We start from the raw sequence: 57,671 nt of genomic DNA on the forward strand, positions 1-57,671 counted from the left end.
CCGCAAAAGCCGGCGCCGATGGCTTACTTCGAGCCTTCGGCGCCATGCAGTATGGGGCCGATCTCCGAGCCGGAAAACGGCCTTGCCGACCATGCTCTAAAAAAGAACCCGCCGAAGCGGGCAAGTTGGGAGGAACCATCACCGGCACCAAAACGGAGGAGAAACGCCAGTGACAACGATGAATCTACAGTGATTCGTGGAAACGGCGAAGTTGTTTTTAGAACTGTCGGCTATTAATATTCGTTAGTTCAAACTAATATTTCTGTTCCGACTTTGGAAGGGTGCCGGCAACCGCAGATCGCCAAGGTCGGCATTTGCAACAACACCGGGAGAAAGCTCGCCGGACCTTTCCCCTCCATGACGATGCTGGTCGGTTGCCGCCGGTGGCGGGTGCCGTCCGCGGCGTAGCCGGACATTCGTTCGAGCGGAAATCGCGTGCGTGGTGGGTGGCACCGACGCTTCCGCTAGATCCTGCCCGGATAGTCCCGATGTGCCGGGATCTCGTATTCCGGCAGGCTTTCCGCCTGGATGACGGCGCGCGCCACCGCCTGGGCGATGACCAAGGCTGCGATCGCGCCGATCGCGGATACGTCCGCCTCGACGCTGGCCTTGCCGGTCGACAGCGCGAAGATCGTGTCGCCGTCCGACATCGTATGGATCGGATTGATGCTGCGGGCGAAGCCGTCATGCGCCATCTCGGCGATCTTCTTCATCTGCGCCTTGTCGAACGGCACGTTGGTGGCGACGGCGCCGATCGTCGTGTTGGCGCCCGGCGACCTGACGACACGATGACCGTTCATGATCGCCGAGATCGTGTCGCGAAAACCCTTGCCGTCCTCGGCGCGGGCGCCGGCCAGCATCCTGTTGCTCAGCGGGTGGTAGACGTCACCGACCGCGTTCACCGCGACGATCGCGCCGACAACCACCTCTGTTCCAGGCACCGTGAAGCTCGCCGTGCCCAATCCGCCCTTCATGGCGAAGGCCGAACCGAACATCTTGCCGACGGTCGCACCGGCGCCGGCGCCGACATTGCCCTCCGGCGAGGGGTCGGAAGTGGCGGCGAGGCAGGCCTTGTAGCCGGCCTCGGCGTCGGGCCTGATGGTGAAGTCGCCGACGCCCAGATCCATCAGGATCGCTGCCGGCACGATCGGGACGACGCCGGAGCGGAGTTGAAAGCCGAGTTTTCTTTCCTCCAGATAGCGCATCACGCCTGTCGCGGCCTCGAGTCCGTAGGCGCTGCCGCCGGAGAGCAGGATAGCCTGAACCTGTTGGACGGCATTGATCGGGTCGAGGAGGTCGGTCTCGCGCGTGCCGGGCGCGGAGCCTCTGACGTCGACGCCGGCCACTGCGCCTTCCTCGCACAGCAGGACGGTACATCCGGTGGGCCGGCTCGAAAGCGTGTGATGGCCGAGCTTTACGCCGGGGACGTCGACGATCGAGCCGCCCATGAGCGGCGGCACCGTGTCCTCGTCCGAGCTGGAGGATGCCGCCGCGCCGTTGGCGAGGAACGAAGCCGCGCCGAGCCCGACCGCGCCCTTCCCAAATGACCTGCGGTCCATGATCTCCTCCTTCACTGTCACTTTCAAATAAGCGCGACGTTACCGGAGCGACGTAAACAAACTCGCAAGCTGAACGCCGACGGTGGAATGCCGATCGCCATCGGGTGCGGAAGGAGAGCGCCCCGGGAAGACCGATCAGGCCTCGCGCGGCAGGACGGTGCGCACTCTTCTGATGAAGGCGTGAAACTCCGCCATATAATTGCGCAGGAACTCGGCCGTCGATTCGACGGCGACCTTGCCGTCCTCCGAGATCAGCCCCGGCGTGAAGTGAATATAGGCTTCCGGTGCGTTCATCTGCGGCGAATTGCAGAAGCTGAGCACGCTGCGCAGGTTCTGCTGCGCGACCGCGGTGCCGATCGCTCCTATGGATGCGCCGATCACCGCCGATGCCTTGCGGGAAAACGCATTCGTGCCATAGGGGCGGCTTGCCCAGTCGATGGCGTTCTTCAGAGCGCCGGGAATGGCGCGGTTGTATTCCGGAGTGACGAACAGGATGGCATCCTGGCGGGCGATCGCCTTTTTGAAGTCGAGCGCGACCTGCGGATAGTCCGCGTCATAGTCCGGGCTGTAGAGCGGGAGATCGCGGAACGAAATCTCCGTCATGTCTAGCTCTTTCGGCGCAAGCAGCGTCAGCGCGGTTGCAAGCTTGCGGTTGATCGAGGTGCTGGAAAGGCTTCCGATCAAATAGCCAACTTTGTAGTCGGTCATCGCATTTCTCCTTTTCCGATGCTTTTTGCGTGGTCTCGGCTTCGGAAGACGCATCGTATCATCGTCGGTTCGGAAGTTTCCGATCCGCTGCTCGGTGCGGCCGTTCCGCGGCGGATGAAGAAGGGTTTGCGATCCATTGCGATGCTCTCGCGTCGTTGGCGACCGTGGCGCTCGAGGAACAGAAGCAATCCGTTCATTAAAGGCCTAAATCCGTCGGAATTCCAGCCGTCATGAAAAGCGGCCGCGCCACGACGACGTGATCGCGTGGCGTCCGGCTTATGCCTTGCCATTTTGCAGCGCCTCAGACAGGCGCAATCCCAGCGCAACTCCCGTCAGCGTCGGATTGGCGAAGCCGGTGGAACGGAAGGCGGCCGCGCCGGCGACGAAGAGATTGTCGGTGCCGAAAACCCTGAGGTCGGCATCGACGACACCGTCGGCCGGCGAGGCCGCCATGCGAGCCATGCCCATATGGTGATAACCATCGTCCGCGCGCGACAGAAAGGCCGGGTCGCGGTCGAGCAAATGATTGTCGAGGTCGATCTCGGCGAGTCCCTCCCGCTGCAGGAAGTTCGCGACCGCGATGGCGAAGCTTGCCATGGTCTCGAGTTCCGCCCCGTCGATCTGCCAGTTCATTTCGACGATGGGCATGCCCAGCGGATCGGCTTTGTCGGCGAGGCGCAAACCGCTGCGTGAAAGGCCGATCTGCTCGCTGGTCAGGCGCAGGCGAATCCCCTTTTCGCCGGGATTGTAGATGCGGCGATGGCGCAGGTAGCGCGTCGCCACGGGTATCGCCGCCCGCGTAAGGGAGACGATCCTGCGCGAGCCCCGGAAGACCCGGCCGTCGATCTTCCGGTTGAGCAGGTCGCGCGCGACGCCCTTGAGCCAGATCAGCTCTTCATCGTTGGCCGATTCCGAAACGAAATGGGCGGCGATTCCGAGGAAACTGCCCTCGCGCTGCGCGCCTTCGGTGAGTTTCAGCTTGGGGAGATATTTCAGTCCGTCGAGCACGGCCGCATCGAACAATTGATGGAAGCGTTTGCGATCGAGGAGCGCGACCTTGCCGGCATAGGCGTCGACATGGTCGCTAAAGCCACGCCCCAGCCAGGGATTGCCGGCCCAGGGCGCCATCGAGGAATTGGTGAGCGGCATGGAGAGCAGGCGCGCTATCTCGATCGTGCCATGCGCGAGGACAAGTTTTTGAGCGCGGAGCCTGTGCTTACCGTCGCCGTGGGCGACCACCACACCGATCTGCTTGCCGTTCTCGTCGCTCCAGAGGCCGACCACGGGCGCATTGGCGACAACCCGGAGATTGTCGAGACGGGCGATGTCCCTCGCGAAAAGTTTCGCGAAGTTGGGCTCCGGCGTCCAGCGGGTGAAGAAGAATTCCAGGTTTTTTCCGGTCTCCGGCGGCGTGATCGTCAGCCTTTCCCAGACCTCCCGGTCCTCCAGCCGCCTCTGCATGCCGAAAAGGTCGAAGGCGCGTTCGTAAGCGGAGTCGAGATCCGTTCCCTTGATTGGCCACCCGCCGGCGCCGAGCCAGTCGCGGTTCTCGAACACGATCGGGTCGAGGCGGACGAGTTGCCCGCCCCAGAGATTGGTCGTGCCGCCGAGCGCGCGAACCCGAGCTTCATGCAAGCCGGCCAGTTGGCGGCCGATGCATGCCGCGCTTTCGAAATAGTTCTGGCTCATGCCGTCGACGTCCCTCCCGCCTGCTTCGAGCAGCAGCACCTGCTTGCCACGCCGCGCGAGGTCCACCGCCATTGTAAGGCCGACCGCGCCCGCGCCGACGATGACGATTTCGGGGCTTTCCGGAAGTTGGGATACGTCGCTGAAGTCGGTGAGCATCAAAACGGCTCCATCTATTCAATTAATTCCCCGCTCGGCCTCGGAACGCCTCCCGGATCGGGAAAGCTGCCGGACAACGGGATAAAACAGGTTGCGAAGAAGGATCGGGCCTTGTCGGAAGAAACGATCAGTCCGAAAGGCGAGGGAGGCTGCCTGCTCGATTACGAAAACAGCGTTCCGGCCCGCGGTCGGGCCGGAAGGGCCACGACGTTTCGATGAGAACCGGGGAAACAGGAGGGCTCGGCGGGATTTGGCAATTCCATCTCCTCAAAGAATGTAGCCACCACCGCCTGCACATGACGTACCGTCATTTATGTTGCGCTGCAACCAAAAATGCCCGCTCGATCCACAGCCGAGATTTCGCAGACCGCGGAGGAACGGCTGGAAGGGCAGTGAAATTGCTGCAGCGCGAAAAGATGCCTGTCCGATCGCCCGCGAGATGCCTCTCCGGCGATCGGATGTCGTTTTGACTATTTCTTCTCGACGAAAGTCTTCGTCAGTCCCATCGACCGATCGACGATCAGCACGACCGCGAGCGTCACGATGATCAGCAGAACCGACACCGAGGCGACCAGCGGATCGGCCCGTCTTTCGACATGGTTGAAGAGCTCGACCGGCAATGTCGTCAGGCGTGGGCCGGTGAGGAACAGCGTAATCACCACTTCGTCGAAGGAGACGAGGAAGCAAAGCGCCGTGGCCGCGACGATACCGGGCGTCATCATCGGCAGGGTCACCCGCCGGAACACGGTGAGCGGTTTCGCGCCGAGCGAGGATGCCGCCTCCTCGCATGCCATATTGGCGGCTCCGAGGGACACCGCCAGCACGCGCAGCGCATAGGGCAGGGTGACCACGAGATGCGCGATCACCAACCCGTGGAAGGTGGCGAGCAGCCCGATCGAGGCGAACACGATGAGGATCGCCAGGCCGAGCACGATCGTCGGCAGCAGCAGGGGCGCTGTGAACAGGTTGAACAGGAACTCGGAACCGGCGGTCTTCAACCTCACGATCGCATAGGCGGCCGGCACCGCGATAAGCAGCGAGAGCGCGGTGACGATCGCCGCCAGCACGAAGCTGGTCGAGAAGGCCGAGATCATCACCGTGTTCGATGCGAGCGCCGAATACCAGCGCAGCGACCATGAGCTAGGCGGGAAGGCGAGTATCTGGTCGCCGCTGAAGGAAATGGGGAAGACCAGGAGGACCGGCGCAAGCAGGAACAGGAAAAGAAGGGTGACGAGAATTCCCATCGGCAGGGAGGTGCGGTGCATTTCCATCGTATCGATTCCTAGTCGATCGCGCGCAGCACGCGCGAATAGGCGCCGAGCGCGGCTCCGAAGATGATGAGGACCAGCATCGACAGCGTGGCCGCGAGCGGCCAGTTCAGGGTGACGATCGCCTGGTCGTAGATCTCGGTCGCCAGCAGGAAGACCCGGCCGCCGCCCATCAGCTTCGGTGTGATGAAGGACGAGATCGACAGAACGAAGCAGAGCAGGCATCCGAGCGCGATGCCGGGCAGGGTAAGCGGAAGGATCACCCTCGCGAAGGTTCGGAAAGGTGTCGCGCCAAGCGTCCGGGCCGCCTCCTCGACGCGCGGGTCGAGACGTCCGAAACCGGCGAGCAAGGCAAGGATCATGTAGGGCATCAGGATTTCCGAAAGCCCGACGATCACGCCCGTCAGATTGAACATCAGCCGAGGCGGCGTGAAGCCGAGCGCGGCGATCGTCTGCACCACCGGTCCCTGGTCGGAAAGGATGGCGATCCAGCCATAGGTTCGCACCACGGCGGAGGTGAGCAGCGGCGAGATGACCAGCACGGTCAGGAAGGTACGCCAGCGGCCGCTGGAGCGATGCAGGTAGAGCGCGATCGGATAGGACAGCACCAGCGTGATCAGGGTGATCAGGAGGCTGACACCGATCGAATTCACGACGAGGCCGAGATAGAAGCCGTCGCTGACCAGGCTCTGCCAATTGGCCAGGGTGAGGGCTTCGCCTATGCCGCCGCCGGGCAGTGCTTCGTTGAAGGACATGCGGGCGAGGTTGAGCACCGGTATGATGAAGCCGACCGCGTTGACGAGCGCGATCGGCAGGAGCAGCATCACGGCGAGGCTTGCCGTGCTCGGAGCCTTGGAGGAAGGGGAAGCGAAGGTCGCGGCTACGCTCATTGCCCGCTCCCGAACGCCATCGTGTCCTCGACCCGCCAGGAAAGCGTGACCGGCGTGCCCGCGGCCGGCAGCTGCTGATTTCCGGTGGTCGAAGCTTCCGCGATGACCTCGGCATCGCCAATGCCGACATGATACTGGATCACGTCGCCCACGAAGGTGATCCTGCACAGGACGCCGGAGAGACGATTGACGTCATCTTTCGTCTTCGCCTGCCCCGTCCAGTCCACTTCTATTCGGTGCGGGCGCACCATGATCTCGGCCGGACCCGGGGCAAGTCCTGCCGCGCTGCGGATGACGTCGCCGCCGATGTCGATCGCACCGTCTCCGTTCGCAGTTCCCGAAAGCCGGATCGTGCGGCCGACGAAGGATGCGACGAAGGGCGTTGCGGGACGCTCGTAAACGTCCACCGGCGTTCCGATCTGCTCGACACGTCCGTTGCGCATCACGACGATGCGGTCGCACATGCTGAGCGCCTCAACCTGGTCGTGGGTGACGAAGACGGTCGTGATGCCCACCTGCTGCTGGATATCCCGGATCTGGGTGCGCATTTCGTCGCGCAGCTTGGCGTCGAGGTTGGAGAGCGGTTCGTCGAGAAGCAGGATCGACGGTTTGACGACCAGGGCGCGAGCAAGCGCGACGCGCTGCTGCTGGCCGCCCGACAGTTCCCGCGGACGCCTCTCGGCCAGCTTGTCGAGCTGAACCATGGCGAGCGCCTCCTTCACGCGGCGATCGATCTCGCCGCGCGGGATGGACCGCATCTCGAGGCCGAAGGCGACGTTCCTGGCGACCGTCATGTGCGGGAAGAGCGCGTAGCTCTGGAACACCAATCCCATGTCGCGCCCGTGAGGCGGAACGGCGGTCAGGTCCGTTTCCCCGACCGTGATACGGCCGCCGCTCGTGGGCACCAGGCCCGCGATCATGCGCAACGTCGTCGTCTTGCCGCATCCCGAAGGGCCGAGGAGGGCGACGAGTTCGCCCTTCCCGATTGCGAGGTCCAGCGACCTGACGGCTTCGAAGTCGCCATAGGTCTTCGATACGCCTTCCAGCCGCAGATAGGCGTCCGGATCGCCTTGTGACGCTTCCGCCGCGAAGTTCTTCTGGTGCATCATCTCTTGTCTCCTCGAGGCCATTGCGGAACGGTCAACGGCTGAGCGGGATGATGCGCCTGCGCCACTGTTCGGTAATGCCGTCGCGGATCTTCGCGACCTCGAGCCAGTCGATATCGATCATCTTGTCCATCGAGCCTGCCGCGGTGCGTTCCAGCGCCTGTTCGGAGATCTGCGCCTTCGAATTGGTCGGCGCGTAGAACATCTCCTCCGTGAACGCGGCTTGCGCCTCGGGGCTCAGGGCATAGTCGACGAAGGTCTTGGCGGCTTCGCTGGCTGGGCCATCCTTGACGAGGTTGATCGTGTTGATCTGGAAGCCGCTGCCTTCCTGGGGAAGCGCCACACCCTGCTTGCCGTCGGATTCCTGCGAATAGACCTGCGCACGCGCGTTCCAGCCGATGCCGATCGCGGCCTGTCCGCTGGCAATCGGCTGATAGACGTCCGGCTTCGGGTCCCAGGTCTGTACGTTCGGCGCGAGCGTGCCCAGCTTCTCGATGCCGGCATCGACGCTCTCCTTGTAGTCGCCGCCGCCAGCCATCTGGTTGGCGATGATGGTGAGCGTCGTGCCCTGGATGTCAGGGACGGCGGGAATGACGACGCGGCCGGCGTATTTCTCGTCCCACAACGCCTCCCAGGAGGTCGGAGCCTCCTTAACCTCGTCGGTATTGTAGAGGATCACGAGATTGTCGAAGGTGACGCCCACGCCCGCCACGCCTTTCGAACGTGCCGCGGGATAGAGGTCGGCGACATGCGCCGTCACGCTCTCGTCGATGGGGACGAAGAGGCCTTCGTCGGTGGCGGCCTTGGCGACCGAGACGTCAAGGATAGCCACGTCGATCTGCGGGCTGGATTTCTGCGCGCGAAGCGTACCGAGCATCTGTGCCGAATTGGCCATCGGATAGAACTGCACGGTTATGTCGGGATGTTTTTCCATGAAGGGCTCGAGCACGGCCTTCGTGTAGTGGTCCTGGAATATGCCGCTGTAGCCCGTGAGCGTGACGGTTTCGGCCATGGCCGAGCCCGAGCCGGCCAGGGCGATCGCGATTGCGGCTAGCAGAGTTTTCCTCGTTTTTCTCATTGTCGTCCCTTTCTCTGGAGGTTTCAGGAAGTCGCGTCAGGCGACGCGACGTTTTTCGTCGTCGACCAGCTTGGTTGCCCCGGAAATGTCGGGCAGATACTCACCCCCGCGCAGCCGCTCGAGCAGCTTTATTTCCGCTTCCTGCATGCCCAGCGCCTTTTCGGTCGCCCATTCCGCCTGCCGCGGTGAAAGCACGAGCACGCCGCTTTCGTCGGCGATGATCGCGTCGCCGGGGCTGACGACCTGGCCGCCGACCGTCACCGGCACGTTGATCGCCCCTTCGAGGCCGAGGATTTTCGTGGTGATCGGCGACGGGCCGCGGCACCACATCGGCATCTCGACCTTGCGGATCTCGGAGAAATCCGTGGCCGGGCCGTCGATGACGGCGCCGGCTATGCCGGCGATCTTCATCGCATGGGTGACGACGCCGCCCCAGCAGGCGTGGCGTGTATCGCCGCACCTGTCGACGACGACGAAATCACCGGGCCGGACGATTTTGGTGAGATAGTGGAGGATGGTGGAATCGGCGTGCGGCAGCCGGATGGTGACCGCCGTTCCCGCGACGCGCTTTTCAGGAAGCACGGCGCGGATCTCCCGGTCGATGAAACCCGAATGCAGGAAGTGGCCGACCGTCGCGGTTTCCACCTTTTCCATCCTCGCGACGAGTTTCGGATCGATCTGCGCGGGCATGTCGCGAACTTCGAACATGAGGCAGGTCCTCTTCAAATCACGTGATGCTGGGCAACGGGGACGTCGGCACGGACGCGTCCGACATAGCCGAGGTCGAGACGGGCGCTTGTGGTGCCGACCCCGTCGGAGCATTGGGCGACGATGTGCCCCCACGGGTCGATCACCATGGAGTGACCCCAGCACCATTTTTTCCCGTCGGCATGCGACAGCGCCTGGCCGACTGCGAGGAAATATGTCTGCGTCTCGATGGCTCGTGCCCGCGCCAGGACTTCCCAGTGATCCTTGCCGGTCATGAGCGTGAAGGCGGCGGGCAGGACGATGACGTCGGCACCGGCGTCGCGCAGCTTGCGGAACAGTTCGGGGAAGCGGATGTCGTAGCAGATCGCGCAGCCGACCGTCGTGTCGCCCACCTTGTAGGTGACGATCTCCTCGCCGCGGCTGATCGTGTCGGACTCGCGGTAGCTGGTGCCGCCGGGAGCGTCGATGTCGAAGAGATGCATCTTGCGGTAGCGCGCCAGCTCCTTGCCGTCTGGGCCGAACACGACCGTCGTGTTGTAGTGGGCGTTGCCCTCCTTCTCCACGACGCTTCCGGCATGGATAGTCACACCGTGCCTGGCAGCGAGGCCGGACATGAGGCTGTATGCCTCGCCGTCCGGAAAGGTCTCGCCATTGTCATGGATGTTGCTTCGGCCTTCGCCGAGAAATGCGTAGTATTCAGGCAAGACGATGAGATCGGGAGCTTCCGACTTGACCGTCTCCTCGACGAGACGCGCGGCCTCCTTGAGGTTTTGGGACTTGTCTTCCCGGGAGTTCATTTGGACGAGACTGACTTTCAATTTAAATCCTCCTTGGTGGAGGAAGAAATCTGTCGGACTCTCCAGGGGGGTACAAACGACAAAAAATTGCCTCGGCCCATAGGTTTTTCTTATAGGTGCCGGAACGCGGCTCACCGTTCCGGGCGGCGGAAGGCGCCGCTTCCGCTGAATTCCAGCGCGACCTCGCGGGCCATGCGCGCCAGCATCGCCGGGATGAGATTGTCCTGATGGTCGGCATAGACGGCATGCATGTCCAGCGGATGGAACTGTGGCGTGACGTCGAGCTCGACGAGCGCGCCGCTGGCGAGATGGTCGCGCAGGATGTCGGCGGGCAGGGGGGCGATGCCGATGCCGTCCATCGCGAGCCGCATGATGGTGGCAAGCGAGTTCGAGTTGGATATCGGCGGGGGTTCGATGCCCAGCTCGTGGAACTGGTGCAGCAGACGATGATGCGGCAGGCTGTCCTTGGAAAAGGCGAGGATCGGATACTCCGCGAGCTCGGCGAGGCCGAGAGGCCGCCCCGCGAGACCGAATTTGGGGCTTGCAACCCATATGCATCTCGCCGAGCCGAGATCCACATTGGTGAGCCCTTGGCTGACCACGGGTCCCATGAGAAGCGCCAGATCGATCTTCCTTTCCATGACGTCGCGGGCGACGTTCAGGCTCGTATCCACGTTCAGGTCGAAGATCACGCCGGGATAGACCTCCTTCACACGTTCGATGAACAGGGGCAGCCAGGCATGGGTGATGGAGTCAATCGTGCCGATGCTGACCGAGCCCTTGAGGCTCGCCTGGCCCGAAACCGCCTCCCGGAATTCCGCGGAAGCGATCAGCAGGTTTTCGGCCTTGTCGAGGGCCTTCTGGCCGACAAGCGTCAGCCGGACGCAGCGGACGTCGCGATCGAACAATTGCACGCCGAGATCGCGTTCGAGCGTGGCGATGCGGTTTGAGATGGCAGCCTGCGTGGTGTTCAGCTTCTCCGCCGCGGCGCTGAAGCTTCCAAGCCGCGCCACCCAGAGGAATGTCTCGACAAATCGCAGGTTCAATTGGTTTGGCCTCCCTACCGGTTGTCGATCCGATTCAAGCTTAGTTCACGCGGGAGACGGGAGCCAGCGCGTCCATGCGCTGTTTCTAAAACGTGACCGACGACGGTGCTGCGGCGTGAACCGGTAAAGCCGTCGACAAAGGCGATCTTGAAACATTCTCCCCGCGGGTCGGGATGCAATCCGCACAAACTGCCGGCTGCCGCTGCTAGCTTCGGTGTCGAAACATCGGGTTGCAGTGCAGTCGTGGAGAAAAGGCATGTTTGAAGGGCTGAAGGATCGTTCGCTTCTCGTGGAGCGCTGCTATGTCGGCGGCGAATGGATCGCTTCCGCTTCGGGCTCGACGATAGCGGTCACGGATCCCGCGACCGGACGGGAAATCGCCCGCGTGCCCGCGCTCACCGCCTCCGAGACGTCGAGCGCCCTCGCGGCCGCGGAAGCGGCTGGGAGTGAATGGGCGGACGTGCCTGTTTCCCGCCGCGCGGCGCTGCTTGAGCAATGGCATGGGCTGATCCTCGACAATCGCGACGATCTCGCCCTCATCATGACGGCCGAGCAGGGCAAGCCGCTCGCCGAGGCGCTCGGCGAGATCGGCTATGCCGCCTCCTTCGTGAAGTGGTTCGCCGAGGAAGCGCGTCGCGGCTATGGCGAGATCATTCCGTCGCCTGCCGGCGATCGCCGTATTTTCGCGTTGCGCGAACCGGTGGGGCTTTCCGTGGCGATCACGCCGTGGAACTTTCCCGCCGCCATGATCACCAGAAAGGCGGCCGCCGCGCTGGCCGCAGGCTGCGCGATGGTGGTCAAGCCTTCCGAACTCACGCCGCTGTCCGCGCTGGCGCTTGCCCTGCTCGCCGAGCGCGCCGGCATTCCGGCCGGCGTCCTCAGCGTCGTTACCGGCATGCCCGACCAGATCGGTCCGCAATTCACCGGCAGCGACAAGGTTCGCAAGCTCTCCTTCACCGGCTCCACCAGGGTAGGTCGGCTGCTGATGCAGGAATGTGCTCCGACCCTCAAGCGCCTGAGCCTCGAGCTCGGGGGCAATGCCCCGTTCATCGTCTTCGACGATGCCGATCTCGATCTTGCCGTGGCCGGGCTGATGGCGAGCAAGTTCCGCAATGGCGGCCAGACATGCGTCTGCGCCAACCGCGTGCTGGTGCAGCGGGGCGTCTACGCGGAATTCGCCGGACGGCTGGGTGCCGCGGTGAAGAAGCTCAAGGTCGGCAATGGCTTTGCGCCCGACACGACCATAGGGCCGCTCATCAATGCCGCAGCCGTCGGGAAGGTGGAACGCCATGTCGTCGACGCCCTGGAGAAAGGTGCCGTTCAATTCGCTGCCAGCGAATGCGCACCAGGCGGAAACTTCGCCGCCCCGCTGGTGCTGACCGATGCAAATCCGGACATGGTGCTCGCGCGCGAGGAGACATTCGGCCCGGTGGCTCCGCTGTTTTCCTTCGGCGACGAGGCCGAGGCGGTCGAGCTCGCCAATGCCAGCGAAAGCGGCCTCGCGGGTTATTTCTACAGCAACGACATGCGCCGGATCTGGCGCGTTGCGGAGCGGCTGGAAACCGGAATGGTCGGCGCGAATACGGGAACGATCTCGATCGAGGTGGCGCCGTTCGGCGGGATCAAGCAATCCGGCTTCGGGCGTGAGGGCGCCCGTCAGGGCATGGAGGAATATCAGTCAGTCAAGACGCTGCATCTGGGCCTTTGATCAAGGTTCGGGATGCCGGCCGTCGTGATCAGAAGTCGTTCTCCGTATACGCCATCAGCTCCTTTATCGGCGGCGCCGATTTGATGATCGGCGACTTGATCACGATGTAGCTGAAGTATTTTTCGATGCCGATGTTGCGGTCGAGCAGCGTTTCCATCATCTGCTGGTAGTGGTTCACGCTGCGCACCACGAAACGTACCAGATAGTCGTAGCCGCCGCTTATCAGATGGCACTCCTGCAGTTCGGGCACGTTCTTGATGCTGGCTTCGAACTTGATGAAGTTTTCCCTGCGATGGTCGCTGAGAGTGATCTCGGTGAAGACGGTCATCGTCTCCAGAAGCTTGGAGACGTTGATCTGCGCGCCGTAGCCCCGGATGATACCGGCTGCTTCCAGCCGCTTGACCCGTTGCAGGCAGGGGCTGGGAGACAGCCCCACCGCGTCGGCGAGGCTTACATTGCTCATCCTGCCATCCTGCAGAAGATGAACGAGAATGTTTATGTCGATCCGGTCGAGCTTGGGTAGTGCTACCATCGCATTTCCATAAAAATTGGGCTGCATCGATGTGCAGCCCAAGGAAAACCGTCAATCTCCGGCGCGAAGTTCTTCCTGATGCGCTTTAACGAGATCGGCCATGCTGTTGAATCTGAAATCGTATTTTGGCATGTCGCCTGGATGCATCGTCGCCCCGAAGCCGTCGCGATCGTGGCGGCGGTAGATCCACGCGGACGCCAGGCCGAAATTGTTCGCCGGCTTGTGGTCGTGGAACATGCTTTCGGCCGTGTGCAAGATATCCTTCTTTTCGTAACCGCGTCTGCCGAGCATCTCCAGCATATATTCGAAATTGGCCGGCGCGGGCTTGTAGGAACCTATGTCCTCGGCGGTGTAGACGCCGTCGAAATCGACCTGCAGGCGGCGGTTCGATCCCGCGAAGCTCATATTATCGACGTTGGACAGGATCACCAGCTTGTAGTGGCGCTTTAGGTAGTTGAGCGCGCCGGCGGAATCCTCGAATGCCGGCCAATGCTCGACGCTGCGGCCATAGTCGATGCATTCCGCCCAGGAAACCGAAGCGCCCCATTCCTCCGCGAGGCGGCGGTATGTCGAGGCCAGGATGTCCCGATAGTTCCTGCCGGGCGTCTGCTTCTGCTGGAAGGATTCGTGGCGGGCGTGCGCTTCGAGGATCTGGTCGCGGCTGAGCTTGGTCGACAGCCGGTCGGTCAGCGGGCGCAGCGCTTCGACCATGCCGCTTTCCCAGTCGATCAGCGTGCCGTAGCAGTCGAACGTCAATACCTTGAAGTCAGTTAGTCGCATCACGGATATCCTTCAGTTCAAGAACCTCGTTGAGGGTGGATTCAAGCCGTTCGACGATCAGATCGACTTCGTCCAGCGAGCAGGTCAGGGGCGGGGCGAGGCCGATTATGTTGTCGGCGAACGCCCGGAAGATCAGGCCGTTCTTGTAGCCGATCGTGGCCAGACGGTCAGCCAGATTGATTTCCGCGTCATGCTTGCGCTTCGTCTCCTTATCGGCCACGAGTTCGATCCCGGCAAGCAAGCCGCGCGAACGAACATCGCCGACCAGCGGATGAGCGAGAAGATCGCGGAGCCGCGTCTCGAAGTGAAGCCCCGATTTCTGGCCGTTGGCGAGGATGCCGCCGTCGGTATAGAGGCGGATCGCTTCGAGACCCACCGCAGCGCTGACTGGATGGCCCGAATAGGTGAAGCCGTGCCCGATCGCGGCCCCCTCGGGCGCGCGGTCCGCGATGGTGCGGTAAACTCTCTCCGACAATATGGTCGCGCCCATCGGCGCATAGCCCGCCGTCAGGCCCTTGGCGACCGTCATGATGTCCGGCGCGACGCCTTCCGCCTCGCAGGCGAACATCGGCCCGGTGCGGCCGAAGCCCGTAATCACCTCGTCGGCGACGAACAGGATGTCGAGGTCGCGGCAGGCCTCTCGCATGGCGGCGAGCCATCCTTGCGGCGGCACGATCACGCCTCCGGATCCTTGCACCGGCTCGCAGAAGAACGCAGCGACGTTTTGCGCGCCCAGCTCATCCACCTTGGCGCGCAATTGCGCCACGGAGTCGGCGATCACGTCCGCATCGGCGCCGGTGCGGTGGCGATAGGGGTAGGGCGAGGGGATGTGGTGCTGGTCGGGTGCGGGCAGGTTGAAATTCGCATGGAAGGACGAGAGGGCCGTTAGCCCCGAACCGACGGTGGACGAGCCGTGATAGCCGCGCTGCAGCGCGATCATGTGCCGCTTTTCCGGTTTGCCGGCGACATTCCAGAAATAGCGGATGAACTTCACCGCGCTGTCGACCGCGTCCGACCCGCCGAGCGTGAAATAGACATGGTCGAGATCGCCGGGCGTGAGTTCGGCGATCCGGGCGGCAAGGCGAACGGCGGGCTCGCTGGTGAAATGGAAGTAACCGGTGGCGTAGGGAAGTTTCGCCATCTGCTCGGCGGCGACATCGACGATGGTCTTCTGCCCGTAGCCGACATTGACGCACCACAAGCCCGCGAAGCCGTCGAGCAGCCTGTGGCCGGAACTGTCCGTCACATAGCATCCGTCTCCCGAAGCCAGCACGGTCGCGCCGCGGCGCTCATGCGTCTTCCACGACGTTACCGGATGAATCAGGTGATCGTGGTCCATGTTCAGGAGGCTGTTCGAAAGCATTTTTCGTATTCCATTGTCTTCTCTGCCGGCCAACCTAGCCCATTGAAATTCCATGGGGTGCTGCGTCGGCGATCCTTTCGGCAGAAATGTTCGTTATCTCGAGATGCCGCACAAGTTTCTGCTGTCGAAGATCGGATGTTGGACGAGCGTCGTCTTCAGAACGTGATGCAGAGACGCAGCGCGTCGTAGATGGCGGCGTGGAGCGACCTGCTGGTGACGGCATCGCCGATGCGGTAGAGTTCGAAGCCTTCGGCACCTGCCGGTCGCGGCTGCTTTCTTATTGCAAGCAGCGCATCCTGATCGGTGACGCCCTTGTTCACCGACATGTCGCGCAGGCCGTCGAAAACGTCCGTCATCGGGACGGTGCCGTGTTCGACGACCACCTGCGCGGTCCTGAGCACCATTTCCTTGCCGGTGAGCTGATGCCGAAACGTCGCATCGAGTGCATTGTCGGCCTTGCGTACCTTCTCGAGCTTGTATTCCTGGATGACAGGCACTTCCAATTCGGCGAGTTGCTTGCGGTAAGTCGTGCGCGACTGATATTCCATTTCCGGTGCGAGAACGGGATCGAGCGTGACCAGCCGCACCGCATGGCCGCTTCCGACCAGATGCACCGCCGTGGAAGGAGCCGGATGGCGCCCGGTTCCGTCATAGATCACGATGTCGTCGCGTGCCTGCGTCGGCTCCAGCAGGACGTCCCAGACACTGGTGCAATGCTCGGCACCGTCGATCCAGTCCATATCGGGGATGCCGCCGGTGGCGACGACCACGATGTCGGGGTTCTCGGCGAGCACGTCGTCCGGCTCCGCGTAAAAATCGGTGCGGATATCGACGCCCAGATGCTGCAGCTCGCTCTCCCGCCAATCGACGACGCCGTACATGTCGCGCCGCCATCCCGCCTGGGCGGCCGCGATCATCTGGCCGCCAACCTTGCTTGCGGCCTCGAAGAGGACCACCCTGTGGCCGGCCTCGGCGCTGACGCGAGCCGCCTCCAGACCGGCGGGACCGCCACCCACAACGACGACTTTGCGACCGGGGGTTTGCGATTGCTCGATGACCTGCGGAAGCTGCGTCTCGCGGCCGGTCGCGGCGTTGTGCACGCAGGCCACCTTGCGATAGAGGCAGTGCGAGGCGCCCACGCAGGGGCGGATGCGGTCTTCCTCGCCGCGCATGAGCTTGTTGACGATCTGCGGATCGGCGATGTGGGCGCGCGTCATGCCGACCATATCCACCAGCCCCTCGGCGACGGCGAAGCGCGCCGTCGAGAGATCGGCAATCTTGGCCGCATGGAAGACGGGCAGCCTGGTATGCTGCTTGAAGAGACCAACTGGCTTGAGGAACGGCGCGAGCGGCTGTGCCATGCTCGGGATGTTGAACGTAAGGAGCGCCAGCTCGGTATCGAGCCTGCCGAAAATGCAGTTGAAGAAGTCGACGTGTCCTTCGCGCTCGAAGAGCTCGGCCGCCTTCAGGGCATCCTCGAAGGTCAGCCCGTTCTCGTCTGCCTCGTCGATATCGTAGCGTATGCCGACAATGAAATCGTCGCCGACCTGCTTGCGGATCTCCTCGTGGACCATGAGACCGAAGCGGGCGCGGTTCTCGATCGAGCCGCCGAAGCCGTCGGTACGGAAATTGGTCAGGGGGGAGAGGAACTGGCCGATGAGATGCCCGCCGGTCATCGTCTCCAGACCGTCCAGACCACCTTCCTTGCAGCGCCGTGCTGCCTCGCCATACTGCTTGACGACGCGCTTTATGTCGTGCGCGTCCATCTCGCGCGAGAAGCTGCGATGCCCGACCTCACGCAGTCGGGACGGGGCGATGTTGGGCAGCCAGTTGACGACCGACGAGTCGGCGCGCCGGCCGAGATGGCTGATCTGGATCATCAGCGCGGCGCCATGGGCGTGGATGCGTTCGGCAAAGCTCTGGAAATGCGGAATGACGGCGTCGGCGGAAACGTCCATCTGGCTGCCGCCCCAGTTGGAATCCGGCGCGATCATCGACGAGCCGCCGAACATCGTCAGCGCGAGCCCTCCCCTGGCCTTCTCCTCGTGATAGCGCTGGTAGAGCTCCTTCGGCATGGCACCGTCATCCAGCGTTGCCGCGTGGCTGGTGCTCATGATCCGGTTCTTCAGGGTGAGATGGCGGATCCGCAGCGGCTGAAGCAACGGGTCCTTCTTGAGCCTGGCGGAGAGGCTTGCTGTATCGGGTGTGACGACTGTCATGATCTCAAGGTGGCCTATCCCACCGCTTGCAGTTTCTTGTTCGAAAGCGTCTGATCGGTCGCGAGTTCCGCTTCCGCGCGATGGCAGCGGATCTGCGAGCCCTTGGCGAGCTGCAGCGCCGGTGGAGCCGTGCGGTCGCACTTGCCCTCGATGCGGTAGGCGCAGCGCGGAAAGAAGTTGCACCCGGCTTCCGTCTGCAGCGGGCGGAATCCCGGTTCGATTGCATCGATGCCGTCCAGCCATCCCGTGCGCAGCTTGGGCACGGATTTGATCAGCAAGTCCGTGTAGGGATGCATCGGCGCCCGGTCGAGCGCGACACGCGGGGAGAACTCGGCCATTCGCCCGCCGTAGAGAACCAGCACGTCGTCGCAGATTGCCGACACCGTGCCGAGATCATGGCTGATGAACATCATGGAGAGGCGGAGCTCCTTGCGCAGTTCCGCCAGCAGATCGAGCACGGTGCTTGCAACGACCGTGTCGAGGGCCGAGGTGACCTCGTCGCACAGGAGCAGGTCGGGCTTCGCGGCAAGCGCGCGGGCGAGATTGACCCGCTGTTTCTGACCGCCGGAGAGCTCGGCCGGCTTCCGGTCGATCACGCTGGACGGCAGCTTGACCATGTCGAGAAGCTCGCGGACGCGCCCCGCGCGTTCGCCACGGGCCCCGAGACCGTAGAAGTCCAGCGGCCGGCGCAGGATCTGGCCGATGGTCTGGCCCGGATTGAGCGCCGTATCCGCCATCTGGAAGACGATCTGCGTCGCTCGCCGCTGTTCCCGCGTCCTGCCGGCGTCTCGCGAGATCGGAAGGGCTTCCCCGTTCATGTGCACCGTGCCTTTGGCGGCCGGCATGATGCCGGCGATGACGCGCGCCAATGTGCTCTTGCCGGAGCCGGATTCGCCGATGACGCCGAGCGCCTTGCCTTTGCCGATGTCGAAGGAAATGTCGTGCAGGACCGGAATTTGCGGCATGCCGTCGGATTTGATGGCGCCGTAGCCGGCGGTGAGCCCTCGCACGGACAATATCGGACCGGCGGACGCATCGGCGTCGGGAGCTTCGCGCAGCGCCGGCTCGGCTGCTGCCAGAAGCTCCTTCGTATAGTCGTTGTCGGGAGCGGAAATGATGCGGCCAGCATCGTCGAGCTCCTGCAGCCGGCCATTGCGCAGCACCGCGATGCGGTCCGCGATTTGCGCGACCACCGCGAGATCGTGCGAAACGTAGATCGCGGTCGCCTGCCGCAATCGCACGACATTCTTGAAGGCTTTCAGGACATCGATCTGCGTCGTCACGTCGAGCGCGGTCGTCGGCTCGTCGAGTATTACCAGGTCGGGATCGTTGATCAGCGCCATTGCCGCTATCAGCCGCTGGAGCTGTCCGCCCGAAACCTGATGCGGATAGCGCTCGCCGATCGTGTCGGGCGAAGGCAGGGCGAGCTGGGCGAATATTTCGCGCGCCCTGGCTTCCGCCTGCGTACGGCTCATCGTGCCGTGGATCAGCGCGCTTTCGACCACCTGGTTCATGATGCGGTAGGCGGGATTGAAGGCGGCCGCCGCGCTCTGCGGGATATAGGCGATCCTGTCGCCGCGGAGCTTTTCGAGCTTGTGCCGCGGCGTGGCGAGGACGTCGAGGCTGCCGACCCGGACTTCGCCGGCGTCGAAACGGCATCCCGAGCGCGCATAGCCCATCAGCGACAGCGCTATCGTCGTCTTGCCGGAACCGGATTCGCCGATGAGGGCAAGCACCTCGCCCCTGCCGACGGAAAACGAAACGTCGGATACGATGGGCGTGTCGCGGCCGTGGTCGTCGCGGACGCTGACGGTCAGGTCGGAAACCTCGACGAAGGGTGCACTGGTCATAGTTCGGAGCTCCCGGCCTTGCTGAGATCGGAGAAGCTGTCGACGATCAGGTTGACCGCGAGCGCCAGCGATACGATGCAGATCGCGGGCAGGAAGACGGCCGGTGCGCCCAGGCCGAGACCGGCGAGATTTTCGTAGACCAGCGTTCCCCAATCGGCGTTCGGCGGCTGAACCCCGAGGCCGAGAAAGCCGAGGCCGCTGATCAGCAGCATGATATAGATGAAGCGCACGCCGAAATCGGTGAGCACGGGCGGCATCATGTTGGGCAGGACTTCACGCAGCATGAGATAGCCCATGCCTTCGCCCCTGGCACGCGCTACCTCGATGAAATCCATGACCACGACGTTGACGCTCGCCGCTCGGGCGACGCGATAGATGCCCGGCGTATAGAGAAAGGCCGCAACGCCGATCAGCACCGGCACCGTCGAGCCGAGGCCGGCTATGATGACCAGCGCGAAGATCGTGCTGGGGAGCGAGATGATGGAATCCATGATGCGGCTGAGGATGTTGTCGGCCCATCCGCCCGCCACCGCCGCGAACAGCCCGAGCGTCGTCCCCGCGAAGGAGGCGAGCATCGTGGCGGCGATCGAGACGCCGACCGTGTAGCGCGCGCCGTCGATCACCCGGCTGAGCATGTCGCGTCCCATGTAGTCCGTGCCGAAGGGAAAGGTGCCGCTGATCGGACCGAAGACGCCGTTCATGTCGACGATGCGGCCGGGGCGATGCGGGGCGAGCCAAGGCGCGAAGACCGCGACGACGGCCCAGAGCAGGACGATCGAGACGCCGATCCAGCCCAATACGGTCAGCCGCGGCAGATAGCGCCGCGAGACCTGGTTTTCGACGGCGATGCTCATTTCGCTCCTCCTGTGCGCAGGCGGGGATTGGCGAGGATCGCCGCGACGTCGGCCACGGTCACCAACAGCAGATAGCCGGCGCAGAAGATCATCGCGCAGGCCTGCACGAGCGGCAGGTCGCGGGTCGAGACGGCATCGACCATCAGCTTGGCCACGCCCGGATAGTTGAAGATGATCTCCACGAAGATGACGCCGCTGAGCAGCGAGTTGAGTGCAAGTGCGGCGGAGTTCAGAATGGGCCCGAGAGCGTTCGGGAAGGCGTGGCGGAGCACGATACGCAGCCGGCTAGCCCCCTTGAGCGTGGCCATCTCGACATAGGAGGATTGCATCGCCGAGAGCAGCGCGGCGCGTGTCATCCTCGCCATCTGGGCGACGACGACGAAGCTCAGGATGGCGATCGGCATGGCGAGCACGCGCAGCACGCCCCAGAAGTCCTGCGCGGTGTTGAGATTGGCGAGTGCGGGCAGCCAGCCGAGCTGGACGGAAAATATGAGGACCGCCAGCGTGGCGACGAAGAATTCCGGCGTGGACATGCCCAGTACGGCGAGCGTGCTCGTGAGGCGGTCGTAGATCGAGCCGCGCCAGATGGCGGCGCTCACGCCGAGAAACAGGGCCAGCGGGACCGCGATCGCCGCCGTCAGGGCGCCGAGGAACAGCGTGTTCGGCATTCGCGAGCCGATGATCTCGAAGACCGGCAATTTGTTGACCAGCGAATTCCCCGCGTCGCCCGTCAGCATGCCGCCGAGCCATTCCACGTACCGGACGGGAATCGGGCGGTCGAGACCGAGCGTCTGACGCAGGCCGTCGACCGTCTCCTGGGTGGCGTATTGCCCGAGAATGGCCTGCGCCGCATCGCCCGGCAGCACCGATGTCGTGAAGAACACCAGGGTCGCGACGATGAACAGGATGATGATCGTCAGCCCGATGCGTTGGGCAATAAGTCGAATGATAAGTCCGTCCATCGTTCAATCCGAAGTTGAACCGCCCGGCTGCCCGCCGGGCGGCAAGGATGCGAAGGCTCAGGCCTCGAGCCAGACGTGCTCCGCGAAATTATAGCCCATCATGTTGCCGGTCGGGATCGGGACCAGCCCTTTCAGCGAGGCGTGATGCGCGTCGAGATTGCTGTAGAATGTCGGGATGGCGGTGCCGCCGAATTCGTGGATCAGATACTGCATGTCCGCATACATCTGCCTGCGTTTGTCGAAATCGGCTTCGACGCGCGCGGCCAGAAGCAACTGATCGAACTTCTCGTTCTTCCAGCCGGCTTCGTTCCAGGCCGCATCCGACTTGTAGAGAAGCGACAGCATCATGTCCGCGGTGGGGCGCGGCGTGAGCGTTCCGAAGCCGAGCGGCACCTTCATCCAGTAATTGGACCAGTAGCCGTCGATCGGCACGCGCTGCAGTTCGATGTTGAGGCCGAGATCGGCCGCGTCCTGCTGCATGATCGTTCCGATCTCGATCGAGGCGCGCGCCGTTTCGGAGACGACCATCGGTATCGTCGTGCCGAGAACGCCGGCCTTCTCGAAATGGAATTTGGCCTTCTCCGGATCGTATGGCCGCTGCGGAAGGTCAGCGGCGAAGAACGGGTTCGTCGGATCGATCGGGTGATCGTTGGCGATCACCGCATATTCGCGGAAAACCGAATTGCGAACCAGTTGCCGGTTCATCAGGTACTTCATGCCGAGCACGAAATCCGCATTGCCGGTCGGCTGGCTGTCCTGGCGCATGATCATGTCGGTGTACGTGCCGCCCTTCGTCTCGAAAAGCCGCATGTCCGGATTGGCCTCGAGCTGCGGGATGGAGCGCGGATTGATCGTGGTCGTGAGTTGCACGTCGCCGGAGAGAAGGGCGTTCAGGCGCGCGTTCTCCTCCGACAAACCGAAGAACTCGATGGCGTCGAGATAGGGCTGGCCATCTTTCCAGTAGTCCTCGTTGCGCACGGCGAGGGAGCGGACGCCCGGCGTGAACTCCTCGACCTTGTACGGGCCGGTGCCGACGGGTTTGGCGAAATCGGTCTGCCCGTCCTGGATGATCAGGAAATGCGGCGTTCCAAGCAGCACCGGCAGGTCGGCATTGCCGGCCACCAGCGTGATTTCCAGCTCGGTCGGACTGGCTGCCCGCGCGCTTTCGATCTGGCCGGAAATGACGTTGGCCTTCGAGCCTACGTTCGGATCCTTGTGGCGCAGCAGCGAGTAGACGGCATCCTGCGCGCTGAAGCCCTTTCCGTCGTGGAAGCGCACGTCGTCGCGCAGCTTGAAGGTCCAGACCTTGCTCGTGCCGTCGTGATCCCACGAGGAGGCGAGGCCCGGTTGGGCGGCCAGCTTGCTGTCGAGCGTCGTGAGGCCGTTGTAGAACATGAACCCGCGGCTGTAGTCGGTCGAGTTGCCGAACACGGCGGGATCGAGCGTGTCGGCATTGCTGGAAACGCCGCCGGCCACGCGCAGGGTTCCGCCCTTCTTGGGCGTTTCCGCATAAGCCCGCGTCACGCTCGACAGAACGGTGCCTGCTACGCCGGCTCCGATGCCTGCGGCAACGAGGCCGCGCAGCACGTCCCTGCGGGTCGCGCCATTGCGTGCGAACGCCATGATTTCACGCTGATCCGCGGAGTTGAGAAATCCGTGACCGGGAACGAGAATCCTTTTCATTGTCCTCTCCATTGTGAGGAACCGCCCGGCTTGTGGATTGGAACTCAGGGTCCGCCGTGGTGATCGGTTCGATGTCCGCGAGAAGCACGAAGCGTGCCTTCTGGAATGGGATCGTAGCGAGCAGAAGCGCCGTATGGATTGCAAAAATCAGGATCGAAACAGCGTCATCATGCTTTGCTGGGGGTGAAAATTAGCAAAAGCTACCGCATCGCCGTCCCTATCATGCCCGCGCAGGCGTTGCCGCGAGCGATGCCCAACAGAGGGACGGTTTTCATGAAGATTGCAAAGGCTTTGTTCTCGGTCGGAAGATCGAGTTTCGTGCACCAGGATCGCGAGGCGATCCGCAGGGGAGCGAAGCCGAACGGCTATCTCTTCGATGGCGAACCGGTACTGCCCGGCTTCGACGCGATCACGCAGGCGGCCGAGATCGTTTCGGTCATGCTCGTTCTGGACGACGGCCTGATCGCGCATGGAGATTGCGCCGACGTAATTCTCGCCGGCTATGCCGGCCGCGACCGTCCGTTCAAATCGGTCGAGCATATGGAGACGCTGAAAAAGCACATCGCGCCGCTACTCGTCGGCCGCGAGCTTTCGAGCTTTCGCCCGCTCGCCGAGGAGTTCGACCGGTTGACGGTCGACGGCAAGCCGCTGCACATGGCCGTGCGCTACGGTATTACCCAGGCGCTGCTCCACGCCGTGGCGTTGGCGCGCCGCGAGCAGATGGCGGAGGTTGTCGCGCGCGAATACGGCCAGCGGATCGTCAATTCGCGCATCCCCATCCTCTCCTCCTGCATGCGCGACAACTACAACCTTCACGACAGGATGATCCTTAAACGGGCTGATATCCTTCCGCATTCCTCCTTCGGAGACATCGATCTGCATATCGGCCGCGACGGTCGGCTCTTCCTCGATTACGTGACCAAGTTCAGGCGCCGCGTGCAGGAGATCGGCGCGCCGGACTACAAGCCGCAACTTCATTTCGACGTCTATGGCAGTATCGGCCAGCTCTTCGAGGAGGATGTCGAGCGGACGGCGGACTATCTCGGCCGGGTCGCGGATGCGGTCGCGCCCTTCGACCTGATGATCGAATCGCCCTTCGTGCTGGATTCGCTTTCCGCCCAGATCGAGATTTTCGGGCGCTTGCGGTCGGTGCTCGGCCGCAAGGGCATCAATTGCACGATCATCGCCGACGAATGGTGCAACACGCTCGAGGACATCCGAGCCTGGGGCGAGGCCAAGGCCACGGACATGGTGCAGATCAAGACGCCCGACCTCGGCGGCATCAACAACACGATCGAGGCCGCGATCTATTGCAACTCGATCGGCATGGCCGCCTATCTCGGCGGCACCGCCAACGAAACCGACCAGTCGTCGCGCATCACCACCCATATCGGGCTGGCCACGCGACCGACATTCCTGCTTTCGAAGCCCGGCATGGGCGGTGACGAGAGCTTCGCCCTGCAGATCAACGAGATGAGCAGGACGCTGACGATCCTCGGCGCTGCCGGCTGCCCGTTGCTCGACGCGGCGGCGTGAGGAGCATCCAGATGAAAAATGCCCTGAAGTTCTTCATCGACGGCGAGTGGGTCGATCCCGCGGTGCCGGCGACCATCGACGTCGTCGATCCCGCGATCGAGGAAGCCTTCGCGACGATCAGCGCCGGCTCGGCGGCCGATGTCGATCGCGCCGTGGCGGCCGCGCGCCGCGCCTTTCCGTCCTATTCGCGGACCACTCCCGCCGAGCGGCTGGAGCTGATAAAGCGTATCCTCGTCATCTATGAGCGGCGCTTCGAGGAGTTCGCGCAGGTGATGTGCCGCGAGGTCGGGACTCCGATCCGCGATGCCCGCGCAACGCAGGCTTTTCTCGGTCCGGCGCATCTCAAGAAGCTGATCGAAGTGCTTGAATCCTATGAATTCGAGCATCTGGCCGGAACCACCATGGTGGTGCGCGAGCCGATTGGCGTATGCGGCCTGATTACGCCGTGGAACGTCCCGATCAACCAGATCGTGACGAAGGTCGGGCCCGCATTGGCGGCCGGCTGCACGATGGTGCTGAAGCCGAGCGAGGTGGCGCCGCTCAATGCCGTTCTCTTCGCCGAGGTGCTCGAGGAGGCGGGCGTTCCCAGGGGCGTGTTCAACCTGGTCAATGGCGATGGCCCGAATGTGGGAGCGGCCATTTCAGCGCATCCCGACATCGACATGGTGTCGTTCACCGGCTCCACGCGCGCCGGCATCGCGATCGCCAAGGCGGCCGCCGACACCGTCAAGCGGGTCGCGCAGGAGCTCGGCGGCAAGTCAGCCAACATCCTTCTCGACGATGCCGATTTCGAGGCGGCGGTGGCGAAAGGCGTTCGCTCATGCTTCAGCAATTCGGGTCAGGCGTGCAGTTCGCCCACCCGCATGCTGGTGCCGGAGGGAAGGCTTGCGGAAGTCCGCGCGATCGCGAGGGCAACCGCCCTCCAGGTGCGCGTCGGCTCGCCGCAGCGCGACGATGTCGACATGGGACCGGTCGTCAACAAGGCTCAATACGAGAAAATCCAGGAGATGATCGCCTCGGGTATCGAGGAGGGCGCTGAACTTCTCGTCGGCGGCCTGGGTCGGCCGGAGGGGCTGGAGCGGGGCCACTATGTGCAGCCGACCATATTCGCCGGCGTGCGGTCCGATATGCGCATCGCCCGCGAGGAAATCTTCGGACCGGTCCTCTCCGTCATGACCTATCGCGACGAGGACGAGGCGGTGGAGATCGCCAATTCCACGATCTACGGGCTCGCCGGCTACGTCCAGTCGGGCAGCGTCGATCATGCGCGCTCGGTCGCGCGGCGCATTCGTGCCGGACGCGTCCACATCAACTATCCCGACATGGACCGGCTGGCTCCGTTCGGCGGTTACAAGCAGTCCGGCAACGGCCGCGAGAACGGCAAGTACGGGCTGGAGGAATTCACCGAGCTCAAGGCCCTGATCGGCTACGGCGCCGAATAGCAAAAAACATCAATCGGAGAAGTTACACCATGCCCGTCTTCGCGCGTGAAGAATATCTGCAGCGCCTTCAGGAAACCAAGCGCAGGATGAATGCCGAGGGACTGGACGCCCTCGTCGTCATCGACCACTCGAACATCTTCTACCTGACAGGCTATGACGGGCATTCCGCCTACGTGCCGCAGGCGCTGGTGGTGATCGCGCAGGAGGAGGAGCCGCGCCTGATCCTGCGCGAGATGGACGTGCCGGGCGATACGGCCTTCATCCAGCCGAAGCACATCCACGGTTATCCGGAAGACTACATCGCGCATCCGCGCGCGCATCCTTACGACTATTTCGGCGACCTCTTCCGCCAGTGGGGCATTGCCGGCAAGCGTCTCGGCGTCGAGCTCGACTGGCTGACGCCCAATACCCACCAGCGCCTCCAACAAGCCGTCCCGAATGCGCGTTTCGTCGACGTGGGCAATCTGGTGACCTGGCAGCGCCTGAAGAAATCGCCGGCGGAGCTGGCCTATATGTCCCAGGCTGGCGTTATTGCCGATCTCGCGATGCAGGCCGCCTACGACAACATCGCGGTCGGCGTCCGTGAGTGTGACGTGGCTGCGGAAATCATGGCCGCGCAGGTGCGGGGTACGCCGGAATTCGGCGGCGATCGTCCGGTCACGCCGGCGATGCCCACCGGCAGCCCCCGTTCCGCGGCGCCGCATCTGTCGTGGACGGATGCCAGATACGAGAACAACAGCGTCACCAATATCGAGCTCGGCGGCTTCCGCAAGCGCTACGTGGCGGGTTTGTCGCGCACGCTCGTTCTCGGCAAGCCGGAAGACAAGCTGACGAGGCTGCACGAAGCGACGCGCGACGCTTTCGAGGCGGTGTTCGCCAATGTCCGCGCCGGCTGGACATGCGAGGAGGTCGAGGCGCTCTACCGTAAGACCACTCGAAAGCACGGCTTCGAGAAGAAGTCGCGGGTGGGTTATGCGATGGGCATCGACTGGACTGAGAAGACGGCGAGCCTGCGTTCCGGCGACACGACCGTCCTCGAACCGGACATGACTTTCCATCTCATGGCGGGCATGTGGTACGACGATTGGGGCTATGTTCTCAGCGAGGCCTTCCGTGTCACCGACAGGAACATAGAGAGCTTCAGCAAGCTCTCGCGGGAACTCTTCGTCAAGTAGTGTCCGGGGGCGCCCTATCGGCGTCCCTCTTTTCCAATCCCGAGGAACCGCCAATGCTGCCTGCCTGGTCTCCAGTGCATTCCACGATCGATCTCGACGCTCCCGGCAAACGCTTCGGCAAGATCGTCCTTCCCTTGCCGGGTCTCGGCGAAACCGTTGAAATCCCGATCGCCGTGTTCGCGCGGGGAGAGGGGCCGACGGTGCTGATGACCGGTGCGGTTCACGGCGACGAATATGACGGACCGATCACCTTGTTGCGCATCGCGCGCTCGCTGGAGCTGGATCATGTCAACGGCCGGCTGATCATCGTTCCCGTGCTCAACCAGCTCGCCATGCGCGCCGGCCAGCGCGTCGCGCCGATCGACAGGCTCGATCTCAACCGGAGCTTTCCCGGCGATCCCGAGGGGCGACCGAGTGAAATCCTGGCTCATTGGCTGGCGACGAGGCTGGTGCCGATCGTCGACGCGGTTGTCGATGCGCATACCGGCGGCAGCTTCACCAACTGGGTGCCGCTGGCGATGATGCACCCGCTCGCCGATGCCGATCAGCACCGCCGGACGATGACGCTGATCGAAGCGATGCGGCCGCCGCTCGGCGTCGTTATCGACGAGAGCGACAAGCCGGGAATGTTCGACACCTATGTCGAGCGGCGGGGCAAAATCTTCGTCTGCTGCGAGTTCGGCGGCGGCACGATGACGCGCCGGTCGCTCGACGTCGCCGGCGTGTGTCTTCGCAACGCGCTGAGGCATTTCAACATGCTGCCGGGCGAATTGGAGACGCCGGTCTGGCCTGAATTCGACGGGCCACGCATACTGCAGGCCGCCGATCTCGACTGGGTGGTGGCGTCACGGCGCGACGGCATATACGAGCCGGTGGTGGAACTCGGGCAGGCGGTCGCGAAGGGTCAGGTTCTCGGCTATGTGCACCCCATCGACGATCTTGAGGCCGAACCGGCGGAGGCGAGGGCGCCCATCGACGGCGTCCTGATCTTCCGGCCGGCTTCGAGCCGGGTCGAGAAGGGAACCCGGCTCGGCATGATCGCCCGCGACCTGTGAAGCCGCGGGGCCGTTCGTCAACGGCCGGTCCGTGCAGCATCCGCGCCGTCTCGTTGCGCTTGGTCATCAGGGTGGCGGCGTCGGCGAGCCCCGGCTTCGACGGGAGAGAATCTGGCTTTCGCGCCCGCCCGACACGAAACTCGAGGCGGTCTCCTCGGCAAGCTACTTGAGCGCCGCGACGTTGCGCTCTTCGAGCCGAGGGATGACCGCTTCGACCAGGCCTTACGCCGCGCGAGCGCGGATCAGCGCCAGCGCACGCTCCATCTCGTTGACGAGGATCATCCAGCCCTCGTCGCTGCCCTGGCCGGGCTTGGTCGAGATCATCTCCGCTCCGCATGCGATGCCGAGCTGAGCGGTGACGCGGGCCGACTGGTCGGTCTCGTTCGACGTTCCGCCCAGGCATGCGCCGATGCCGTTCTCACGGCAGAAGATGAGCGCCTCGATCGTGTTGTTGACGCCGCCCATGTCGGGCGTCTTGATCTGGACGTTCTGGATTGCGCCGGCCGCCTTGAAGGCCTTGATGTCGTCGAGCGTGTTGGCCCATTCGTCGATGACGAGGCCGGCCTTGATGCCGCGCTCGTCCATCGCCTTGCGGATGGCCCGATAGATGTCGATCTGTCCCTGGCGGGAAGACGCGACCACCGGCGATTCCACCAGCAGGTCGTAGGGCGCGATGATCCGTTCGAGGCGGCCCAGATATTCCGCGATCTTTTCCGCGTCGTTGTCGAACAGCTCGCCCATCGTGCCGTAGAGGTCGATGTGGATACGGGGATGGTAGTCGGGGTCCTTGATTTCCTCCAGCCGCGCGGCTAGCCGCTCCATATAGGCGACGAGCTTCTCGCCCTCGAAGCCGACATGATCCCGCACGCTGAGGAACGGCGTGTGCGGCAGCACGTCGGCGCGCTTGAGTATCATGCGGTCGTGCTGCGCCCAGTCGGCGCGCAAGGCGCCGGCGAGAATCGGCAGCCGCTCGGTGCGGAGTGTGGAGCCGTACTCGCGCGCGACGATTTCGGCCATGGTCAGTCGGCTAGCATGGGCGGCTGCGTCCAGCAAGGCCTGGGTAACGCCGTAACGCACCGCCGTGTGAAGCCGCTTGCCGTCGATTTCCAGGCTGTCGATTTCCTCGGCCAGTTCGCGGAACCGGCTCATGTCGCGTCCCTCCAGCCGCTCGGCGATGGGCCCTTCGAGTATCGGCAGCATCTCCTCGGGAACGAACATGCCGTCGCGGCCGGCAAGACCGACGAGGATCACCTCGGCGCAATCGCCGAAACCGACGGAGCCGTCTTCCAGCACGAGCATGACCGAGACGGTCTTGCCCGGCTGAATGATGCGCTTGAAGCCTGGAGTGACGGGATCACCCTTGTAGAGGAGCAGGCCGTCCGGCTCCGCACCGGCCTTGATCGCCGCCAGATCCTTGTAGAGAAAACCGGAAATTCCGACCGAACAGACGAGTTTGGCTATCTTCACGTCGTGCCTCCAAAGCATGAAAATCTCGAGTGAAGTCTAGGAGGGTCGCGCGGCGTATTGTGCTTTTTGCGCCGATGCTCGCGGCGAAATCGAACTGTCCCGCCGCCGGCCACGCGGCGAACGAATTGGCGCCTTCGGTCGACTAGGACAGATCCCTGGAAATTTCGCGCAAGACATCCAGGAACTCCGACTGCAGCGCCGTTGGCAGCCAATGGCGCCGTAGCGTCGCTCCGACCGACCGGCGCGAGTGCGGAAGCTCGTGATCGAGGACGGCGAGAAAGCCTGCCTCCATCTCGTAGCGGATCTGGTGCAGGGAAAGCAGCGCCAGGTGGTCCGATTTCAGCAATATGCCGCGGATCACGTTCAACGAGCCGGTTTCCACGCTTTCCAGGGCCGGGCTCTGGAACGACGCAGCCATGGTTCGGAACGTTTCGCGCGAAGGCGTGCCGCGCCGCGCGACGATCCATGGAAATTTCGCGAGATCGGAAGTGGTGATCCCGTCGTTCGTCACCAGCGGATGATCCGCCCTGCCGACGACGCGCAGCTCGAAATCGAAAAGCCGCTCCTGTTGCAGCGTCTTCGACGGGAGATCGGCACGCATGGCGCCGACGAGGATGTCGATGCGGCCACGTTCGAGATCCGCCAGCAGGGCCTCGTAGCTGCCTTCCGTGACCTCGAAACGTGCCTGCGGATGCCGTCGCGCCAGCGTGGCGACCACGTCCGGAACCAGGAAGGTGCGGGTGAGCGGCAACGTGCCGATGGAAACCCGTCCGGCATATTCGCCGCGCGCTTCCGCGATCTCGTCCATCCCATTGCCGAATTCGGCCAGCGCCAGGCCAAACCAGCGTGCCGCCCACAGGCCTCTCGAATTGAGGCTTATCGCCCGGCCCGCGCCGTCGAAGAGCGGCATGCCCATGATGGCCTCCGCCTGCCGCGCCGCGCCCTGTACCGCCGGCTCCGACTGGCCCAGCATCCGCGCCGCGGCGCTGAAGCTGCCGTTTTCGGCGAAGGTCGATACGGCGCGCAGATGGGACCAGGTCAGGCGCGCCTCGATGCGCGGCAGCTCCGACTTCAGACCTTGGCCGCAGGCTCGACGGATGAAGTCGCAGAGCCGGCGAGAGCGTCGCACCACGATGTCGCCGGCGGCAGTCAGCCGCATTCCGTCGCGCTCGATGAGCACCGTGCCGAATTGGCTCTCCAGCCGCTTCAGCGCCTGCGAGGCGGCAGGCTGGGTGACCCCCAGCGAGGCCGCCGCCGCCGTGAGTGAACCCTTGTCGGCGCAGGCGATGAGCAGCCGGATATGACGCAGATTGGGTGGCATCGACGTGCGGCTGTCCGCGAACGCGTCTGTTTCGGACCTGATCGTCTCCGCTCGGGAAGGTTCGCCGATATCCATCGCTTTCTCCGTGATCCGCATTCCGCCGACGCTGCAATCCGGCCGCTGTTTCGTCTTCCAGTGTCCACCTTATGCTTTGCAGGGGAGAGCGGATAGGTTGTGAACGTTATTTGCAGCCGTTTTCCGCGATCGGAAAAACGTGAATAGAGGGATGTGAAATCTTAGCTGTAAGTCCAGCTTATGATTCCGCAGCAGAACGAAATTGCCGGCACAAGGGAAAGGTGCCTAATCTCGGACGAGGCGAAAAGGTCGACCGGGAGGAGAAGATCATGATCAGGCTGCAATTTTGCGAGCGGAGCGCCGTGCAATGACGGAACCTTGCCATGACGTCGCCCATCTCGGGCATGTCGAGCTCTATACGGACCGCTTCGATGAGAGCCTCGATTTCTTCACCCGCGTCTACGGGCTTACCGCGAGCCTGGTCGAGGACGGCACCGCCTATCTTCGCGCTTTCGACGACTACGAATTCCACACGCTCAAGCTCACCCGGCACCATACGACCGGCGTCGGTCACGTCGGTTACCGGACGGCCTCGCCGGAGGCGCTCGAACGGCGGGTGAAGGTGATCGAGGAGATGGGCTGCGGCATCGGCTGGGTCGACGGCGACGCCGGCCATGGCCGCGCCTATCGCTTCACCGATCCCGACGGGCATATCTTCGAGCTTTACTACGACACGCGCGTCTATGAGGCGCCGGAAGGGGAGCGACCCGCGCTGAAGAACATGGCGCAACGCTATCACGGCCGGGGCGCCTGCCCGCGACGCCTCGACCATTTGAACCTTCTGGCGGCCGACGTTTCGGCGATCCGGGATTTCATGACCAAGGCCCTGGGCAGCCGCGTGACCGAGCAGATACGGCTCGACAACGGGCGACTGGGCGGCTGCTGGTTCACCGTCAACAACAAGAGCTACGACATCGCCTATTCCGAGGATCACACCGGCGCCAGGGGACGGTTCCATCACGTGACCTACGCTGTGGACCAGCGCGAGGACATTCTGCGCGCGGCCGACATCTTCCTCGAGAATGGCGTTCACATCGAAACCGGCCCGCACAAGCACGCGATCCAGGGCACCTTCTTCCTCTATGTCTGGGAGCCTGCCGGAAACCGGGTGGAGCTTGCCAATGCGGGTGCGCGGCTGATCCTCAGGCCCGACTGGCCCACGGTAACGTGGACCGAAGCCGAACGCAGGAAGGGCCAGGCCTGGGGCCTCAAGACGATCGAGACATTTCACACACACGGCACGCCGCCGGCGGGCAAGAAGGAGTAGGTCATGACAAAAACGGCATTGGTGATCAGCGCGCATTCGGCGGATTTCGTCTGGCGCTGCGGCGGAGCGATCGCGCTGCATGCCGACAAGGGGTATGACGTGACCGTGGTCTGCCTCTCCTACGGCGAGCGCGGTGAAAGCGCCAAGCTGTGGAAGAACGAGGGGATGACGCTTGAGAAGGTGAAGGCCGCCCGCCGGATCGAAGCGGAAAACGCGGCCAGGGCGCTCGGCGTTCACGACATCCAGTTCTTCGATCTCGGCGACTATCCGCTCGAGGTCGACCGCGAGGCGAAATACCGGCTGGTCGACGTGATCCGGAAGGTGCAGCCGGCCTTCATGCTCTCGCACTCCAAATGGGATCCCTACAACACCGATCACATGTATGCGACGCAGGTGGCGCTGGAGGCGCGCATGATCGCGCAGGCCTGGGGCCACAATCCAGGCGAGAAGGTGCTCGGCGCGCCGCAGCTCTATCTGTTCGAGCCGCATCAGACGGAGCAGATGGAATGGAAGCCGGATGTCTTCCTCGACATTTCGCCGGTATGGGAAAGGAAATGGGCCGCCATCCAGTGCATGGAAGGACAAGAGCACCTCTGGCACTATTACCGGAACGTCGCCGAGAACCGCGGTAACCATTTCATGCGCAATTCGGGCGGCCAGTCGGGCGGTCGCAAATCGACCCACGCGGAAGGCTTCCAGTCGGTGTTCCCGCGAACCGTGGATGAGCTGTGATGGGCGTCGTCGTTCAGAACATCGAGCGCGCGGATCAGGCGGTCATCGACCGCCTGGCGGCCTGCGGCGTCGCCACCGTGCATGAAGCCCAGGGGCGTAAGGGGTTGCTCGCCAGTTATATGCGGCCGATCTATCAAGGTGCGCGGCTGGCGGCGAGCGCGGTGACGATCTCCGCGCCACCCGGAGACAATTGGATGCTCCATGTCGCCATCGAGCAGGTGAAATCCGGCGACATCCTCCTGCTCGCTCCGACCAGCCCCTGCGAGGACGGCTATTTCGGCGATCTGCTCGCGACCTCTGCGATGGCGCGCGGCTGCCGGGGGCTGGTGATCGACGCTGGCGTGCGCGACGTCGCCGATCTCAAGACGATGGGCTTTCCGGTCTGGGCGAAGGCGATCTTCGCGCAAGGCACGGTCAAGGAGACGCTCGGCTCGGTAAATGTGCCGGTCGTCTGTGCCGGTGCGCTGGTTCATCCGGGCGATGTCATCGTGGCGGACGACGACGGCGTCTGCGTCGTGCGGCGCGAGGAGGCCGAGGAGACAGCGACGAAGGCCGAACGGCGCATGGCGGCTGAAGACGAAAAGCGCAAGCGGCTCGCCGCCGGGGAATTGGGCCTGGACATCTACAAGATGCGCGAACGCCTCGCCGAGAAGGGTCTGAAATATGCGTGACGGCATCCGCTGCATGTGGATGCGCGGCGGCACGTCCAAGGGCGGGTATTTCCTCGCCGAGGACCTGCCTGAGGACGGCGCGGCGCGCGATGCTTTCCTGCTGCGCATGATGGGCTCGCCCGACGCGCGCCAGATCGATGGCATGGGCGGAGCCGACCCGCTGACTTCGAAAGTCGCGGTGGTGGGCAAGTCGCAAAGGCCAGGCGCCGACGTCGACTATCTCTTCCTGCAGGTCTTCGTCGACGAGCCGATCGTCAGCGACGGACAGAACTGCGGCAACATCCTCGCCGGCGTCGGCCCGTTCGCCATCGAACGGGGGCTGGTGGAGGCCGTCGACGGCCGGACTGAAGTTCGCATCTTCATGGAAAACACCGGCCAGGTCGCCACCGCCCGCGTCGAGACGCCCGGCCGTCGGGTGAGCTATGCGGGCGATGCGCGGATAGATGGCGTGCCCGGAGCCGCGGCTCCCGTGCCGATCACCTTCGCGGATACGGCCGGATCGAGCTGTGGCGCCCTGTTGCCGACCGGCAATGCTGTCGAGACGATCGAAGGCGTGGAATGCACTTTGATCGACAATGGCATGCCCTGCGTGGTCATGCGCGCGGCCGATCTCGGCATCGAGGGCACGGAAACGCCGGAGGCGTTGGAGGCCAATTCCGACTTGCGCGCCAGGCTTGAGGCGATCCGCCTGAAAGCCGGGTCGATGATGAATCTCGGCGACGTGGCAAGGAAATCGGTGCCGAAGATGACGATGGTTTCCGCCGCCCGCGCGGGAGGGGCCATATCCACGCGCACCTTCATTCCGCATCGCTGCCACGACGCGATCGGGGTGCTGGGCGCGGTCAGCGTCGCGACAGCCTGTTTGCTGTCACGGGGGCCGGCGGCGGAATTGGCCGTTGTTCCTTCCGGCGATGAAAAGCTGATCTCGGTCGAGCATCCCACCGGGGAGATGAGTGTGATCGCGACCGTACGCGACGGTGTCGTTACCGATGCCGCCGTGCTGCGCACGGCCCGAAAATTGTTCGACGGATATGTGTTCGGATAGGCGGCAGGGATTGCCGAATTCCTCCCCCGCTGAACGGAGGCAGACGATGAAGATCGGATTTCTCGGATATGGCGAGGCGGCCCGCGCCTTTCACGAAGGCTTGAGCGGGCAGGGGCTGGAGTTCATCGCCTACGACATCCTGCTCTCGCGCGGCGATGAGTCGATGCGGCAGGCGATGCGGGCGCGTGGCGCCGAAATTTCCGAAACGTCCGAGGGTCTCGTCGCGGCGGACTGGATATTCAGCGCGGTGACGGCGGACCAAAGCCTCGCGGCAATCGAGCCGCTCATACCGCATCTTCGCCAGGGGCAGGTCGTCGTCGACATCAATTCCGTCTCGCCCGAGCGCAAGCGGCAGACGGCGGCCGCGGTGGAAGCGGCGGGCGCGGACTATCTCGACATGGCGGTGATGGCGCCCGTCCATCCCCGCAAGCACGCAACCCCGGTGCTGCTCGCCGGAGCGATAGCGCAGCACCTGCTGCCGGAATTGCGGAAGCTCGGCTTCTCCGCAAAGGTCGCCGGTTCATCCGCCGGCGCGGCGACCGCGATCAAGATGGTGCGCTCTCTTTTCGTCAAGGGGCTGGAGGCGATCACCGTCGAGACGCTGCTCGCGGCACGGGCGTCGGGCTGTTACGACGAAATCCTTGCCTCCCTCTCGGCTTCCTTTCCGGGCCTCGAATGGTCGCGATTCGCCGACTACCAGTTCGAGCGGACGACGCGGCATGGCCGCCGCCGTGCCGCCGAAATGCGCGAAAGCGCCGCGACGCTCGATGCCCTTGGCCTGCGTGGCGGCGTGGCGATAGAGATCGCCGAGATCCAGGAGCGCATGGGAGCCTGCGGCGTCGGTTCGCAGGCGAACCTCGATGAGGTCGTCGCCAGAGCGCTCGAGCTTCGACTGAAATCCGGCTGAAGCTGTCCATGGCATCTGCATGCCGGTGATGGCGGCGCCCTTGCCGGCATGCCGCGACGATGCACGCGGCATTGGAAAGTTGCGGCCCATGTCGCAAGGCTGTACCCGCTGAGAGACCCGTGTGCCGTTCGAGAACGGTGCCGGACGTGGTTTGGCAGGAAGGGGAACGCCGATGAGAGAGAGCGAAGCCGCAACCCATGGACGACGCGCGGTCGTCGAATTGCGCGAGAAGATATTGAGCGGCGAGCTGCAGGGCGGTGCGCGGCTGTTCGAGGTGGCGCTGGCGGAGGCCTTGAATATTTCCCGCACGCCGATCCGCGAGGCGATGTCCCGCCTCGCCGAGGAAGGGCTGCTCGATCGCCTGCCCAATGGCGGCTTCGTCGTGAGGCGTTTCGGCTTCGCCGACGTCATCGATTCCATCGAGCTGCGCGGCGTGCTGGAAGGAACGGCCGCCCGGCTCGCGGCCGAGCGCGGCGTTCCTCCTCAGGCGCTGGAACAGATCAGGCAAACCGCCTTACGGCTCGACGCCTGTTTCGGCGACCTGCCCGACGAGGTCGATTTCGATGCCTATTCCGATCTCAACGCGCGCTTCCATCACGAACTTGCCGGCCTGTCGGGAAGCGAGATCATCAGGCGCGAGGTGGAGCGGGCCAGCGCGCTTCCCTTCGCCTCGCCGTCGGCTTTCCTTCCTCACAGGGCAGACCTGGAGGCGTTCCGCCGCTCACTGCGCACCGCACAGGACCAGCACAAGGCGCTGATCGACGCGATCGAGGCGCGCGAGGGCAGCCGGGCAGAGGCGATCGCCCGCGAGCACGCCCGCGCGGCAAGACGCAATCTTGAATACATTTTCACCCAGGATCCCGCCTCGATCGCGCATATCAAGGAGCTGGCGCTGGTGCAGGCCTGAACCGAGGTCGGACCGGTTTTTCTCAGTCGTGCGGCCGATTCTCCGCGTTTTCCAAATTCTTCCGCGCCAGCCGAAATTGAGCTTGCATTCCCGCTTGCTATGGCATTCGATGTATACATCGATAGGCGATTTCAAGGGAGGAGTTCGAATGGCTAAATCGAGCCTGAGCCAGGTTTTGAAGGAAAGCGGCGACATTGTCGGTCTGCTCCGCAATTCCAAGATCGGTATGTATGTATACCCGGTCGTCGCGGCGGAGTTCGACAACTGGCGCTCCGAGCAGACTGCCTGGCGCGATTCCGCGGTGCTGTTCGACCAGTCGCACCATATGGACGAGCTGATCGTCGAAGGCCCGGACGCGGCGAGGTTCCTCGAAGGCCTGGCGATCAACAGCTTCGCCAATTTCGGGACGAACCGCGCGAAGCATTATGTTCCGGTGACGCCCGTGGGCCATGTCATCGGCGACATGATCATCTTCCGCGAGCGCGAGGACAAATTCGTGTTGGTCGGTCGCGCGCCGACCGCAAACTGGCTCGAATACAATGCTTCGCTCGGCAAGCACGACGTGAAGCTCACCCGCGATCCACGCTCTCCGTCGCGACCCGACGGCAGGAAGGTCGAGCGCATTCATTACCGCTTCCAGATCCAGGGGCCGGATGCTCCGAAGATATTCGAGAAGATCAATGGCGGCCCGATCCCCGACATCAAGTTCTTTCATGTCGACTGGATAAATGTCGGCGGCAGGAAGGTGCGGGCACTGCGCCACGGGATGGCGGGCGCTCCTGGCCTGGAAGTCTGGGGACCCTATGCCGAAAAGGACGAGGTGCGCGACACGATCCTCCAGGCGGCCCGGGACATCGGAGTCGACCTTCGGCAGGTCGGCAGCCGCGCCTATTCGACCAACACGCTTGAATCCGGCTGGATACCCTCTCCACTGCCCGGCATCTATACGGGTGAGGAACTGCAGGGCTATCGCGATTGGCTTCCCGCCGATGGTTACGAGGCGACCGGCTCGATCGGCGGCAGCCTGGTTTCGAGCAATATCGAGGACTACTACGTCACCCCCTACGAGCTCGGCTACGGCATCTATGTGAAGTTCGACCATGACTTCGTCGGGCGCGCCGCGCTGGAGAAGATGAAGGAAAAACCACACCGCAAGAAGGTGACCTTCGAGTGGAATGCCGAGGATGTCCTGAAAGTGATCGCCTCCGCCTTCGATCCGGGCGCGGAAAACTACAAATGGATCGACTTTCCGCAGCCGAACTATGCCTCGTCGAGCGCCGACAGGGTAATGAAGAATGGCAAGGTGGTCGGCATGTCGATGTTCAACGGCTACAGCTTCAACGAGCGCTGCATGCTGTCGCTGGGCGTGGTCGACCCGGATATCAAAGAAGGTGACGTGCTGACGCTGGTCTGGGGTGAGCCCGACGGCGGCTCCGGCAAAACCTCGATCGAGCCGCACAGGCAGGCAGAGATTCGTGTGCGTGTCTCGCCGACACCTTATGCGCGCGAGGCTCGCGAGAACTACGCCGACAGCTGGCGCACCAGGAAGGACTGACGCTCGGCCGAGGAGGCGGCGCCCGCTGAGGCGCCGTCTCGAACGGTTGGCGTCGCGCCGGAAGGTCTGCCGGAAACGAACGTCATTCCGCTTGAAGTATCAGCAAAGGAGGAAATGAGTTCTGCTTGTGAGCAGGCAGCATGCGTGCATACATTAGCATCGGTGAAAGTTGCATTTCAGGGGACGTACAAGCCGGAGAAATCAATAAGATCACCTGTTTCGGCAAGGCTCCTTAAATCCGAATTCAGCTTACGCAACAAGGGAGGAGTATACATGATTACCAGAAGATTGTTCATGGCCGGCACGATATTGTCGACGCTGGCGGCTGTCCCCGCCTACGCGCAGGAGGCGGTCAAGATCGGCCTGATCCTGCCGATGACCGGGCCTTTCGCCTCGACCGGTCGCCAGGTGGAGGCGGGCGCGCGCGCCTATATCGCGCTTCATGGCGACGAGGTCGCCGGCAAGAAGATCGAGCTCGTCCTGCGCGACGACGCCGGCGTTGCCGATCAGACCCGCCGCATCGCGCAGGAGCTCGTCGTCAATGACGGGGTACGGATGTTCGCGGGCTTCGGCCTCACACCGCTCGCGATCTCGGTCGCGCCGGTCCTCAATCAGGCCAAGATTCCCGCGCTGATCACCTCGGCCACCACCTCGTCGATCATGCAGCAGTCGGACTATTTCGTGCGTGCCAGCATGGCGGGTCCGCAATCGGCCGTTCCGGTGGCGACCTGGGCGGTGGAGAACGGCCTCAAGCGTGTCGTGACCCTGGTAACGGATTACGGGCCCGGCATCGACATCGAGAAAGGCTTCACCGACCAGTTCCTGGCGGAGGGGGGTGAAATCGTGGAGGCGATCCGGGTCCCGCTGCAGAACCCCGATTTCGCGCCTTTCCTTCAGCGTGTGCGCGACGCCAAGCCCGACGCGATCTTCGTCTTCGTGCCCTCGGGCGTCGGCTCGCTGTTCATGAAGCAGTTTGCCGATCGTGGACTTGCCGAAGCGGGCATCAAGCTGATCGCGACCGGCGACGTTACCGACGACGACCTCTTGAACGGCATCGGCCAGCCGGCGCTCGGCGTGATCACCGGGCATTTCTATTCCGCCAACCATGACAGTCCGGAAAACAAGGCCTTCGTAGAGGAGGTGCGCAAGGCCAACAACAACATGCGGCCGAACTTCATGTCGGTGGGCGGCTACGATGCCATGCACCTGGCCTATGCGGCGCTCGAGGCCACCGGCGGCGACACCGACGGCACCAAGCTGGTCGAGGCGATGAAGGGCATGGAGTGGGTCAGCCCGCGCGGGCCGATGTCGATCGACCCTGCGACCCGCGACGTGGTCCAGGACATCTATATCCGCGAGGTCAAGGAAGTGGACGGCGAGCTCTACAATGTCGAATTCGCCACCTACGAGAAGGTCCGCGACCCGAACGCGAAGGCTGAGTGAAACCCGTTCGACCGCTTCACCGCGCAAGCGCATTTTTGAAGGGCCCGGCGTTTCCGCCGGGCCCTTCCGCCTTGGGAGGCGCTATCCTCAGGGATAGATTTCCTTCGCAAGATCCATCATCGGCCCGTATTCGTCGAGCTCCCGCGTGCCGAGAAGCTTGGCGGTGGCGAATGCACGCGACTGCTCATCGAGCCTGTCCGCGACGCCTTCGACCACCGGGACCATCCACGCCTTTGCGTAGGTCTCCTGCTGCTCGACATCGAGGAAGTGGTTGATGAACAGGCGCGCGGCGTTCGGATGCGGCGCGTTCTTCATGATCGCGAAATGGATGGAGACGTAGGGCACGCCTTCCTCCGGAATCACCACCTTGATCGGCAGGCCCTGGAGATCGTTGGCAAAGGCGAACATCTGCGGAATGTAGAGAGGATATTCGCCCCGGGCCACGCGGCGGGCGTCGTTACGCAGGTCGCGGCTGAAGACCGGCTTCTGCGCGGCGAGCTTGTCGCTGAACTCGCGGCCGAAGGTCTTGTGCAACACGACGAACATCGTTCCGCCGGAACCGAGCGGGCGCATGTCGTCGGAAAGGATCTTGCCCTGCCATTTCGGATCGGCGAGGTCCTGCCAGCCCTTCGGCTCGTCCTCGGGCTTCACGAGGCTGGTGTTGACGAGGATGCCGTAGGCCTGGAGAAAACCGGGAATGTGCTTGTCCGTCATCTCCTTCTTCATCTCCTCGCGGAGATTGGCTGCGTTGGGGATGCCGCCATGTTCCTGAACTTCGATCCCTTGCTGCATGCCGGTCTCGATCGAATTGGCCGAATGCATCTGGATATCGGCGATGTAGCGTCCGGCCGCCTGTTCGGAACGAAGACGCTCGGTGAGTTCGCTGGCGCGCACGTCGAGCGACTCGACCTTGATGCCGTATTTCTTCTGGAAGGATTCGACCACGGCGACGAAATTCGGCGCGCCGAGTTGCGAATTGTAGACGGTGACGGTGCCTTCCTTCTTGGCGGCCTCAACCACCTTTTCCCATTCAGCATCCTGCGCAAGCGCAGGCGAGGCCAGCATCGTGCAAAGCACGAATGCGGCCAGTTTTCCGATAAGCGACATTATTTTCCTCCCGATTATGTTCGCTTGAGCCAAGTTCAAATCTCCACGACCACGTAATCCTCGTCGATCGAGACCTGAAAGATTTCGGCCTGGTACGGACCCTCCACGACGGTGCCGCCATTGGCGACGGACACGTCGAAGCTCTTGACGCGCGTGCGGGCCGGATCGCACCAGGACTTGCCGGTGCGGATGTCGAATTCCCAGCCGTGCCATGGGCAGCGGACGAGTTCGCCGTGCCGCGTCATCCGGTACTGGCCGGGCTCGTCGGATTCGGCGAGCCCGACGAGCTGGCCCTTGCACAGATCCGCGCCTTCATGCGGACAGCGATTGGCGATGGCGAAGAACTCGCCCTTGACGTTGAAGAGCGCGATGTCGCGGCCTGCGACCTTCACCAGCTTGGATTTGCCGATGTCGACTTCGTCGACCCTCGCTACCACGTGACGACCCATGTTCAGCTCAATCCATAAAAGTTTGCAGCGTTTCCGGCGAAGATTCCGGCCTTTTCCTCGGGTGTCAGCGGCACCTTGAAGGCGTAGCGGGGATCATCGAAATCCCAATGCGGGTAGTCGGTCGAAAACATCAGCCGGTCCGTTCCCATCCATTTCAGCGTGTCGATCAGGTTGCGCGCCGGGTTAGGCTCTTCCATCGGCTGGGTCGTGAACCAGATGTTCGTGCGCAGATATTCGGATGGCGGACGCCTGACATGCGGAACCTCGTCGCGCATGGTCTTCCACGCCTTGTCCATCCGCCAGCCGAAGGCCGGCACCCAGGAGAAGCCGCCTTCTACGAAGGAGACCTTGAGATCGGGAAAATCTTCGAACACGCCCTCGAAGATCAGGCTGGCAATCACCGCCTGCATCGTCTGCACCTGGGAGTGATGCTCCTCTATGTAGTAGGAGGGCCAGCCGGCGCCGGTCGCGGGATGTCCCCCGACGCCGCCGACATGCATGGCGATCGGCAGGCGGTGGCGCACGGCGGCTTCGAGGATAGGCCGGTAGCGCCGCTTGCCGAGCGGCTCTATCGATCGGGGGGGCAGCAATATCTGGACGAAGCGCCTGTCTTCTGCTCGCCTGTCGATTTCGACGACCGCGCTTTCGGGATCTTCCTGGGTGGCGATGATCGAGCCGCGCAGGCGCGGTTCCGGTTCGAGGAATTTGTCGACCTGCCAGTCGTTCAGCGCGGTGGCGAGGGCGATCGCATAGTCGGGATGGCGCTGGCCGCTGGCATTGCCGCGCAACGGCACCAGCACGCCGATGTCGATGCCGAGCCCGTCGAGATGCTGCTCGCGCATGAATGGCAGGTCCGAGCCGGGCGGACCGCCATTGGGCGGCCAGGAATCGACGCGCGAAACTTCCGGCACCATGCGCGGATGCGAGAGCGTCTCGGCAAGCCCCTGGCGGATATGGCCGCCATAGGTCGCCGCATGGTCGCGCCAGCGCTTCGACAGGAAGGGATGCAACTCGGCGGGCGACTTCATGGTCGGGTGAATGTCGCAGTCGATGAGGTTGAAACGGGTTCCCGCTTCGGACGCGGGCGAAAGCACTGTCGATTCCGTCATCGTGCGGCCTCCGTGGAAAGATCCGCGGCAATCCGCGGATAGGTGGCGAGGGGATTGTCGATCAGGATCTTCTTCGCCAGCGTCTCGCCGAAAGCCGCCGAGAGGGCGGCCGTGCCTTCGAAGTGCCAGTGCGGATAATCGGTCGAGAACAAAAGGATATCGTCGCAGGCGATGTGGTCGAGCGTGCGAGCAAGCGCGTCCGGCTCTGGTGGCGCCTCGACCGGCTGGAGCGTGAACCGCACATGTCTCTTGACGATGTCGCTCGGCGGTTCCTTCACCCAGGGGGTCTCGGCCCGCACGCCGCGCCAGGTCTTGTCCGCGCGCCAGAAGAAGGAGGGCAGCCAGGTGAAGCCAGCTTCGGCGAAGACGATTTTCAAATCCGGAATCTTGGCGAAGACGCCTTCCGAAACCAGGCTGAGAAGCTGGCTCTCGAAGATCGCGGCCTGCGCGACATGGGCCTCGACGAAGTAGCTCGGCCAGCCGGTCGCGGTCGGCGCGTGCCGCGCGCTGCCGCCGGCATGGACGCAGACCGGCAAGCCGTGCCTCGCCGCGGCTTCATAGATCGGCCAGTAGCGTCGCCGGCCCAGCGGCTCGTCATTCTGCGCGAGGATGAGCACCTGGACGAAGCGCCTGTCGCCGGCGCGCCGTTCGATCTCCGCTATCGCAAGCTCCGTATTCTGGGCGGAGATCATGATCGAGCCGCGCAGGCGAGGCTCCTTATCGAGCCATTCGCGGGCGAGCCACTCGTTGACCGCGCCGCAAAGGGCGGCGGCCATGTCGTCGGAGTGCATGATCATCGCACCGTGCAGCGGGTTGCAGATGGCGATGCGCGTGCCGAACGGGTCCAGCGCCTGCGCGCGGACGGTCTCGAGCATCGCGCCGGCGGGGGTGCCCTCCACGCGCCAGTCGGGCCTCGCATTGATCGGTGCCCGCGGCGGCGAGGCGGTCATGGCAAGGCTAAGCCGATCGACGCCGCGCATGACGAAGGTCTCGCGCCAGTATTCGTCGAGATACGCAAGCAGTGCCGCCGTTGGCGGAGGCGCGGGATGGACGTCGCAGTCGATCCCACCCAGGGTGGAAAGGGCCGGCGTTTCCAGTGATCTGACGATTTCATTCATGGGCAAGGCTCCGATCAGGCCAGGCGGTAGACCTGCCTGGCGTTGTCGCGGAAGATCGCCGCACGCTCGGCCGGCGTCAGCGGCACCTTGAAGGCGTAGCGGGGATCGTCGAAATCCCAGTGCGGGTAATCGGTCGAGAACATCAGCCGGTCGGTGCCCATCCATCGCAAGGTGTCGAGCAGGTGACGGTTGTTTTCGGGCTCCTCGATGGGCTGCGTGGTGAACCAGACGTTCTCACGGATGTACTCTGAAGGCGGCCGCTTGACGTGCGGCACTTCCGAGCGCATCCGCCGCCACTCCCGGTCGAGCCGCCAGGCAAGCGGCGCGGCCCAGGCGAACCCGCCCTCGACCACCACCAGCTTCAGCTTCGGAAAGCGCTCGAACACGCCCTCGAAGACCATGCTCGTCAGCACCGTCTGCAGGGAATGGGCAAAGGCGTAGTGCTCCTCGATGTAGAAGGAGAACCAGCCGGTGCCGCTGTTGGTGTGCACGCCGGCCGCGGCCGAATGCATGCCGACCGGTAGGCCATGGTGCTCCGCCGCTTCGTAGATCGGCCAATAGCGCCGCCGCCCGGCGGGTTCGATGGTGCGCGGCGGAATGGCGATCTGCACGAAGCTCTTGTCGGCGGCCCGGGCCTCGATCTCGGCGAGAGCGGCGGTCGTATCTTCCTGCGTCACGCAGATCGAGCCCTTGAGGCGGGGCTCCGGGCCGGTCCATTTGTCGATCTGCCAATCGTTGATCGCCGTGCACATCGCCGCGCCCAGCTCCTGGTTCAAGGTGGAGCTGCCGGCGGCGAGCGGCTGCAGGATTCCGTATTCGATATCGAGCGGATCAAGCAATTGCTCGCGCATGAAGGCGAGGTCGGACGCCGGCGGGCCGCCCGAAGGCGGCCAGGCGTCGCGGCGCATGCCGCCGCCCGGCGTCATGCGCGGATAGGGCAGGGTGCCGACCAGCGGGTTGGCGCTGCGCGTGCCATAGTCCTTGACATGGCTGCGCCAGCGCTGCGGCAGGAAGCCGAGCAGTTCGTCGGGCGTGCTGACCGCCGGATGGATGTCGCAATCGACTATGCCTAGCTTCGTCTCCTGCGCGGTCTCTCTTTCCAGAACGGCGTCGCTCATGGCAGGACCTCCAGTCGCGGATAGGTGGAAAGCGCGTTTTCGCCGACGAAGCGATCGAGGAGACGTTCGGGGAAACCGGCAGGCAGCGCCGCGTCGCCGTCGAAATGCCGATGCGGATAATCGGTCGCGAAAAGCAGCATGTCGTCGGCGTCGAGATGCTCGATGATGCGCTCCAGTTCCGCCGGATCGAGAGGCGCGTCGAAGGGCTGCGCGGTCATGCGAATCTGCTTGCGGATCAGCGCCGCGGGCGGTTCCTTGACCCAGGGGATCTCTATGCGCGCGCCGCGCCAGTCCTTGCTCATCCGCCACATCAGGCCGGGTAGCCAGGAAACGCCGGATTCGATCAGCACGACCTTCATGTTCGGGAATTTCACCAGCACGCCTTCGGCGACCAGGCTGACCACCTGCGCGGCGAAGCCCTGCGACTGGTGCACATGGTCCTCGACCAGATGCGAGGGAAACCCGCTCTGGCTCGGCGCGTGCCGGTAGGTGCTGCCGGCATGGATGCCGAGGGCGAAGCCGTGCCGCTCCGCCGCCTCGTAGATGGGCCAGTAGAAGCGCCGCCCCAGCGGCATCTCGCCCATCGCCAGCGCCAGCACCTGCACGAAGCGTTTGTCGCCGGCGCGGCGCTCGATCTCCTCGACGGCCGCCTGCGGGTTCTGCAGCGGCACGACGAGCGAGGCGCGCAGGCGAGGGTCCCGGTCGAGCCATTCCGTCGCGAGCCAGTCGTTGGTCGCACAGCACAGCGCGGCGGCGAGATAGGGATCGTAGATCGCGTGAACGCCGGTCACGCAGTTCAGGACCGCGCAGCGCAACCCGAAGGGATCGAGCAGGTTGCGGCGCAGCTTGTCGACGCCCTTGCCTTCGCCGGCCTGCCAGTCGGGCCGGTTGAAGGGGGGCGTGCGTGTGGGGTAGCTCGTCAGTTCCAGAAGATCGACGTCGCGCGAGGTGACCATCTCGCGCCAGTAGTCGTCCAGATAAGGCATCAGGTCCGCGCGCCGCGGCGCGTCTGGATGAACGTCACAATCTATTGCGCCCAGCCGCGACAAGGTCGCGGGGCGCGGGGCGACAAGCGTCTCCACCGCGTATGTCCTTCCTCCCTGACGAACCGGTGATCCACGCCTGCCGATTGCAGGCAAGAGGATCGGTTCGTCTCCTCGAGAAAACGCGTGGCCCCACGGTTTGCGCTGGTCCACTGGCCACGCGTCGTCTCATCGGTTGGAGCTTACGGACCACCGAAGCGTTGAGAATACGCTTTTTCGCACTATTGGCTTTCGCGATTCGAGAAAGATCGAACCGGTCTGTCTCATCCTTCAAGGCAAAGATGAAGGTTGTCAGGCCGTCGCGTCGTGCCTCACCATGTCCCACGGCGGTACGGGCTGCGTGTGTGCCCGCAACCATTCCAGAAGCGCGCGAACCGTCGGTTTTCTCGCCTTCGTCTGCGGCACGAGCGCCTTCAGCCACAGTTCCGAAACCCTGTATTCCGGCATGAGCTCGATGAGCTTGCCGGTGCGGATCGAATCGCGCGCGATGTAGCTCGCGACCATCGCGACGCCACGCCCGCGACAGGCGAGGTCGTGCAGGACCTGGGTGTCGTTGGCGCTGAAGGCCGAACGTACCTCGACGTCGATCGGTCCGCGCGGACTGACAAAGGACCATGTCGAGCCGGTGGCGTGGAAAGTCAGGCAGACATGGTCGACGAGATCGCGCGGATGCTGCGGCAGGCCGTGGCTCTCAAGGTAGGAAGGGGCCGCGCAGAGTGTTCTCGGATAGGCGCAGAGCGGTTCGTCTATCACATTAGAATAGGAGGCGGGCAGCGCGCCGAGCGCTATGTCGTAGCCCTCCTCCGCCGGATTGACGGAGCGGTCGACGAGCGCGACGTCCATCGTGACGTTGGGGTTTTCCGCCTGGAAATCGCTCAGGATCGACGCGAGAAAGGCGATGGTGAAGGTGGTCGGCGCCTTGATGCGCAGATGACCCTCGATGCGCCGGGCCACCGCCTCGGCGCCGCTGACCGCCTCGTCCACCTCCCTCACCAGTGCCTGGTAGCGGGGAAGATATCGTTCGCCGACCTCGGTCAGCACGAGCTGGCGAGTCGAGCGGATGAAGAGCTTCACCCGCATCTGGTCCTCGAGCCTGCTGATCCGCTTGGTCACGACGGAAGGCGCAACGCCCAACTGGCGGCCGGCCGCCGAAAAGCTGCCGGAACGGGCGGTGGCGATGAAGGTGCGGATATTGAGAAGCGTATCCATGGCGGCGATCCGTCCGAATGAGCAAGCGGGGCTCAAGGTAAATTTTCATGAAGCCTAGCAGTGCCGCCTATCTTTCTGCAATCGAGAAAAGTGAACGCAAAAAATTGGTGCTTTTCGACTATGGGAGAAAAGGTCAATCTGCGTTCCAGAGGGAATTCGAGGCCCGTGACGGGTGGCGCTTGGCCTTTCGAGAGGTGCGGCGCGGCGAATTCGGAGGAATGAAGGGAGGTCGCGCATGGCGGAAGCCGATGTCGCCCGAAATACGCGTCTTGTCCGCCGTGAAGCAGCAAACGCAACCACGCGCGTTTCCGCCGATATCTGTGTGGTCGGAGCTGGCATCGCCGGCGTTTCGGCGGCGATCGAGGCGGCGCGGCTTGGGCGCAAGGTCATCCTGGTGGACGGTCTTCCGGTGCTCGGCGGTCAGGCGGTGAATTCCATCATCGGCACCTTTTGCGGCCTGTTTTCCAACGGCACGCACGGCTATCAGTTCACCGGCGGTATTGCGAACGACATCATCAGGGATCTCGGCCGGCAGGACGGAGCGTTGTTCTTCCGGCACGGGCCGCTGACGACGGTTCTTTATTACGACGAGGTCGCGCTCGGCCGCTGGGTGGAGCAAACGATCCGCGCGGAAGGCATCACCGTTCTCCTCGGCGCGGTCCTGAGGGACGTCAAGCGCGAGGGCAGGCGCGTGGTCGAACTCCAATGCGCGACGCGCTACGGCGACGTGAACATCGTCGCCGACGGCTTCGTGGACGCCACCGGCGACGCGGCCCTTTCCTGGAATGCCGGTTTCGAGTGCCGCGAGGCGTCGGACGCAACGGTCTACGGCACGCAGATGGTGGTGCTGGAGAACATCGACGAGGCCAGCCAGCCGAGCAAGCAGGAAATTTCCCAGCGGATGAGCGAGAAGGGCGAAGAATACGGCCTTCTGCGCCGCGAGGGTCTCGCTTTCGTCATTCCGGGCCGCGGCGTCGCCGCAATGAACATGACCCATGTCGAAACGCCGCTCGAGCCGCTGGAGGCGTCGAAGCGCGCGCTCGATGGCAAGGACCAGGCCGACAGGGCGGTCCAGTTCCTGCGTCGCGAATTTCCGGCCTGCTTCGGCGGGGCGCGCGTGCGGGCCTACGGCTTTCCGGGCATTCGTCAGACGCGGTGGATCGTCGGACGCCAGCAGCTCACCACCGAGGACGTGCGCGCTGGCACCAGGTTCGACGACGCGGTCGCCCGCACGGCGTGGCCGATCGAGTTGCACGACCATTCCTCCGGCCATCATTGGCACACATTCGACGAGGACCACGTCCACTATGTTCCGCTGGGCGCGCTGGTGCCGGCGGAGGCCGACAACGTCGTTGCCGCGGGCCGCTGCATCGACGCCGACACCGCCGCGCTCGCCAGCGTTCGCGTGATGGGTCCGTGCATCGCGATGGGGGCGGCGGCTGCTCACGCGCTTGATCTTGCGGGAACCGGCAGCGTACATCAGATCGATCTTGCGACGCTTCGCGAGCGCCTGCATGACAATGTAGACAAGGTCGAGCCGATCCACGGGCGCGACCGCAACGAAGGTATCCGTCCCGCCAACGCAGCCTGAGGCGCGCAAGCCATGCGACTGACCGACCATGAAAAGTCACTGCTCGACGGCGAGCACGGCCCCGCCAAGCAGAAGGCGATGGACCTCCTGGTGCGCTATGGCGAGGCCCTGGGGGCGGAGCGGCTCGTCGAGACCAACAATGTCGCCGGTGCCTTCAATGCATCGACACCCTCCGTGCAGAAGATAGCCGAGAAGGGCTTCGACGCGGTCTATTCCGAACTCAATCTCGACAGCGACGAGACGGTGGAGATTCCCCGCATGGTGGCGCACACCTGCCAGCTCATCACCGGCATCGACGATCGCAACTGGCAGATACAGGGCATTCCCGAACATCTGGTGGAATCGCAGCGCAAGGCCGAGGCTTTCTTCGGCCGTCGCGGCATCAACATGTTCGCAACCTGCACCCCCTATCAGGTCGGCAACGTGCCGGTGAAGGGCGAGCATTGCGCGTGGATGGAATCGTCCGCGGTCGTCTACTGCAATTCAGTGCTCGGCGCGCGCACCAACACCGAGGGCAAGGAGAGCACGGGGGCGGCCGCGCTGACCGGGCGCATCCCCTATTGGGGCTACCACATCCCGGAAAACCGCCGCGCCACGCATCTGGTCGACGTCGAGATCGAGGTCGACGACATGATGGATTGGGGGCTTCTCGGCTACCACCTCGGCGAGGTCGTCCAGGAGGACGTGCCGGTATTGTCGGGCCTCACCCATCAGCCCGATCTGGTGAAGCTCAAGCATTTCGGGGCGGCCGCCGCATCCTCCGGCGGCGTGGAGATGTACCACATCCCCGGCATCACGCCGGAAGCACGCTCCATCGAGGAAGCCTTCGGCGGCAGGAAGATGGAAGGACGGCTGCGCTTCGGGGATGCCGAGCGCCGCCGCGCCTACGAGAACCTCAACTGCGCGACCTCGCGCGAGGTCGATTTCATCATGCTCGGTTGTCCGCATAATTCGATCGACCAGGTATGGCTCGCCGCATCGCTGTTGGAGGGCCGCAAAATACACCCCAACACCGCGCTGTGGGTGCACACGCCGCGCGCGTTGCGTGAGGTTGCCGAGCGCAACGGCTATGTGCGCATGATCGAGGAGGCCGGCGGCGTGGTGATGAGCGACACCTGCCCGGCGATCTCAAGGCATATGCCCAAAGGCACCAAGGTGGTGGCGACCGATTCCGCCAAGCAGGCGCACTACCTGCCTGCGATAACGGGAGTCGAGGCCTGGTTCGGCTCGGTGAGGGACTGCGTCGAGGCGGCGATCGCGGGCCGTTGGCAGGGAGGCCTCCAATGAGCCAGGCCATCACGCTCAAGGGGCGCAAGGTCGTCGGGGGCGTCGCGGAGGGGGAGGCGATCGTCACGGGCGACACCATCTCCGGCTGGGGCGGCATCAACGAGCGCGACGGTACGGTGATCGAGCGCCGGCACGAGCTGCGCGGCCAGAGCTTCAAGGGCAAGGTGCTCGTTTTCCCGGGTGCCAAGGGTTCGTCGGGGTATTCGGCCTATTTCCATATGGCCCGCATCAATGGCGCTTCGCCCTGCGCGATGCTGTTCAACAAGATGACGACCAAGGTCGCACTCGGCTGCGTCGTTTCGCGCGTGCCGGCGATGACGGAACTCGACCAGGATCCGCTGGAGGTCATCGAGACGGGCGATTGGGTGAAGGTCGATGCCGATCGCGGTTTCGTCGAAATCGTCAAGCGCAAGGATCGCGACGCGGTCTGAAGGCATAACGAGCGCGGCGCCTCTTCTACACGGCGCCGCTGGACTGGAGGAAAGAAACTACGGCCGGCAAACGGCCGCGACAGGTTCAAGGGCCGGAAACAGGCGGCGAAGCAAGCCGTGGCTGCAATCCGGCATTGTCAGTTCCAGGGAGGAGAGAGAAGTGACGAATACAAGGACCACCGCCGTTAGAAGCTGGTCGCGGCGGCTTTTTCTCGCGGCCGCCGGCAGCGCCGCGATCATGTCGGGCGCAAGTTTTTCCGCGATTGCGCAGGAGGATGACTGGGAAAAGGTCATCGAGGCGGGGAAAAAGGAAGGCAGCCTCGTGCTCTACACGGCCTATGTCGGCCAGCCGAGCACCAAGGCGATAGCCGATGCCTTCACCGCGGAATACGGAATCTCGGTCGAGGTGCTGGAAGCCCGCGCCAGCGAGATCCGCGAACGCGTGCGGGTCGAGCAGGCGGCGGGGCGTTACGCGGTCGACGTGATGTTCACGAGCGAAGGCCAGACCCGCCTCTACGATCTCGAGGACAAGTCGATCGATCCGCTGCCCGTGACGCCCAATTCGGGCAAGGTGCGCGACCAGTTCAAGCTCGAAGTGCCGATGGCCTCGGTGATGACGATCCCCTACGGGATGCTCGTCAACACGAGGCTCGTGCCGGAGAACGAGATTCCCAAGAAGTGGACGGACCTCACCGATCCGAAATGGAAAGGCAAGATCCTGGCGGACGATCCGCGCGCCATCGGCGGCGGATATTCCTGGTGGTTCTCGACCTACGACAAGATCGGCGAGGACTTCCACAAGAAGATGGGCGAGCAGCAGCTCACCTTCACGCGCGACCAGCGCGAGTCGCAGCGGCGCGTGGCACGCGGGGAGTACGCGATCTACATTCCGCTGATCCTGACCGACGCGCCGGGTCTCGAGGGTCTTCCCGTACAGGCCGTCATTCCCGAAGAGGGCGTGCCTTACGTGCTCTACGGCAACGTGCTTTTGAAGAACGCGCCGCATCCCAATGCCGCGAAGCTCTACATCGATTTCCTGCAGTCGCCGGCCGCCCAGAAAATCTACGCCGAGCTTGGCCATGGTCCGGTGGTCGACGGCGTGACGGAAGGACTGCCGGACAATATCCGCGCGCTCTCCGAGGCCAAGCTTCTCGGCACGTCGGATTCGCGCCGGCAGAACGAGATGCTCGAAAAGGCCAAGGCCATCTACAAGTAACAGGCGATCGCGTCGCCCGGCTCGCGCTGCCGGCGACGCGATCCGCTTTTAGAGCGGAAGCAGCGAGGGCTCCCCATGACGATCGCCTACAATCGCTCCTCGGGCGTTGATGCGAGTACACAATTGCGCGGCAATGCATTCACGCGCGCGTTCTCCGGGGGCACGCTGGGGCGAAATATCGGCATGGCCGTGCTGATATTCATCCTTGGCTTCCTGACGCTCTATCCGCTCTCGATGCTGCTCTATGGCAGCCTGCATTCGACGCCGCCGGGCATGGCGGGCGAGTTCAACCTGGCCGGCTATCGCGCCATCCTGACGGCGCAGAACCTCCTCGTCCTCGTCAACACGGTCGGCATTTCTCTGGCCAAGACCATCCCTTCGCTTTCGATCGCTGTGCTGCTCGCGTGGATCATCGCCCGCACCGACACGCCGTTCCGCGGCACGCTCGAAGTGCTGATAACCTTGCCCTTTTTTATCCCGCCGATCCTTACCGCGATGGCATGGGGCATGCTCGGCAACCCGCAGGTCGGCGTCATTAACATGGCCTGGCGCTGGCTGACCGGAGCCGAGGAGCCGCTGGTCAACGTCTATTCCTATGGCGGCGTGATCTGGCACATGTGCCAGTATTCGATACCGTTCCTGTTTCTCTTCATCGTCGATGCGTTCCGCGCGATGGATCCGTCGCTCGAGGAATCGAGCCGCATGTGCGGCGCCTCGCGCTGGAGCACGTTTCGCAAGATCACGCTCGTCCTGATGCTGCCGGTGCTGACAAGCTCGTTCATGCTGAGCTTTATCCGAGGCATCGAATCCTTTGAATCACCGCTGTTTTTTGGAACGCCGGCCGGCATCACAGTGATCACCACGGAAATCTACGAATCCATCAATCATCGCGCCACGCCCGACTACCAGTACGCCACCGCGCTATCCTTCGCAATTCTGGGACTGATGTTCCTGCTGGTCCTGTGGCAATGGAGCCTTCTGCGCGGCAAGAGCTTTCAGACGGTCACCGGCAAGGGTTTTCGACCGAACGTCATCGAACTCGGCCCGTGGCGCTGGGTGACCTTCGGCTTCTGCGTGCTGTTCTTCTTCGTCACCGTCGTCCTGCCGGTCGGCCAGCTTCTGCTCGGTTCGTTCTTCCGCTTCTTCGGCTTCTACACCTACGACATGCTGACGCTGGAGCACTATCGCGCCGTGTTCGCCAATTCGGAATTCTGGCGCGCGATGCGAAACACGATGACGCTCGGCCTGCTCGGCGCGACGGCGACGATGGTGCTGGGCGCGATCGTCGCCTATGTCTCGGTGCGTACGAAATGGAAGGGCCGCCGGCTGATCGACGTCATGGCATGGCTGCCCTGGATGATGCCCGGCATGGTGCTCGGCGTCGGCTTCCTCTGGGCCTTCGCCATGCTGCCGGGGCCGCTGCCGATCTATGGAACGATCTGGGCGCTGCTGCTTGCCTATATCGCGCTCGGAACGCCGGTCGCGACCCGCGTCATGACCGGCTCATACCACCAGCTCTCCTATGATCTGGAGGAATGCTCCAGGGTGCATGGCGCGACCTGGTTCCAGACGATGTGGCGCATCCTGGTGGCGCTTGCCTGGCCGGCCTTCGCCGTCGGCTGGGTGCTGACCTTCTTCGGCATCATGCGAGAGCTGTCCGCGTCGATCCTGCTTTATTCGGTCGGGTCGGAGGTGCTTTCGGTCGTGCTCCTGAAACTTTGGACCAACGGCAATGCCGAGCAGGTCAGCGTGATCGGGCTGATGATGATGCTTCTCGTCATCCTGTTCCGCTGGGTGCAACTCAGGGTGATCAAGAGCAGGATCAGCAAGCTGTGAGAATGGCGGCTTCTTGGGCCGCCGCGGACAATGTGTGGTTTGCGGCGACGGCATTCCTGCCCATGCCGCCGGAAGGAAGAAGATAATGGCTTCGGTGACGCTCGAAAACGTCTCGCGTGTATATGGTGCGGTCACGGCCGTGGACGGCGTCGACCTGAAGATCAGGAGCGGCGAGTTCGTGACGCTGCTCGGCCCCTCGGGCTGCGGCAAGACGACGACGCTGCGCATGGTGGCTGGCCTGGAGAAGAACACGGGCGGGCGCATCAGCATCGGCGACAATGTCGTCTCCGACGCGGACAGCAACTATTTCGTGCCGTCGGAACGCCGCCGTCTCGGCATGGTCTTCCAGTCCTATGCGATCTGGCCGCACATGACCGTCTTCGACAATGTCGCCTATCCGCTGCGCATCCGCCGTCGCCCGGCGGCGGAGATCAGGGAGCGTGTGATGGGCGCGCTGCGCCTGGTCGAGATGGAACAATATGCGGAACGGCCGTCGCCGGCGCTTTCCGGCGGCCAGCAGCAGCGCGTGGCGATCGCGCGCGCGCTCGTCTTCGAGCCCGAGGTGCTGCTTCTCGACGAGCCGCTTTCCAATCTCGACGCGCGGCTGCGCACCCAGATGGGCGACGAGTTCCGCCAGCTCCAGCAGCGGCTGAAGATCACCGCGCTCTATGTGACACACGACCAGGCGGAGGCGATGGCGCTTTCCGATCGCGTCGTCGTCATGCATGGCGGCAAGATCCTTCAGGTCGGCGCGCCGGAGGAAATCTACCAGCGGCCGGAAAGCCGGCAGGTCGCGGCCTTCTTCGGCACGCCGAACCTGCTCGCGGCCAAGGTCAAGGATTGCCGGCCGAATGGTGGCGCCGTCTTCAAATTGTCCGTGGAAGGCCAGGGATGGTCGGGCGAATGCCATGCGGCGACGGAGATGACTAAGGGCGCCGACGTCACCGTCATGGTGCGGCCCGAAAATCTCCAGGTCTGCGAGGCAGCAAAGGCGAATGGCGGCCTGTCCTGGTCGGGCGAGGTGGTGCAGGCGATCTTCCGCGGGTCGCACCGCTCGATCGTCGTGAAGACCCCGGCACAGAAGCTCAATGTCGAGGCGTCGTCGCTCGCCGACGTCGGCGTCGGGCGCACCGTGACCATAGCCGCGCCGCCGGAAGCGGCCTGGGCGGTGTGCAGCGAATAGTCGAAGCTTTCGCCGGTTCAGAAGCCGGGCCGCTTGTGAGACACCTCGGCGTCGACGATGTCGTACATAGCCTGCGCCGCCGGCGTCAGCTCGCGCCCCGCCATCCGTATCAGCGCATAGGCTTCCACCTCGATGTCGAATGCGATCGGCAGCTTGGCGATCGCGGCCGGCGCGCCGAAATTCTCCGCGAAGAAATCCGCGACCGCAGTGGAGATCGGCGCGATCGCATTGGTGCGGCTGACGGTCATCACCGTCAGCATGAATGACGAGGTGTTGAGCACCTTGCGCGGCAGCGAGATCCCGCGCGCCAGAAGCGTGCTTTCGACGGTCGAACGCAACAGCGTCGCCTCGAACGGCAGCACCCAGTCGAATTCCGACAGGCGTTCCTCGGCCTGGATCGGTAAGCGCAGGAGGGGATGGCCTTCCCTGACGATCAGGCTGATGGGCTCGGGGCCGATGAAGCTTGCCTCGAACTGCCGCTTGTCCTGGCCTGTCGGCAATCTGCCGAGATAGAAGTCGAGATTGCCCTGCAGGAGGGCTTCGCCCAGCACATCACTCGTGCCGACCTCGATGTTGACCGTGATGCGCGGCATGTCGAGCCGTGCCTGTCGCACGGCGGGCAACATGTGCTCGACCGACGGGCCGGTGACCGATCCGATCCGGACCTTGCCGAGCTTGCCGGCGCCGGCCTCCGATAGCTCGCGCTCGGTCTCGTCGATCTCCTGCAGCATGCGCCTTGCGCGGCGTGCGAGGATCTGACCGGCGGGCGTGAGCTCCACACCCCGGTTCGTGCGTTCGTAGAGCACCGCGCCGGCGATATGGGCGGCTTCGGCGGCAAGCCGGGAGGCCGCCGGTTGGGAGATGGCGAGGGCCTTCGCGGCGATGCTCATCTGACCCGATTGGGAAAGGGCCGCGAACAGCTTCAGATGACTGAGCTTCAGTCCGCGCCTGACAAGTCCGGAAACGATCGGCTCCATCATTCCGCCCCGACATCATCGATGGCCGCGACTATGCCTATTATACCAAAAACTGCATATCAGACTTTAGAATCGACATTTGACGCGCATAACAGGCTGGGCAATCCTGCCGCATGCCGCTGGGAGAGGTATTGCGGTTGTCGAGAAGCAACGGGCGCCCGGGCAGGAGCGCCGAATGGGAGGAAAAGATGAGAATGTGGACGAAGGCCTTGGCCGGTCTGGCCATGGCGGCGACGCTTGTCGCCGGTTCCGTGCAAGCGAATGCGCAGGACAAGGGCACGATCGGCATCGCCATGCCGACCAAATCGTCGGCCCGCTGGATCTCGGACGGCAATTCGATGGTCGAGCAGTTCAAGGCGGCCGGCTACGAGACCGATCTCCAATATGCCGAGGACGACATTCCGAACCAGCTCGCGCAGATCGAGAACATGATCACCAAGGGCGTCAACGTGCTGGTGATCGCCGCCATCGACGGCACCACCCTGTCGAACGCGCTCGAGAACGCGCATGCCGCCGACATCAAGGTGATCGCCTATGATCGCCTCATCCGGGACAGCGAGCATGTCGACTACTATGCCACCTTCGACAATTTCAAGGTGGGCGTGCAGCAGGCCAATTCCCTCGTCGCCGGGCTTCAGGAGCGTTTCGGCGAAGGTCCGTACAATGTCGAGCTGTTCGGCGGCTCGCCGGACGACAACAACGCGTTCTTCTTTTATGATGGCGCGATGTCGGTCCTCCAGCCGATGATCGACGCCGGCAAGGTCAAGGTGCTTTCCGGCCAGATGGGCATGGACAAGGTCGGCACGCTGCGCTGGGACGGCGCGGTGGCGCAGGCGCGAATGGATAATCTGCTTTCAGCCTATTACACCAACGAGCGCGTCCACGGCGTGCTTTCACCTTATGACGGTCTCTCGATCGGCATCCTTTCCTCGCTCAAGGGTGTCGGCTATGGCTCCGGCGACATGGAAATGGCCATCGTCAGCGGCCAGGACGCGGAAGTTCCGTCGGTGAAATCCATTCTCGCCGGCGAACAGTACTCGACCGTGTTCAAGGATACGCGCGAGCTTGCCCGTGTCACAGTCGGCATGGTCGACGCGCTGATGGGCGGCGGCGAGCCCGAGATCAACGACACCAAAACCTACAACAACGGTGTCAAGGTCGTGCCGTCCTACCTTCTCGAGCCGGTATCGGTCGACAAATCGAACTGGGAGGAGATCCTGGTCGGCAGCGGCTACTACACCAAGGAACAGATCCAGTAAGAGGCCTCGCGGCCGCCGACGCCATCGACGCCGGCGGTCTCCGGTTCGGGATGTTTCCATGGACGCAATTCTGGAAATGCGCCGTATTTCGAAGCGCTTTCCCGGCGTGAAGGCGCTGGACGAGGTCAATCTCAGCGTCGAACGCGGCGAAATTCACGCGCTTGTCGGGGAGAACGGGGCCGGCAAGTCGACCCTCATGAAGATATTGAGCGGTGTCTATCCGCATGGCGACTATGACGGCGAGATCGTCTACGAGAGTCAGCCGGCGGCCTTCCGCGGCATCGCCGACAGCGAGCGGGCCGGCATCATCATCATCCATCAGGAACTGGCGCTGGTGCCGCTCCTGTCGATCGCCGAAAACCTGTTTCTCGGCAACGAGATCGCCAGACGTGGGGTGATCGACTGGCCCGAAACGTTCTCGCGCACCGAGGCCCTGTTGCGCAAGGTCGGCCTCAAGGAGCCGCCGACGGCCTTGGTCGATACGCTCGGGGTGGGTAAGCAGCAGCTCGTGGAGATCGCCAAGGCACTGTCGAAGGACGTGAAGCTGCTGATCCTCGACGAGCCGACGGCGGCGCTGCAGGAGCGCGACGCCGACGCATTGCTCGAACTGCTTCTCGAACTCAAGGAGCACGGGATCACGTCGATCCTCATCTCGCACAAGCTCAACGAGATCGGGCGCGTCGCCGACAAGATCACGGTGCTGCGCGACGGCATGGTCGTCTCCACGCTCGACTGCCATGAGCGCGAGGTGAGCGAGGAACACATCATCCGCGACATGGTGGGCCGCGACATGGCGCATCGCTATCCGGAGCGGGTGCCCAGGATCGGCAACACGCTGCTCGAAGTAAGCAACTGGAACGTGACCCACCCGCTGCACGCCGACCGGCGGGTCATCCGCGATGCGAGCATCAGCGTGGCCGCCGGCGAGGTGGTGGGGATCGCGGGGCTGATGGGCTCGGGACGGACCGAATTCGCCATGAGCCTCTTCGGCCGGAGCTACGGCCGGAACATTTCCGGATCGGTCAAGCTCAACGGCCGCGAGGTGGATGTCTCGACCGTGGAGCGGGCGATCGGCAGCGGACTTGCCTATGTCACCGAGGACCGCAAGGCGCTCGGCCTCGTCCTCGAGGAGAATATCCTGCGCAACATCACGCTCGCCAATCTCGGCGACGTTTCGAAGAACG

Annotated in this window: 50 protein-coding genes (1 of these 50 running past the window's edge); 22 read left to right on the top strand and 28 right to left on the bottom strand. The window is 63.7% G+C overall.

Annotated features, from left to right (window positions below; genetic code table 11):
* The coding region (locus XW59_RS29535; protein ID WP_206077733.1) for a hypothetical protein at window positions 1-237 on the top strand (237 nt) is incomplete at its 5' end.
* 227 nt (window positions 238-464) lie between these two features.
* On the opposite strand, the gene XW59_RS21800 is transcribed toward XW59_RS29535, so the two are convergent.
* The 10 genes from XW59_RS21800 to XW59_RS21845 form a co-directional block, all read right to left on the bottom strand.
* Window positions 465-1,559, bottom strand: a complete 1,095-nt coding sequence (locus tag XW59_RS21800) for a P1 family peptidase (RefSeq protein ID WP_047148074.1) — start codon at window positions 1,557-1,559, stop codon at window positions 465-467.
* Between the two features lie 135 nt (window positions 1,560-1,694).
* Window positions 1,695-2,267 carry an NADPH-dependent FMN reductase gene (locus tag XW59_RS21805; protein WP_047148036.1) on the bottom strand — a complete coding sequence of 191 codons (573 nt, stop codon included), beginning with the start codon at window positions 2,265-2,267 and terminating at the stop codon, window positions 1,695-1,697.
* A gap of 276 nt (window positions 2,268-2,543) precedes the next feature.
* Window positions 2,544-4,112, bottom strand: a complete 1,569-nt coding sequence (locus XW59_RS21810) for an FAD-dependent oxidoreductase (protein WP_047148034.1) — start codon at window positions 4,110-4,112, stop codon at window positions 2,544-2,546.
* A gap of 470 nt (window positions 4,113-4,582) precedes the next feature.
* On the bottom strand, window positions 4,583-5,383 hold the full coding sequence (locus XW59_RS21815; RefSeq protein WP_047148033.1) for an ABC transporter permease: 801 nt from the start codon (window positions 5,381-5,383) through the stop codon (window positions 4,583-4,585).
* A gap of 11 nt (window positions 5,384-5,394) precedes the next feature.
* Window positions 5,395-6,270 (bottom strand): ABC transporter permease, encoded by an 876-nt coding sequence (locus tag XW59_RS21820; RefSeq protein WP_047148032.1) that lies wholly within the window; start codon window positions 6,268-6,270, stop codon window positions 5,395-5,397.
* The gene (locus XW59_RS21825; RefSeq protein WP_047148031.1) at window positions 6,267-7,379 is read right to left on the bottom strand and encodes an ABC transporter ATP-binding protein; all 1,113 of its coding nucleotides are present in this window, start codon (window positions 7,377-7,379) and stop codon (window positions 6,267-6,269) included. The genes XW59_RS21820 and XW59_RS21825 overlap by 4 nt, the downstream gene beginning before the upstream one ends.
* Window positions 7,380-7,410: 31 nt before the next feature.
* Window positions 7,411-8,454 carry an ABC transporter substrate-binding protein gene (locus XW59_RS21830; protein WP_047148030.1) on the bottom strand — a complete coding sequence of 348 codons (1,044 nt, stop codon included), beginning with the start codon at window positions 8,452-8,454 and terminating at the stop codon, window positions 7,411-7,413.
* Window positions 8,455-8,490: 36 nt separating this feature from the next.
* Complete coding sequence (locus XW59_RS21835) at window positions 8,491-9,162, bottom strand: RraA family protein (RefSeq protein ID WP_047148029.1); 672 nt, start codon at window positions 9,160-9,162, stop codon at window positions 8,491-8,493.
* Window positions 9,163-9,176: 14 nt separating this feature from the next.
* Complete coding sequence (locus XW59_RS21840) at window positions 9,177-9,980, bottom strand: carbon-nitrogen hydrolase family protein (protein WP_082137756.1); 804 nt, start codon at window positions 9,978-9,980, stop codon at window positions 9,177-9,179.
* A 110-nt stretch (window positions 9,981-10,090) separates the two neighbouring features.
* The gene (locus tag XW59_RS21845; protein WP_047148027.1) at window positions 10,091-11,005 is read right to left on the bottom strand and encodes a LysR family transcriptional regulator; all 915 of its coding nucleotides are present in this window, start codon (window positions 11,003-11,005) and stop codon (window positions 10,091-10,093) included.
* Window positions 11,006-11,261: 256 nt separating this feature from the next.
* On the opposite strand from XW59_RS21845, the gene XW59_RS21850 reads away from it, so the two are divergent.
* Window positions 11,262-12,713 (top strand): NAD-dependent succinate-semialdehyde dehydrogenase, encoded by a 1,452-nt coding sequence (locus tag XW59_RS21850; RefSeq protein ID WP_047148026.1) that lies wholly within the window; start codon window positions 11,262-11,264, stop codon window positions 12,711-12,713.
* Window positions 12,714-12,741: 28 nt separating this feature from the next.
* On the opposite strand, the gene XW59_RS21855 is transcribed toward XW59_RS21850, so the two are convergent.
* The 8 genes from XW59_RS21855 to XW59_RS21890 all read right to left on the bottom strand — a co-directional run bounded on the left by XW59_RS21855 (window position 12,742) and on the right by XW59_RS21890 (window position 22,956).
* Window positions 12,742-13,245, bottom strand: coding sequence for an Lrp/AsnC family transcriptional regulator (locus XW59_RS21855; protein ID WP_047148073.1), 504 nt, complete (start codon window positions 13,243-13,245; stop codon window positions 12,742-12,744).
* 51 nt (window positions 13,246-13,296) lie between these two features.
* Complete coding sequence (locus XW59_RS21860; RefSeq protein WP_047148025.1) at window positions 13,297-14,025, bottom strand: haloacid dehalogenase type II; 729 nt, start codon at window positions 14,023-14,025, stop codon at window positions 13,297-13,299.
* Window positions 14,012-15,388, bottom strand: coding sequence for an aminotransferase class III-fold pyridoxal phosphate-dependent enzyme (locus tag XW59_RS21865; protein ID WP_047148024.1), 1,377 nt, complete (start codon window positions 15,386-15,388; stop codon window positions 14,012-14,014). Before XW59_RS21865 ends, XW59_RS21860 begins: the two co-directional genes overlap by 14 nt.
* A 155-nt stretch (window positions 15,389-15,543) precedes the next feature.
* A complete protein-coding gene (locus XW59_RS21870; protein ID WP_047148023.1) occupies window positions 15,544-17,607 on the bottom strand; it encodes an FAD-dependent oxidoreductase in 2,064 nt (687 codons plus the stop codon).
* Between the two features lie 14 nt (window positions 17,608-17,621).
* The gene (locus XW59_RS21875; RefSeq protein ID WP_047148022.1) at window positions 17,622-19,457 is read right to left on the bottom strand and encodes an ABC transporter ATP-binding protein; all 1,836 of its coding nucleotides are present in this window, start codon (window positions 19,455-19,457) and stop codon (window positions 17,622-17,624) included.
* Entirely contained in the window at window positions 19,454-20,311 is an 858-nt protein-coding gene (locus XW59_RS21880; protein ID WP_047148021.1) for an ABC transporter permease, read from the bottom strand. Before XW59_RS21880 ends, XW59_RS21875 begins: the two co-directional genes overlap by 4 nt.
* The gene (locus tag XW59_RS21885; RefSeq protein ID WP_047148020.1) at window positions 20,308-21,273 is read right to left on the bottom strand and encodes an ABC transporter permease; all 966 of its coding nucleotides are present in this window, start codon (window positions 21,271-21,273) and stop codon (window positions 20,308-20,310) included. Before XW59_RS21885 ends, XW59_RS21880 begins: the two co-directional genes overlap by 4 nt.
* 57 nt (window positions 21,274-21,330) lie before the next feature.
* Window positions 21,331-22,956 (bottom strand): ABC transporter substrate-binding protein, encoded by a 1,626-nt coding sequence (locus XW59_RS21890; protein WP_047148072.1) that lies wholly within the window; start codon window positions 22,954-22,956, stop codon window positions 21,331-21,333.
* Window positions 22,957-23,229: 273 nt separating this feature from the next.
* Between XW59_RS21890 and XW59_RS21895 the strand changes: the two genes are divergently transcribed.
* The 4 genes from XW59_RS21895 to XW59_RS21910 are packed head-to-tail and all read left to right on the top strand — an operon-like array spanning window position 23,230 to window position 28,164.
* The gene (locus tag XW59_RS21895; RefSeq protein WP_047148019.1) at window positions 23,230-24,492 is read left to right on the top strand and encodes a methylaspartate ammonia-lyase; all 1,263 of its coding nucleotides are present in this window, start codon (window positions 23,230-23,232) and stop codon (window positions 24,490-24,492) included.
* An 11-nt stretch (window positions 24,493-24,503) separates the two neighbouring features.
* Window positions 24,504-25,934 (top strand): aldehyde dehydrogenase family protein, encoded by a 1,431-nt coding sequence (locus XW59_RS21900; RefSeq protein ID WP_047148018.1) that lies wholly within the window; start codon window positions 24,504-24,506, stop codon window positions 25,932-25,934.
* 29 nt (window positions 25,935-25,963) lie between these two features.
* On the top strand, window positions 25,964-27,109 hold the full coding sequence (locus XW59_RS21905) for a Xaa-Pro peptidase family protein (protein WP_047148017.1): 1,146 nt from the start codon (window positions 25,964-25,966) through the stop codon (window positions 27,107-27,109).
* Window positions 27,110-27,162: 53 nt separating this feature from the next.
* Window positions 27,163-28,164, top strand: coding sequence for a succinylglutamate desuccinylase/aspartoacylase family protein (locus XW59_RS21910; protein WP_047148016.1), 1,002 nt, complete (start codon window positions 27,163-27,165; stop codon window positions 28,162-28,164).
* A gap of 222 nt (window positions 28,165-28,386) precedes the next feature.
* On the opposite strand, the gene XW59_RS21915 is transcribed toward XW59_RS21910, so the two are convergent.
* Window positions 28,387-29,631, bottom strand: a complete 1,245-nt coding sequence (locus XW59_RS21915) for a methylaspartate ammonia-lyase (protein ID WP_047148071.1) — start codon at window positions 29,629-29,631, stop codon at window positions 28,387-28,389.
* A 142-nt stretch (window positions 29,632-29,773) separates the two neighbouring features.
* Entirely contained in the window at window positions 29,774-31,027 is a 1,254-nt protein-coding gene (locus XW59_RS21920) for a LysR family transcriptional regulator (RefSeq protein WP_170990198.1), read from the bottom strand.
* 307 nt (window positions 31,028-31,334) lie between these two features.
* On the opposite strand from XW59_RS21920, the gene XW59_RS21925 reads away from it, so the two are divergent.
* From XW59_RS21925 to XW59_RS21960, 8 genes are all read left to right on the top strand, one after another.
* A complete protein-coding gene (locus XW59_RS21925; protein ID WP_047148015.1) occupies window positions 31,335-32,294 on the top strand; it encodes a VOC family protein in 960 nt (319 codons plus the stop codon).
* A gap of 3 nt (window positions 32,295-32,297) precedes the next feature.
* A complete protein-coding gene (locus XW59_RS21930) occupies window positions 32,298-33,026 on the top strand; it encodes a PIG-L deacetylase family protein (RefSeq protein ID WP_047148014.1) in 729 nt (242 codons plus the stop codon).
* Window positions 33,026-33,697: a 4-carboxy-4-hydroxy-2-oxoadipate aldolase/oxaloacetate decarboxylase gene (locus tag XW59_RS21935; protein ID WP_047148013.1), complete on the top strand. Its 672-nt coding sequence runs from the start codon at window positions 33,026-33,028 to the stop codon at window positions 33,695-33,697. The genes XW59_RS21930 and XW59_RS21935 overlap by 1 nt, the downstream gene beginning before the upstream one ends.
* On the top strand, window positions 33,690-34,742 hold the full coding sequence (locus tag XW59_RS21940; RefSeq protein WP_136068445.1) for a 4-oxalomesaconate tautomerase: 1,053 nt from the start codon (window positions 33,690-33,692) through the stop codon (window positions 34,740-34,742). The genes XW59_RS21935 and XW59_RS21940 overlap by 8 nt, the downstream gene beginning before the upstream one ends.
* Window positions 34,743-34,788: 46 nt before the next feature.
* Window positions 34,789-35,649: an NAD(P)-dependent oxidoreductase gene (locus XW59_RS21945; RefSeq protein ID WP_047148012.1), complete on the top strand. Its 861-nt coding sequence runs from the start codon at window positions 34,789-34,791 to the stop codon at window positions 35,647-35,649.
* A 172-nt stretch (window positions 35,650-35,821) separates the two neighbouring features.
* Window positions 35,822-36,556, top strand: coding sequence for a GntR family transcriptional regulator (locus tag XW59_RS21950; RefSeq protein WP_047148011.1), 735 nt, complete (start codon window positions 35,822-35,824; stop codon window positions 36,554-36,556).
* A 148-nt stretch (window positions 36,557-36,704) separates the two neighbouring features.
* Window positions 36,705-38,111: an aminomethyltransferase family protein gene (locus tag XW59_RS21955; RefSeq protein ID WP_047148010.1), complete on the top strand. Its 1,407-nt coding sequence runs from the start codon at window positions 36,705-36,707 to the stop codon at window positions 38,109-38,111.
* A gap of 273 nt (window positions 38,112-38,384) precedes the next feature.
* Entirely contained in the window at window positions 38,385-39,554 is a 1,170-nt protein-coding gene (locus XW59_RS21960) for an ABC transporter substrate-binding protein (protein ID WP_047148009.1), read from the top strand.
* 87 nt (window positions 39,555-39,641) lie between these two features.
* On the opposite strand, the gene XW59_RS21965 is transcribed toward XW59_RS21960, so the two are convergent.
* The 7 genes from XW59_RS21965 to XW59_RS21995 form a co-directional block, all read right to left on the bottom strand.
* Window positions 39,642-40,661 carry an extracellular solute-binding protein gene (locus XW59_RS21965; protein WP_047148008.1) on the bottom strand — a complete coding sequence of 340 codons (1,020 nt, stop codon included), beginning with the start codon at window positions 40,659-40,661 and terminating at the stop codon, window positions 39,642-39,644.
* A gap of 35 nt (window positions 40,662-40,696) precedes the next feature.
* Window positions 40,697-41,110, bottom strand: coding sequence for a Rieske (2Fe-2S) protein (locus XW59_RS21970; RefSeq protein ID WP_047148007.1), 414 nt, complete (start codon window positions 41,108-41,110; stop codon window positions 40,697-40,699).
* 2 nt (window positions 41,111-41,112) lie between these two features.
* Entirely contained in the window at window positions 41,113-42,219 is a 1,107-nt protein-coding gene (locus tag XW59_RS21975) for an amidohydrolase family protein (protein ID WP_047148006.1), read from the bottom strand.
* A complete protein-coding gene (locus XW59_RS21980) occupies window positions 42,216-43,337 on the bottom strand; it encodes an amidohydrolase family protein (protein WP_047148005.1) in 1,122 nt (373 codons plus the stop codon). The genes XW59_RS21975 and XW59_RS21980 overlap by 4 nt, the downstream gene beginning before the upstream one ends.
* A 14-nt stretch (window positions 43,338-43,351) precedes the next feature.
* A complete protein-coding gene (locus XW59_RS21985; protein ID WP_047148004.1) occupies window positions 43,352-44,455 on the bottom strand; it encodes an amidohydrolase family protein in 1,104 nt (367 codons plus the stop codon).
* The gene (locus tag XW59_RS21990; protein ID WP_246666170.1) at window positions 44,452-45,441 is read right to left on the bottom strand and encodes an amidohydrolase family protein; all 990 of its coding nucleotides are present in this window, start codon (window positions 45,439-45,441) and stop codon (window positions 44,452-44,454) included. The genes XW59_RS21985 and XW59_RS21990 overlap by 4 nt, the downstream gene beginning before the upstream one ends.
* A gap of 348 nt (window positions 45,442-45,789) precedes the next feature.
* Entirely contained in the window at window positions 45,790-46,707 is a 918-nt protein-coding gene (locus tag XW59_RS21995) for a LysR family transcriptional regulator (protein ID WP_047148003.1), read from the bottom strand.
* Between the two features lie 235 nt (window positions 46,708-46,942).
* Between XW59_RS21995 and XW59_RS22000 the strand changes: the two genes are divergently transcribed.
* The 6 genes from XW59_RS22000 to XW59_RS22025 all read left to right on the top strand — a co-directional run bounded on the left by XW59_RS22000 (window position 46,943) and on the right by XW59_RS22025 (window position 54,251).
* Window positions 46,943-48,298: an FAD-dependent oxidoreductase gene (locus XW59_RS22000; protein WP_047148002.1), complete on the top strand. Its 1,356-nt coding sequence runs from the start codon at window positions 46,943-46,945 to the stop codon at window positions 48,296-48,298.
* A 12-nt stretch (window positions 48,299-48,310) separates the two neighbouring features.
* Window positions 48,311-49,585: an aconitase X catalytic domain-containing protein gene (locus XW59_RS22005; RefSeq protein WP_047148001.1), complete on the top strand. Its 1,275-nt coding sequence runs from the start codon at window positions 48,311-48,313 to the stop codon at window positions 49,583-49,585.
* Window positions 49,582-50,016: a DUF126 domain-containing protein gene (locus XW59_RS22010; RefSeq protein WP_047148000.1), complete on the top strand. Its 435-nt coding sequence runs from the start codon at window positions 49,582-49,584 to the stop codon at window positions 50,014-50,016. The genes XW59_RS22005 and XW59_RS22010 overlap by 4 nt, the downstream gene beginning before the upstream one ends.
* 160 nt (window positions 50,017-50,176) lie before the next feature.
* Window positions 50,177-51,232 (top strand): extracellular solute-binding protein, encoded by a 1,056-nt coding sequence (locus XW59_RS22015; protein WP_052958397.1) that lies wholly within the window; start codon window positions 50,177-50,179, stop codon window positions 51,230-51,232.
* A 75-nt stretch (window positions 51,233-51,307) separates the two neighbouring features.
* Window positions 51,308-53,068, top strand: coding sequence for an iron ABC transporter permease (locus XW59_RS22020; RefSeq protein ID WP_246666171.1), 1,761 nt, complete (start codon window positions 51,308-51,310; stop codon window positions 53,066-53,068).
* Between the two features lie 85 nt (window positions 53,069-53,153).
* Complete coding sequence (locus tag XW59_RS22025) at window positions 53,154-54,251, top strand: ABC transporter ATP-binding protein (protein ID WP_047147999.1); 1,098 nt, start codon at window positions 53,154-53,156, stop codon at window positions 54,249-54,251.
* Between the two features lie 17 nt (window positions 54,252-54,268).
* Here the strand turns inward: XW59_RS22025 and XW59_RS22030 are convergent, their stop codons facing one another.
* The gene (locus XW59_RS22030; RefSeq protein ID WP_047147998.1) at window positions 54,269-55,231 is read right to left on the bottom strand and encodes a LysR substrate-binding domain-containing protein; all 963 of its coding nucleotides are present in this window, start codon (window positions 55,229-55,231) and stop codon (window positions 54,269-54,271) included.
* 191 nt (window positions 55,232-55,422) lie between these two features.
* On the opposite strand from XW59_RS22030, the gene chvE reads away from it, so the two are divergent.
* Window positions 55,423-56,487, top strand: coding sequence for a multiple monosaccharide ABC transporter substrate-binding protein (gene chvE, locus XW59_RS22035; protein WP_206077737.1), 1,065 nt, complete (start codon window positions 55,423-55,425; stop codon window positions 56,485-56,487).
* 58 nt (window positions 56,488-56,545) lie between these two features.
* A protein-coding gene (gene mmsA / locus XW59_RS22040; protein WP_047147997.1) for a multiple monosaccharide ABC transporter ATP-binding protein crosses the window boundary here: on the top strand, window positions 56,546-57,671 show its 5' portion. 416 nt of this gene lie beyond the right edge of the window; the window shows 1,126 of its 1,542 coding nt (coding positions 1-1,126); it begins with the start codon at window positions 56,546-56,548; the stop codon falls past the right edge of the window.

It is taken from the genome of Aquamicrobium sp. LC103 (assembly GCF_001014615.2).
Taxonomy (GTDB): domain Bacteria; phylum Pseudomonadota; class Alphaproteobacteria; order Rhizobiales; family Rhizobiaceae; genus LBCQ02.

Coding starts and splice junctions, on each gene's coding strand:
- XW59_RS21800 (WP_047148074.1), bottom strand. CDS start 1,559: ATGGACCGCAGGTCATTTGGGAAGGGCGCGGTCGGGCTCGGCGCGGCT.
- XW59_RS21805 (WP_047148036.1), bottom strand. CDS start 2,267: ATGACCGACTACAAAGTTGGCTATTTGATCGGAAGCCTTTCCAGCACC.
- XW59_RS21810 (WP_047148034.1), bottom strand. CDS start 4,112: ATGCTCACCGACTTCAGCGACGTATCCCAACTTCCGGAAAGCCCCGAA.
- XW59_RS21815 (WP_047148033.1), bottom strand. CDS start 5,383: ATGGAAATGCACCGCACCTCCCTGCCGATGGGAATTCTCGTCACCCTT.
- XW59_RS21820 (WP_047148032.1), bottom strand. CDS start 6,270: ATGAGCGTAGCCGCGACCTTCGCTTCCCCTTCCTCCAAGGCTCCGAGC.
- XW59_RS21825 (WP_047148031.1), bottom strand. CDS start 7,379: ATGATGCACCAGAAGAACTTCGCGGCGGAAGCGTCACAAGGCGATCCG.
- XW59_RS21830 (WP_047148030.1), bottom strand. CDS start 8,454: ATGAGAAAAACGAGGAAAACTCTGCTAGCCGCAATCGCGATCGCCCTG.
- XW59_RS21835 (WP_047148029.1), bottom strand. CDS start 9,162: ATGTTCGAAGTTCGCGACATGCCCGCGCAGATCGATCCGAAACTCGTC.
- XW59_RS21850 (WP_047148026.1), top strand. CDS start 11,262: ATGTTTGAAGGGCTGAAGGATCGTTCGCTTCTCGTGGAGCGCTGCTAT.
- XW59_RS21855 (WP_047148073.1), bottom strand. CDS start 13,245: ATGGTAGCACTACCCAAGCTCGACCGGATCGACATAAACATTCTCGTT.
- XW59_RS21860 (WP_047148025.1), bottom strand. CDS start 14,025: ATGCGACTAACTGACTTCAAGGTATTGACGTTCGACTGCTACGGCACG.
- XW59_RS21865 (WP_047148024.1), bottom strand. CDS start 15,388: ATGCTTTCGAACAGCCTCCTGAACATGGACCACGATCACCTGATTCAT.
- XW59_RS21870 (WP_047148023.1), bottom strand. CDS start 17,607: ATGACAGTCGTCACACCCGATACAGCAAGCCTCTCCGCCAGGCTCAAG.
- XW59_RS21875 (WP_047148022.1), bottom strand. CDS start 19,457: ATGACCAGTGCACCCTTCGTCGAGGTTTCCGACCTGACCGTCAGCGTC.
- XW59_RS21880 (WP_047148021.1), bottom strand. CDS start 20,311: ATGAGCATCGCCGTCGAAAACCAGGTCTCGCGGCGCTATCTGCCGCGG.
- XW59_RS21885 (WP_047148020.1), bottom strand. CDS start 21,273: ATGGACGGACTTATCATTCGACTTATTGCCCAACGCATCGGGCTGACG.
- XW59_RS21890 (WP_047148072.1), bottom strand. CDS start 22,956: ATGAAAAGGATTCTCGTTCCCGGTCACGGATTTCTCAACTCCGCGGAT.
- XW59_RS21895 (WP_047148019.1), top strand. CDS start 23,230: ATGAAGATTGCAAAGGCTTTGTTCTCGGTCGGAAGATCGAGTTTCGTG.
- XW59_RS21900 (WP_047148018.1), top strand. CDS start 24,504: ATGAAAAATGCCCTGAAGTTCTTCATCGACGGCGAGTGGGTCGATCCC.
- XW59_RS21905 (WP_047148017.1), top strand. CDS start 25,964: ATGCCCGTCTTCGCGCGTGAAGAATATCTGCAGCGCCTTCAGGAAACC.
- XW59_RS21910 (WP_047148016.1), top strand. CDS start 27,163: ATGCTGCCTGCCTGGTCTCCAGTGCATTCCACGATCGATCTCGACGCT.
- XW59_RS21920 (WP_170990198.1), bottom strand. CDS start 31,027: ATGGATATCGGCGAACCTTCCCGAGCGGAGACGATCAGGTCCGAAACA.
- XW59_RS21925 (WP_047148015.1), top strand. CDS start 31,335: ATGACGGAACCTTGCCATGACGTCGCCCATCTCGGGCATGTCGAGCTC.
- XW59_RS21930 (WP_047148014.1), top strand. CDS start 32,298: ATGACAAAAACGGCATTGGTGATCAGCGCGCATTCGGCGGATTTCGTC.
- XW59_RS21935 (WP_047148013.1), top strand. CDS start 33,026: ATGGGCGTCGTCGTTCAGAACATCGAGCGCGCGGATCAGGCGGTCATC.
- XW59_RS21940 (WP_136068445.1), top strand. CDS start 33,690: ATGCGTGACGGCATCCGCTGCATGTGGATGCGCGGCGGCACGTCCAAG.
- XW59_RS21945 (WP_047148012.1), top strand. CDS start 34,789: ATGAAGATCGGATTTCTCGGATATGGCGAGGCGGCCCGCGCCTTTCAC.
- XW59_RS21950 (WP_047148011.1), top strand. CDS start 35,822: ATGAGAGAGAGCGAAGCCGCAACCCATGGACGACGCGCGGTCGTCGAA.
- XW59_RS21955 (WP_047148010.1), top strand. CDS start 36,705: ATGGCTAAATCGAGCCTGAGCCAGGTTTTGAAGGAAAGCGGCGACATT.
- XW59_RS21960 (WP_047148009.1), top strand. CDS start 38,385: ATGATTACCAGAAGATTGTTCATGGCCGGCACGATATTGTCGACGCTG.
- XW59_RS21965 (WP_047148008.1), bottom strand. CDS start 40,661: ATGTCGCTTATCGGAAAACTGGCCGCATTCGTGCTTTGCACGATGCTG.
- XW59_RS21970 (WP_047148007.1), bottom strand. CDS start 41,110: ATGGGTCGTCACGTGGTAGCGAGGGTCGACGAAGTCGACATCGGCAAA.
- XW59_RS21975 (WP_047148006.1), bottom strand. CDS start 42,219: ATGACGGAATCGACAGTGCTTTCGCCCGCGTCCGAAGCGGGAACCCGT.
- XW59_RS21980 (WP_047148005.1), bottom strand. CDS start 43,337: ATGAATGAAATCGTCAGATCACTGGAAACGCCGGCCCTTTCCACCCTG.
- XW59_RS21985 (WP_047148004.1), bottom strand. CDS start 44,455: ATGAGCGACGCCGTTCTGGAAAGAGAGACCGCGCAGGAGACGAAGCTA.
- XW59_RS21990 (WP_246666170.1), bottom strand. CDS start 45,441: ATGCCTTATCTGGACGACTACTGGCGCGAGATGGTCACCTCGCGCGAC.
- XW59_RS21995 (WP_047148003.1), bottom strand. CDS start 46,707: ATGGATACGCTTCTCAATATCCGCACCTTCATCGCCACCGCCCGTTCC.
- XW59_RS22000 (WP_047148002.1), top strand. CDS start 46,943: ATGGCGGAAGCCGATGTCGCCCGAAATACGCGTCTTGTCCGCCGTGAA.
- XW59_RS22005 (WP_047148001.1), top strand. CDS start 48,311: ATGCGACTGACCGACCATGAAAAGTCACTGCTCGACGGCGAGCACGGC.
- XW59_RS22010 (WP_047148000.1), top strand. CDS start 49,582: ATGAGCCAGGCCATCACGCTCAAGGGGCGCAAGGTCGTCGGGGGCGTC.
- XW59_RS22020 (WP_246666171.1), top strand. CDS start 51,308: ATGACGATCGCCTACAATCGCTCCTCGGGCGTTGATGCGAGTACACAA.
- XW59_RS22025 (WP_047147999.1), top strand. CDS start 53,154: ATGGCTTCGGTGACGCTCGAAAACGTCTCGCGTGTATATGGTGCGGTC.
- XW59_RS22030 (WP_047147998.1), bottom strand. CDS start 55,231: ATGATGGAGCCGATCGTTTCCGGACTTGTCAGGCGCGGACTGAAGCTC.
- chvE (WP_206077737.1), top strand. CDS start 55,423: ATGTGGACGAAGGCCTTGGCCGGTCTGGCCATGGCGGCGACGCTTGTC.